This is a genomic window from Ensifer sp. 4252 (assembly GCF_050434565.1).
In the GTDB taxonomy this organism is placed as follows: domain Bacteria; phylum Pseudomonadota; class Alphaproteobacteria; order Rhizobiales; family Rhizobiaceae; genus Ensifer.
Map to the genome: position 1 here is coordinate 111556 of NZ_JBNDIU010000004.1, position 56450 is coordinate 168005.

Consider the following 56450-nt stretch of genomic DNA (forward strand, 5'->3'; position numbering starts at 1 on the left):
TCGCTCGACAGCCTCCTGTCGCGCTCCGACCTCGTGACGCTGCACCCGCGCGTGACCGAAGAAACGCGGAACATGATGAATGCCGAGACCTTCGCGAAAATGAAACCCGGTGCGATTTTCGTCAACACGGCGCGCGGACCGCTCTGCGATTATGACGCACTCTACGAAAACCTGGTGAGCGGACATCTGTCGGCAGCCATGCTTGAGACCTTTTCGGTGGAGCCGGTGCCGGAGGACTGGCCGTTGCTCGCGCTTCCGAACGTGACGCTGACGCCGCATATCGCCGGCGCGTCGGTGCGCACCGTTACCTTTGCGGCCGAGATGGCTGCCGAAGAGGTGCGCCGCTATATTGCCGGCCTGCCGCCGGTCAATCCGTGCTGATGACAGGGGGCAAGAACGTGGGTTCCGAGACCGGAATATATGATCTTTTCGTCGTCGGCGGCGGCGTCAACGGTGCGGGGATCGCGCGCGACGCCGCCGGGCGTGGGCTCTCGGTGCTGTTGTGCGAGAAGGACGATCTGGCGCAGGGCACGAGTTCGCGCTCGGGCAAGCTGGTGCATGGCGGTTTGCGCTATCTCGAATATTACGAGTTCCGGCTGGTGCGCGAGGCGCTGATCGAGCGCGAGGTGCTGCTGGAGTCGGCCCCGCACATCATCTGGCCGATGCGTTTCGTGTTGCCGCACAATCCGGCGGACAGGCCCGCCTGGCTCGTTCGGCTCGGGCTCTTCCTCTACGATCACCTTGGCGGCCGCAAGCGCCTGCCGGGCACGCGCAGCCTGGATTTGAGGACTGCGCCCGAGGGTGCGCCGATCAAGCGGGATTACCGCAAGGCTTTCGAATATTCCGACTGTTGGGTGGATGATGCCCGGCTCGTCGTGCTCAACGCGCTCGATGCGCAGAAGAAGGGCGCGCGGGTGCTAACCCGCACCGCCTGCAGCGCCATCCGTCGCGTCGACGGCCTCTGGCAGGTGGAGATGACGGATTTGCGTACCGGCGTGAAATCCGAGGTCAAGGCGCGCTGCGTCGTCAACACGGCCGGCCCATGGGTCAACGAGGTCATCGGTCGGATCGCCGGGCTCAATTCCAGCCGCAGCGTGCGGCTGGTCAAGGGCAGCCATATCGTCGTGCCGAAATTCTGGGAGGGGCGGCAAGCCTATCTCGTGCAGAACCCGGACAAGCGGGTGATCTTCATCAACCCTTACCAAAACGACCTGGCGCTGATCGGCACAACCGACATTCCCTATGAGGGACGTCCCGAGGACGTTTCGGCCGACGGCAACGAGATCGCCTATCTCTTGAAATCGGTGAACCGCTACTTCAAGCATCAACTGACCGAAGACGATATTGTCCATTCCTTCTCCGGCGTGCGTCCGCTCTATGACGACAATGCCGAAAACCCTTCGGCAGTCACCCGCGACTATATCTTCGAAGTCGATGCGGTGAATGGTCAGGCGCCGCTGCTCTCGGTTTTCGGCGGCAAGATCACGACGTTTCGCAAGCTTTCGGAGCATGCGCTGGAGCGGCTGAAGCCGTTTTTCCCGCAGATGGGTGCAGCCTGGACCGCCAAGGCGCATCTGCCCGGGGGCGACATGACCAATGCCGATTTCGAGCAATTTCTCGGCGATCTCAGGGCACGCTATCGCTGGCTGCCGGCCGATCTCGCCAAGCACTACGCACGGCTCTACGGTACACGCACGCATGACCTGATCGGCAATGCCAGGTCGCTCGACGACCTCGGCACGGTGTTCAGTCCGCTGTTTCGCGAGCGCGAGGCGCGCTTCCTGATCGACACCGAATGGGCTGTGACGGCGGAAGACCTCCTGGAGCGGCGGACGAAACACGGCCTGCATATGACGCCGGCCGAACGGCAGGCCTTCACCGGCTGGCTGGAACGCCAGCAAGTGGCGGCCTGAAGGAGAGTGGCAATGCGCAGTCTGGAATTCGAGGCCTTACTTGACGTATCGGCGCGTGTCGGCGCCGACCCACTCTTGGTGCAGGGGGCAGGCGGCAACACGTCGATCAAGGAGGGCGGCACGCTCTGGATCAAGGCCTCCGGCCTCTGGCTTGCCCATGCTCGCCAGCGTGACGTCATGGTGCCGGTGGCGCTCGACCCGTTGCTCGAAGCGCTGGAACGCAATGATCCCGCGGCGGAGAAGGCGCAGGACTTCGTCATTTCCGAGATGAACCCTTCCGGCCTGCGACCCTCGATCGAGACGACGGTGCACGCGCTGATGCCGCAGAAGGTGGTGATCCATGTCCATTGCGTCGAAACCATAGCGACCGCGGTGCAGACGAACGGCGCTGCCATCGCCGCCGAACGCCTCGCCGGCATCCCGCATGTGTTCGTGCCCTATGCGCGGCCGGGGCTGCCGCTTGCCAAGGCGATAGCTGAGCGACTACAGGACAACACCTCGGTGCTGATCCTCGGCAATCACGGTCTTGCGGTTGCCGCCGAGACCGTCGCCGATGCCGCGATCCTCTTGATCGACGTGTCCCGCCGGTTGACGGGGCAGCAACGGCCGACACCGGCGGCCGATCTGGCGGCACTGTCGCGGCTTGCGGTCGACAGCGGCTACTGCCTGCCTGACGATGCGCGGCTGCATGCAGTCGCAACCGATCTTGAAAGCTGCCGGATTGCCGCCGGCGGCAGCCTCTATCCCGACCATGTCATCTTCCTCGGCAAGGGGTGCGTCATCGCCGCACCGGGTGAGACGGCCGCTTCCATCGAGATCACCAGGAGAGAGCGGGGCGAAAGCCTGCCGCCGCTCCTGCTCCTTCCCGGCAAGGGCTTGCTGGTCGAGAAGACCATTTCCGCAGGCGCGCTCGCCATGGCGCGCTGCCTTGCCGACGTCACGGCCCGCATCCCGGCGACGGCTTGGCTCCGTTATCTGAGCGATGCCGAGAATGCGGAACTGCTTGGCTGGGACGCGGAGAAATATCGCCAGAAGCTCAATCGGGCAGGGCAGGCACTGCAATGAGCGGAAACCAGGACGCCCTCGTTGTCGGCATCGACATCGGCACGTCAGGCGCGCGCGCCGTGGCGATGGTACCCGACGGCACGATCGTCGCATCTGGTGCGGCCAAGCTCGCGGCTTTTTCTGATGACCGCCGCGATCCGGTCGGCTGGTGGAAGGCGGTACGGGCGGCGCTCGGCAGCGTGCTTGAGGCGGTCGATCGTCGGCGGGTGCGGGCGATCAGCATCGACGGCACGTCGGGCACGATGCTGCCGGTGGCGGCCGATGGTGCGCCGCTTGCCACGCCGATGATGTACAACGATCCGGTTGCCGATGGTGCAATCCTGGACGCGATTGCGGCCCATGCGCCGAAGGAGAGCGCCGCCCATGGCGCGACCTCCGGCCTTGCCAAGGTGCTGACGTTTCAATCCGTTTCGGGTGTCTTCCGTGTCATCCACCAGGCCGATTGGCTGGCCGGACATTTTACCGGGCTCTACGACGTGTCCGATGAGAACAATGCCTTGAAGACCGGCTACGATCCGGTTGCACGCTGCTGGCCGGCGTGGATCGAAAAGACCGGAGCGCGCATTGATCTCCTGCCGGAGGTGCTGCCGGCCGGTGCGCCGGTTGCGACGATATCAGCGGCCGCAGCCGAAGCCTTCGGCCTTTCGCATGACGTGGTTGTCGTTGCCGGCACCACTGATGGCTGCGCCTCGTTTCTGGCGACCGGCGCCGATCGTCCGGGTGATGGCGTCAGCGCGCTCGGCACGACGCTGACGGTCAAGGTGCTTTCCGACCGACCGCTGTTTGCCCCGGAATACGGCCTTTACAGCCACCGCATCGGCGACATGTGGTTGGCCGGCGGTGCGTCGAACACCGGCGGAGTGGTTCTGGCCGAACATTTCTCCGCCGAGCGCATTGATGAGCTTTCTGCCCGCATCGACCCGGCCGTTGATACCGGGCTCGACTATTATCCGCTGACGAAACCGGGCGAGCGCTTTCCCATCGCCGATCCGAATTTTGAGCCGCGCCTGACGCCGCGACCGGAGGATGACGCGGTGTTTCTCAAGGCGATCTTTGAAGGCATCGCCGGCATCGAAAGCCTCGCCTATCAAAGGCTGACGGCGCTGGGCGGACCCAGGCTCGGTTCCATCCGCACCGTCGGGGGTGGCGCCAAAAATGCGGCGTGGTCGGCAATCCGTGCGCGCAAGTTCGGCGTGCCGTTCCTGACCGTGCATTCGGAAGAGGCTGCAGCCGGTACGGCGCGACTGGCGCTTGCAGGTGCGAAACAGGCAGGTGTGTTATGAGTACCGTCATCTCCGGCCTTGCCGATATCGCCGACCACTACGATGCCTTCCTGATCGACCAATTCGGCGTGCTGCGCGACGGGCGTGGGGCCTATCCCGGCGCCGCCGAGACGCTGGTGCGGCTGAAGGATCAGGGCAAGCACATCATCATTCTGTCGAATTCCGGCAAGCGCTCGGCGGAAAACGATCGCCGTTTCGTCGATCTCGGCTTTCTAGCCGGCAGCTGGGACTGGTTTTTGACCTCAGGCGAGGTGGCCTGGCAGATCCTGAAGAAAGAGGGCGCGCAGGCAAGCGGGCTCCCAAGCAAGTGCCTGCTGATCAGCCGCGACGAGGACCTTTCGCCGATGACGGGGCTCGATCTCGAGCGCACGGCGAGCGGCGCGGATGCAGACTTCGTGTTGCTCGCAGGTAGCGAAGGCGATGTCCTGCCACTGTCGCACTACGAGGCATTGCTGGCGCCTGCGGCGCGGCGCGGCGTGCCGTGCCTCTGCACAAACCCCGACAAGGTGATGCTGACGAAGAGCGGAACGGCGTTTGCTGCAGGTCGGATCGCGGAGCTTTACGAGGAACTCGGCGGCACAGTGCGCTGGATCGGCAAACCCTTCGCCGACATTTACGATTTCGCCCTCGACTTCCTCGGTCGTCCCGATCCGTCGCGCGTCTGCGCGATCGGCGACAGCATCGAGCATGATATTGCCGGCGCGACAAGTGCCGGCCTTGGGTCGGCGCTGGTGACCACCGGGATACTGGAGCATGCCTCCGCCGAGGAGCGGCAAAAACTCTTTGCCGAGCATGGCGCCACGCCCGATTTCATCCTCCCGAAATTTCTCTGGTAGTCAGGAGTACGGCCTTGGCTTTCACGCTGTCGCTCAACACCAATCCGCTGGTCAATCGTTTTGCCGAGCCTGACGACCTGATCGAGACGATCGGCGAAGAGATCCGCATCGGCTACGTGCAACTGACGCACGAGTTCGTCAATCCGGGTTGGCCGGCGGCGACGATCTCCAAGACCATCCGTCAGTTCAGGGCAGCGCTTGGCCGAACGGGCGTCAAGATCACCTCGGGCATGACTGGGCCCTATGGCAGGCTCAATCACTTCGGCCACCCGGACCCGGATGTGCGGCGCTACTATGTCGACTGGTTCAAGACGTTTGCCGATATCTCCGCCGAGCTTGGCGCATCCGGCATGGGCACGCAGTTCGCGATCTTCACGCTCAGGGATTATGACGATCCCGCACGCCGCGAGGAACTGATGAAGATCGCCATCGACTGCTGGCGCGAAGTGGCGGAACACGGCAAGGCCGCCGGTCTATCCTATGTGTTCTGGGAGCCGATGTCGGTCGGGCGCGAATTCGGCCACACGATCGCCGAGTGCCGCGCGCTCGACCGGCGACTCGCGGAGGCGGAACTGCCGATCCCGATGAAGATGATGGTCGATATCGACCATGGCGACGTTACTTCCGACAACCCTGCCGATATCGACCCCTATGCCTGGGCAGGGGCGTTTCCCGAGCGCTCGCCGATCATCCACATCAAGCAGTCGTCGATGAACAAGGGCGGGCACTGGCCGTTTACCGCCGCCTACAACCGGGACGGCCGCATCACGCCGGAAAAGCTGATCGATGCGGTCAAGGCCGGCGGCGGAACGGACAACGAGATCTGCCTGGAGCTTTCCTTCCGCGAGCGCGAGCCGACCGACCATAACGTCGTCGAGATGATCCGGGAGTCCGTGGAGTTCTGGGAGCCGTACATCGACACGGGGTTCAACAGACCATAAAAATCACATTAAAAAATCACAAAATCTCACACCAAATATTGAAATATCACATTCAGATGTTATCTTCTCAGAAGTGACGGCGTGCTCCTGCGCCATCGGATCGAGGCGGATGGCGATGAAGCCGGAAGACAGGCGACAGGCGATCATGGATGTTTTGATGGAGGCCGGCACGGCTTCCGTCGAGGATCTGTCGCTTCGTTTCGGCGTCAGCAAGATGACGGTGCATCGCGACCTCGACGATCTCGAGCAGGCCGGCCTGCTGCGCAAGGTGCATGGCGGCGCATCGATCCAGTCGAGCCCGCAGTTCGAAAGCGATTTCCGCTACCGCGAGAAGATTGCCGCCGCCGAAAAGAACCGCATTGCCGAATACGCGGCTGGTCTGATCGAGCCGGGGCAGAGCATCCTCATCGACGACAGTTCGACAGCCGGTGCGATCGCCGCCTGCATCAGGGACATCCGGCCGCTCACCGTCATCACCAACAATCTCGGGGTGATCACCAGCCTGTCCGGCGCGCCGGGCATCAACGTGATCGCGCTCGGCGGCCAGTACAGCAAGAAGTTCAACGGCTTCTTCGGCATCGTCACCGAAGAGGCGCTACGCTCGCTGCGCGTCGACATCGCCTTCCTCTCCAGTTCCGCGGTCGAGGGGACGGCAGCCTTCCATCAGGACCAGGAGGTGGTGCAGGCCAAGCGGCTGATGGTGAAGTCGGCGGCGCGCAAATATCTGCTTGTTGATCACGACAAGTTCGGGCGTTCCGCCCTGCATTTCCTGACCGGGCTTGATGCCTTCGACGCGGTGCTGACCGGCGCCGAGGTGGCGGACGAGCATGCCGGCGCGCTCGACGATGCCGGCATCCGCCTGGTCAAGGTCGACAATAGAAAAGTATCGGAGAAAGCATGAACAAGCCTCAACTCTGGGTGGGCACAAGTTGGAAGATGAACAAGACGCTGGCGGAAGCCATGGTCTTTGCCGATGGGCTGGCAGCAGCCGACGACGCACGCGACGAGCGCATCCAGCGTTTCGTCATTCCACCCTTCACAGCCGTTCGCCAGGTCAAGGACCGGCTGGCTGAGACGAGCGTCAAGGTCGGCGCGCAGAACATGCACTGGGACGATACCGGCGCCTGGACCGGCGAGGTGTCGCCGGTGATGCTCAGGGATTGCAACCTCGACGTGGTCGAGCTTGGCCACAGCGAACGGCGCGAGCACTTCGGCGAGACCGACCGGACCGTCGGCCTGAAGACGACAGCGGCCGTTCGCCATGGACTGGTGCCGCTGATCTGCATCGGCGAGACGCTCGCCGAGCGCGAGGCGGGCGAGGCGGATGCCGTTTTGAAGCGGCAGGTGGAAGGTGCGCTGGAACTGCTGGAAGGCGACGCCCGCAAGGCGACGGTCCTGCTCGCCTACGAGCCGGTCTGGGCCATCGGCGTCAACGGCATTCCGGCAACATCAGACTATGCCGATGCCCGCCACAAGCGGATCGCCGATGTCGCGCAAGCCGCCCTCGGCGTGCGAGTTCCCGTGCTCTACGGTGGCAGCGTCAATCCCGGCAATTGCGAAGAACTGATCACCCAGGAGCATATCGACGGCCTCTTCATCGGCCGCTCCGCCTGGGACGTCAACGGCTATCTCGACATTCTGCAGCGTGTCTCGAAGGCGATCTGAGCCTTCGCACGCCGCAGATCAAAAAGGACGGAAAGGAACCATCATGAAGATCGCAATCGGAGCAGACAGCGCCGGCAAGCCCTTGCTCGACATCATCGCCACCCACCTCAAGGGGAAGGCCGACCTCGAAGTCAGCGACCTCAGCCAGTCCGGCTTCTACGCTGATCTGTCGCAGAAGCTGGCGCAGACCATCGTCGATGGCGAGAACGAGCGCGGTATCCTGTTCTGCGGCACCGGCATCGGCGTCTGCATCTCGGCCAACAAGGTGCCGGGCATCCGCGCGGCGCTGACCCACGACACCTATTCCGCCGAGCGGGCGGCCAAGTCGAACAACGCGCAGATCATCACCATGGGCGCGCGCGTCATCGGGCCGGAGTTGGCAAAGTCGATCGTCGATGCCTGGCTCGCCTCCGAGTTCGACCCGAACGGCGCGTCGGCCGGCAACGTCGACGCGATCGATCGTCTCGACGCGACGAAGTAAGCGCCGCGACCAATAGAGCGTTTCCGGCTTAACCCGGGCCACAGAGACGCTCTAATCTCTTTGCTTTACGCATTTCCTGGCGGAAAACCGCTTCGCACTTTTCCTAGGAATGCTCTGGTACCGCGATGCACGTTGATCCTCCCTCGCGCATTGCGGCGAGACGCCCGGCAGAGATGCCGGGCGTTTTCTTTTCCGGGCATTGCGTGGGCGCTTTGGCATTTCGCCGTGGCACTACCGGCTTGACGAAGCTTCTGCAAATATTTGAACATGCTTGCATATCGTCCCGTCAGCGAGGAATGCTGCCCCATGTCCGACGCCACAACGACAGCACCACGTGCCGGAAGCCGCCGGCTGGCGCGCATGAGCGGCCGCGACACGCACGAACACCACCGCACGGCAACGACGCTCGAGCTGCTGTTCGACCTGACCTTCGTCATCGCCTTCAGCCTCGCGGCGTCACAGCTCGCGCATCTGATGGCCGAAGGGCATTTCAAGGCGGGGCTCATCGGCTTCTTCTTCGCCATGTTCGCGATCTGTTGGGCATGGATCAACTTCACCTGGTTCGCCTCGGCCTACGACACCGACGACTGGGTGTTCCGGTGTGTGACCATGGTGCAGATGGTCGGCGTGCTGATCCTGGCGATCGGCCTTCCCGCCATGTTCCACTCGGTTGACCAGGGCGTGCATCTCGACAACGGCGTGATGGTGCTCGGCTATGTCATCATGCGCGTTGCGATGATCTTTCAGTGGCTGCGCGCCGCCGGCCAAGATCCCGTGCGGCGTCGGGCCTGCATGACCTATGTGGTGGCGATCGCGGTTGCGCAGCTCGGCTGGATCGTGCTGATCTTCGTCGACTTCTCGATCATTGTCACCTTCGCGATGGTCGTGTCGCTGACGGCTATCGAAATGCTCGGGCCCTATATCGCCGAGAGGCGGTATGGCGGCACGCCCTGGCATGCGCACCATATTGCCGAACGCTACGGCCTTCTGGCGATCATCGCGCTCGGCGAAGGTGTCGTCGGCACGGTCGCCTCGATCACCGCGGTGGTGGACGGGCAAGGCTGGAACCTCGACGTGGCGCTCGTCTGCCTGGCGGGCACCGGGCTCACCTTCGGCATGTGGTGGATCTACTTCCTGTTGCCGAGTGCCGAGGTGCTGCACGTGCACCGCAGGCGCTCCTTCGTCTGGGGCTATGGTCACATGTTCATTTTCGCTGCAATCGTCGCGACCGGTGCGGGTCTGCATGTCGCTGCCTATTACATCGAGCACAAGGCGCATATCGGGTCACTGGCAACCGTTTTGACGGTGGCGGTCCCGGTCGCCGCCTATATCGGGCTCGTCTACGGCATGTATGCCTATCTGCTGCGGCAGTCGGAGCCGCTGCATGCCTGGCTGCTTGCCGGCACCATCCTGTTGCTGGCAGCGTCAATCGCAGCCGCAATGGTGGGCATCGATATGGCAATCTGCCTGATCATCCTGATGTTCGCGCCGTTCGTGACCGTCGTCGGTTTCGAGGCGGTCGGTCATCGTCACCGGATGGCAGCGCTGGAACGTTGCCTTGATGAGGTCGAGCGGGTGCATTGAGCGCCAGGAATTGACGAGTCGAAACAGCGGTTTGCCGGCTGTTGCTGACGGCTTGATTCAGGTGGTTCAGAGGCTGAATCAAGAAAGGGCGACCGGGCAGCTTTCGCGCGGAGTTGCCCCTCATCCTAGCCCTCTCCCCGCAAGCGGGGAGAGGGGACGCGACCTATCGCTGGCCGCCGATTGCTGTGAGAAAGCGACGGTCCACAGCTGCAGGCGAGGGAGTTCGGATGCTACGTGTGCCGCGTGTGGCCTTCTCCCCGCAGGCGGGGAGAAGGCGGCCGGCAGGCCGGATGAGGGCAGCCGGATACGGCGCGGGCTTGCGGCCCGCCAGCAGATCAGGCGTTGATCAACGCCAGCTTGGCGCGGGCGTCGAGGATCTGGGCGCAGGCGTTGGCGGCCTCTTCGCCCTTGGCGACGAAGTGCTCGCGGAAGAAGGCGATCAGCGGCGCGCTTTCCTGGAAATTGTGCGGGGTCAGTACCGCGGAGAGCACCGGCACGTCGGTGTCGAGCTGGACGCGCATCATGCCGTCGAGCACCGTGCCGGCGACGAAGTCATGGCGGTAGATGCCGCCATCGACGACGAAGGCGGTGCCGAGGATCGCGGCGTAACGGCCGGTCCTGGCAAGCTTCTGCGCGTGCAGCGGGATTTCCAGTGCGCCCGGCACGTCGAAGATCTCGACGTCGGCGGCACTGCCGCCAAGCTTCGTCCATTGGGCGACGAAGGCATCGACGCAGCGGTCGACGATGTCGGCATGCCAGCGGGCACGGACGATCGCAATCTTGGCGGTGGGGTGGGAAAGAATAGTCATGGTCTCAAGCCTTCCAGGGTTTGGCGTTTCCAATTTTCCCGTCGGGCGAACATGCATGCGCGCGAAACCCCGGCGAGGGGTCCACGTTCCTGCTTGCTCTCTTCCATCCGGACTGTGACCGTCGGCTCCGGAATCTGACCGGATCTGCTGACCCCTGGAGCCACCGCATGTTCCTTAGATCGCAAGCGATTTAAGGACAAAAACATGCGGCGATTCATAGAGCTACAGCGACCTTTGCGCGTCCGGAAGGACGCGCGGCGCTGTAGGCTCCAAGGCGCTCGCGGGCTTCGATCTTTCGATCGCTACCGCCGGTGGGGAGTTTCACCCCGCCCTGAGAACATGGGCGACTATATAGATCGGTCACGCACGGTCAAACGCGTGCCGCGACGAAAAACCGGGAAATTACGACAGATTTTTCCAAGGTCTGGCGCCGCCGGGCGAAATGATTCCGGCAGCGCGATGCCTTTGCAGGCTCGAGGCTATTCGCGAATGACCAGCAGATCCTTGGCGGCAAAGCGCAGCGTGACGTTGTCGCCGAAGGTCGGCGGCGTCAGGCCGGGGTCGTTGAACATGTCGAAGGAGATGACGTCGCCGCCGATGCGCAGCTTGGTGCGGATGACCGAGCCGAGGAAGCTGGTCGAAACCACCTCTCCGGTCAGTGCGGTGTCGCCCTTGGCGCTGTCGGCGATCGAGCCTGCCTCCGGGCGCAGCGCCAACGAAATGTTGTCGCCACCCTTCATGCCGGCGATCGAACCCTTCAGCGAGACCTGCTGGTTGCCGATGGTGACGGCGCCTGCGGCCGGATCGGCAACCTTGGCCTCGATGATGTTGAGCGTGCCGACGAAGGAGGCGACGAAGCGGGTGGCTGGCGTGTTGTAGATCTCGAACGGCGTGCCGATCTGGTCGGCGCGGCCGGCATTCATGACGACGATGCGGTCGGAGATCGACAGCGCCTCTTCCTGGTCATGGGTGACGAAGACGGTGGTGATGCCGAGCTGCTGCTGGATCTGGCGGATTTCTTCGCGCAGTGACACACGGATCTTGGCATCGAGCGCCGACAGCGGTTCGTCGAGCAGCAGCACCTGCGGCTTGACCGCGAGCGCGCGCGCGAGTGCGACGCGCTGCTGCTGGCCGCCGGAGAGCTGATAGGGGAAACGATCTGCCAGATGCTCGAGCTTGATGAGGCTCAGCATTTGCTTGACGCGCGTGTCGATCTCCGACTTCTGCGCGCCGGCGACTTTCAGGCCGAAGGCGACGTTGTCATGAACGTTCATGTTGGGAAACAGTGCATAGGCCTGGAACACCATGCCGATGTTGCGCTGGTTCGGCTTCAGCGTGCCCTGGTCCTTGCCGTCGATGGTGATCGTGCCGCCGGACGGCATCTCGAAGCCGGCGATCATGCGCAGGACGGTTGTCTTGCCGCAGCCTGACGGGCCGAGGAACGAAACGAACTCGCCCTTCTCGATGCCCATGTTGAAGTTGTGCACGACCTGAACCGGGCCGAAGGACTTCTGGATGTTGTTCAGTGTCAGGAATGCCATGTGATCAAGCCTTGGCCGGAGCGGATTTCTGGATACGGGAAACGAGCTGGATCAGACCCATGCTGAGCCAGGTGATGGCGAATGCGATGACCGCGAGCGCCGAAGGCTCATAGGCCTTGTTGGCGCCGACGAGCTGCAGGTACGGACCGAAAGCCGGACGATTGAGCAGCGCGGCCATGGTGAATTCGCCCATGACGATCGCAAAGGTGATGAAGGCGCCTGAGAGCACGCCGCTCATGACGTTCGGGAAGATGCAGCGAAACAGGATCGTCGGCCATTTGGCGCCGAGGCTTTCGGCGGCCTCCGTCAGCGTGCGCACGTCGATCGCCCGCATCGCCGTGTCGACCGCCCGGTACATGTAGGGCAGGGACAGGGTCATGTAGGAGAACATTAATAGCGCATTGGTGCCCGAGATCGAGCCGGTCAGCGGGATCCAGGACGAGGAATTGTAGAGGCGCAGATAGCCGAAGACGATGACGATCGCGGGGATGACCAGCGGCAGAAGCGTGATGAATTCGATGACTGGGCGCACCTGCGGCAGGCGCAGGCGGACCCAATAGGCGGTCGGCACCACCAGCAGCATGCCGAAGATAATGGTCAGAGCCGCCATCATCATCGAATAGCCGAAGGTCTCGCGGAACTGCAGGTCGGAGAAGACCGAGCGGTAGGCGTCGAAGGAATATTCGCCGCGGCGCATGCGCAGCGAGAACTCCAGCGTGCCGAGCAGCGGGACGACGAAGTAGCTTGCACCGATGGCGATGGCGATCCAGGCGCCGAGACGTTGTGCTTTCATTTCTGCCACCGTTCGGCGCGCATGCGCAGCCAGATATAGAGGATGTTCGAGATGCCGGTGATGACGATCATGCCGAGCGCCAGCGCATAGCCGAGGTTCGGATTGTGCAGCACATCGCCGCGGATCTGCGCATAGAGCAGGATCGGCACGATGTTGAGCGAGGAGCCGGTCAAGGCATAGGCCGTGGCGATGGCGCCGAAGGCGTTGGCAAACAGCAGAAGCGTGGTGCCGAGCAGGCTCGGCCACAGGATCGGCAGCGCCACCATGCGCCAGTATTGCCAGGTCGAGGCTCCAAGGATTTCAGAGGCTTCGCGCCATTCCTTCTTCAGACCGTCCAGCGCCGGCGTCAGGATCAGCACCATAAGGGGGATCTGGAAATACATATAGGTGATGGTCAAGCCAAGGAACGACAGCAGGTTGAAGCCGGTCGAATAGAGATTGAAGCCAAACCAGTCGCGCAGGAACACGGTGACAAGGCCGGTGCGTCCGAGCGTCGCCAGGAAGGCGAAGGCGAGCGGCACGCCGGCGAAGTTCGAGGCGACGCCCGAAAAGGTCAGGAGGCCGGAGCGAATCCAGGTCGGCACGCCGCCGAGAACGATCGCCCAGGCGAGGAAGAAGCCGATCAGCGCGCCGCCGATCGACGAGGCGATCGAAACCCGGATCGAGATCCAGTAAGCGCTGAGAATCGAGGGCGTGAAGAGATCGCCGATGTTCTTGAAGGTGAAGCTGCCATCGGGCGTCAGGAAGGCGCCGGTGACGAGATAAAGCGTCGGGATGATCAGAAACAGCAGCGCGAAAAGCATGAAGGGGGCAATGCCGAGCCAGTCGATGACGGCTCGCTTGCTGATCAAGGTCGTTGAAGCGGTGCTCATATAGGCTTTCTGTCCCGAGGCTTACAGCGACCTTTGCGCGTCCGCACGAACGCGCAAAGGTCGCTGTAGCGCTTTGATTTGCTGCAAAATTCCTTAGATCGACGCCGAGCTAAGGAATTGTGCACGAGGATTAAAGCATGTCGCGCAAAAGTGTCTGCGGTTTTGCGACAACGACATGCGCAAAAACAAGAGCTTAAAGCGCAGCAAGGGAAACTGAAAGATCGCGACGCGCTTTAAGGAATGCCTCCCCGCGCAGAGGCGCGGGGAGGCGGAAGTCATGGATATTACTGCACGACGTTTGCGCCGACGACGCTATCCCACTTGGTGGTGATCGCTTCCTTGCCCTTGGCCTGCTCTTCGAGCGTCGGGAAGACAGCCTTTTCGTAGGCTGCTGCCGGCGGCAGCTTGTCGAGCAGTTCCTGCGGGATCTTGCCGTTCTTGGCGAGGTCGTTGAAGCGGATCGGGTGGCAATAGCCCTTCAGCCAGCCGAGCTGACCTTCGTCGGAATAAAGATACTCCATCCACAGCTTTGCCGCGTTCGGGTGCGGCGCGTAGGCCGAGATCGCCTGAACGTAGACGCCGGCGACGACGCCCGAAGCCGGAACGACGACTTCAACCGGCGGGTTGCCGTTGAGGCTGTCGCGCCAGGAAAGGCCGTTGTAGTCCCAGGCAATCACGATCGGGGTCGAGCCCTGAGCGAGCGAAGCGGACTTGCCGATCACCGGAACGAAGTTGCCGGCCTTGTTGACCTCGGCGAAGAAGCCGAGGCCCGCTTCGCCAGCCTTGGCGGCGTCTGTTTCACCGGCTGCGAGGCCGGCGGCATAGACGGCCTGAACGGCCTGGTTAGAAGCGCGCGGGTCACCGGCCATGGCGATCGAGTTGGCGTAATCCGACTTCTTCAGGTCGGCCCAGTCCTTCGGCACGTCCTTGACGATGTCGGTGTTCACCACGAAGGAGAGAACGCCATAGTAATCGCCGTACCAGTAGCCTTCGGCATCCTTGGCCGAATCCGGGATCGAATCCCAGGTGGAGACCTTGTAGGGCTGGATCAGGCCTTCGGCCTTGGCCGACGGACCGAAGGAGAGACCGACGTCGATGACGTCAGGCGCCTGCGGACCGGTGTTTCCCTTGTTGGCCTTGATGGCTTCGATTTCGTCGCCCGAACCGGCGTCCGGGTTCAGTTCGTTGACTTCCAGGCCGTACTTGGCCTTGAAGCCGGCAATGACGTCGCCATAGCCGCACCAGCTGTGCGGAAGTGCGATGGTGGTCAGCGAGCCTTCCTTCTTGGCGGCGGCGATGAGCTCCTCGCTCGGCTCGGCAGCGGCGATCGCCGTCGTTGCCAGAAGCATGGCGGTGGAAAGCGAGAGCAGGCGTTGAGTCTTTGAAATCACTGGCGTTCTCCTTTATGGGTTTTCAGTCAATTTCGGCGATGCTGTTAAAGAGATGCGATGAAACTTGTGTGACAGCGATCTGTCTGTTCGCGCCACGCATGTCGTTGGAAGAACAATTCTTTTTCCGACACGGCGCCTTCACTGAAACACACGTGCATAAAATTCCGTGAATGTGCCGGCTGCCCCTCCTAAACCGGTTTGCGAAAGATGCGGGTCGAATCGAACAGCCCCTCGAGCGTTTTCATCCGGTCGCGGGTGGCATCCCAGTTGGTGCTCTGGACGGCCTCGATCAGGGCCTCGACCAGAAACAGGATCACCACCGAACTGTCCCAGGCCGAGGGTACCTCGATCTGCGAGCGGAACACCTTGGAGGCGGATTTTGCCACCGGCGAACTCCAGCGATCGGTGAAAAGGACGATTTCCACGCCGCGTTCGCGTGCGGATTTCGCCAGCGTCTCCATTTCCTGCTCGTAGCGGCGGATGTCGAAGAGAATCAGCACGTCGCCGTGGCGCATGTCGAGCACGTAGTGCGGCCAGGCGCTGGCATTCGACGCGATCTCGGTGACACCAGGGCGGATGACCTGCAGATGGGTGAAGAGATAATCGGCAACGGCGCGGGTGATGCGGCCGCCGAGCAGATAAACGTTGCGCTTGCGGTCGGCAACGAGGGCGACGGCCTCGTCGAATTCGCGGGGCTCGATCTGTGCCAGCGTCTCGCGCATGTTGTTCATGGCCGCATCCGCAAAGCGATTGAGCGTATGGGTGCCCGGCGCACTGGCGGCCCAGCGGTCATGCTTGTTGATTGGGTTGGAAATGGTGGCTTCGAGTTCCTGGTGCAGTCGCGACTGGAAATCGGGAAAGCCTTTGTAACCAAGCTTTTGCACCATGCGTGCGACCGTCGGCGTCGATACGCCGGCGTTCTCGGCGACCGTCGTGATCGAGCCGAGCCCCGATACCGGATAATTGTCGAGAAGTGTCTCCGCCAACTGCCTTTCCGCGCGGGTCAGCGCGGTAAAGTGGGCATTGATCACATCCGACACCGTCGTGGATGTCGCCTTGCTGGTCAAATCATCTCCCCTGAACTGGTCTAGCGCCAGTTTGTGACAGATTAAACATCGCTGTCACAATTGGAGTCAATCGCAATTTGAAGAGATCGTTTCAGATTTTGATTGACACTCGCCAATCTCTGAACAAATCTTTTCATTAACGAACGTCTAACGGGGCAAGAGGGGATGCCGGTGTTGACGCGACTTTTGACCGATGCAGATGGCGATCCGGTTGCGATCGAGAACGCGGGCGGACGAGGCGACATCGTGTTCGTGTGCGAACATGCATCGCGCCGGGTGCCGGAGCGTCTCGGTTCGCTCGGCCTTTCCCAGCAGGCGCTTGAGAGCCACATTGCCTGGGATCCGGGCGCGCTCGCTGTTGCCGAGCTATTGTCGCGCAAGCTCGACGCGGCCCTGATCTACCAGCGCTTCTCACGGCTCGCCTACGATTGCAACCGTCCGCCGGAAGCCGATGGCGCGATGCCGGCCGTCAGCGAAGTGTATGAGGTTCCAGGCAATCGCGACATGCCACAGGAGGAGCGCCGGGCACGGGTCGGCGAGATTTACCTGCCGTTTCGCGATGCCATCAGCCGCTTCGTGACCGAGCGCAAGGCCAAGGGCCGGCCGCCTGTGGTCGTCACCATGCACTCGTTCACGCCGGTCTATTTCGGCAAGCCGCGCTCCGTCGAAGTCGGCATCCTGCACGATACCGACAGCCGGCTCGCCGACCAGATGCTGACCTTCGCAACCAAAGGCCAGGTTGCTTACGATATCCGCCGCAACGAGCCCTACGGGCCGGCCGACGGCGTTACGCACAGTCTGATCGAATACGGCGTCCACAACGGACTGCCGAATGTGATGATCGAGATCCGCAACGATCTCATTCGAAACGAGATCGGCCAGAGGGTCATGGCCGATTATCTGGAAGGGCTGCTCAGCAAGGGCGTGGCAGCGCTTTCAGCAAAATAAAAGACCCTGGGGAGCGGCTTTGCCGCGGTCCTGTTCCGGCTTGCCGGGGCAGGTGGTGATGGGACCTTGCCGCAATGGGGCGGTTGGGTCTGAAGAAATCAGGGGAAGCAAAATGTCAGACTACAGTGATCTCGACAAAAAGCAGGACATGCAGGTCCTGCATTCGATGGGCTATGCCCAGGAGCTCGAGCGGCGAATGAGCCGGTTCTCGAATTTCGCGGTCTCGTTTTCCATCATCTGCATTCTTTCAGGCGGCATCAACTCGCTGGCACAGGCAACGTCGGGTGCGGGTGGGGCCGCCATCGGCATCGGCTGGCCGGTCGGCTGCTTCATTTCGCTCGTCTTTGCCGTTGCCATGGCGCAGATCAGCTCGGCCTATCCGACAGCCGGCGGCCTCTATCACTGGGGCTCGATCCTCGGCAACCGTTTCACCGGCTGGGTGACCGCCTGGTTCAACCTGCTCGGTCTCGTCACCGTTCTCGGCGCCATCAACGTCGGCACCTACTACTTCTTCATGGGCTCGTTCGGCACACCGTATTTCGGCCTTGAGGACACGACGTTTACCCGCATCGTCTTCCTTGCCATCATCACGGGCGCCCAGGCGCTGGTGAACCACATGGGCATCGGGTTGACGGCGAAGCTCACCGATTTCTCGGGCTACCTGATCTTTGCGACGTCGATCCTGCTCGCGGGCGTGTGCCTTGCCGTTGCCGACAGCTACGACATCGGCCGGTTGTTCACCTTCTCAAACTATTCGGGCGAAGCCGGTGGCAACGTCTGGCCGGCAACCTCGGGCTCGTGGGTCTTCCTGCTCGGCCTGCTGCTGCCGATCTATACCATCACCGGCTACGACGCGTCGGCGCATACCTCGGAAGAAACCGTGAAAGCTGCCGAATCCGTGCCGCGCGGCATGGTTTCGTCGGTGCTGTGGTCGGCGCTGTTCGGCTACATCATGCTGTGCTCTTTCGTGCTGATGATCCCGAACATGGACGAAGCCGCCAAGCAGGGCTGGAACGTGTTCTTCTGGGCAATGGATGCGCAGGTCCACCCTGTGATCAAGGACGTGCTCTACCTCGCCATCCTCGTCAGCCAGTGGCTTTGCGGCCTTGCGACCGTGACCTCTGTTTCGCGCATGATCTTCGCCTTCTCGCGTGATGGCGGTCTGCCGGCATCCAAGGCTCTGGCCAAGGTCAGCCCGACCTACCGCACCCCGGTTGCCGCCATCTGGACCGGTTCGATCCTCGCCGTGCTCTTCGTCTGGGGATCGTCGCTGGTCTCGATCGGGGAGACGCCTGTTTATACGATCGTCGTGTCGTGCACCGTCATCTTCCTGTTCTTCTCCTTCGCGATCCCGATCACGCTCGGTCTCGTCGCCTGGGGCACATCGAAGTGGGACAAGATGGGTCCGTGGGACCTGGGCGAGGGCATGTTCAAGCTCTTCGCGGTGCTTTCGATCCTCGCCATGGTGCTGATCTTCGTTCTCGGCATCCAGCCGCCGAACGACTGGGCGCTCTACATCACCGTTGGCTTCCTGGTGCTGACGGCAATTATCTGGTTCGGCTTCGAAAAGCGCCGGTTCCGCGGCCCGCCGATCGGCGATGAGGTGGCGCGCCGACAGGCCGAAATCGCCGCTGCCGAAAAGGCGGTTGGCCAAGTCTAACCAAAAACAAAATGGGCGGGAGCGCATTCGCTGCTCCCGCTTTCTTTTTGCGGCCACGGGAACGGCCGCTTGCCGAAACATGGGAAGAATTTGGATGAGCTATTCGTTTGAGCAATTGAAAGAGGATGTCGCCGCCGGTCGCATCGATACGGTTCTCGCCTGCCAGGTCGACATGCAGGGCCGGCTGATGGGCAAGCGCTTCCACGCGCAATATTTCGTCGACAGCGCCTGGCAGGAAACGCATAGCTGCAACTACCTGCTGGCAACCGACATGGAGATGGAGACCGTCTCCGGATACAAGGCGACGAGCTGGGAAAAGGGCTACGGCGACTATACGATGAAGCCGGACCTTTCGACGCTCAGGCGCATCCCGTGGCTAGAAGGCACAGCGCTGGTGCTCTGCGACATGCTCGACCATCACACCCATGCCGAAGTGCCGCATTCGCCGCGCGCCATCCTGAAGAAGCAGATCGCCCGTCTGGAGGCGATGGGGCTCAAGGCCTTCATGGCGAGCGAGCTGGAATTCTTCCTGTTCGATCAGACCTATGACGACGCGCGCCAGTCCGGCTATCGCGACCTGCAGCTCGTCAGCGGCTACAACGAGGACTACCACATCTTCCAGACCACCAAGGAAGAGGATGTGATGCGGGCGATCCGCAACGGCCTGCAGGGCGCCGACATCCCGGTCGAGAATTCCAAGGGCGAAGCCTCCGCTGGCCAGGAAGAGATCAACGTGCGCTATGCCGACGCGCTGACGATGGCCGATCGGCACGCGATCATCAAGAACGGCTGCAAGGAGATCGCCTGGTCGCGCGGCAAGGCGATCACCTTCCTTGCCAAATGGAACTATTCTGCCGCCGGCTCCTCCTCGCATGTCCACCAGTCGCTGTGGAGCGCCGATGGCAAGACGCCGAAATTCTTCGACAAGGACGGCAAATACGGCATGTCGGAGCAGATGCGCCAGTATGTCGCCGGCCTGCTCAGCCACGCGAGCGAGATCACCTATTTCCTTGCGCCCTACATCAATTCCTACAAGCGCTTCATGGCCGGCACCTTCGCACCAACCAAGGCTGTGTGGAGCAAGGACAACCGCACGGCCGGCTATCGCCTGTGCGGCGAAGACACCAAGGCGATCCGCATCGAGTGCCGCGTCGGCGGCTCCGACCTCAACCCCTATCTCGCTTTCGCGGCTTTGCTCGCCGCCGGCATTTCCGGTATCGAAGGCAAGATGGAACTGGAGGCGCCGTTCGTCGGCGATGCCTATGGCGGCAAGAACGTGCGCGAGATACCGCGCACTTTGCGTGCGGCCACCGAGGCGCTGACGGGCTCGAAGATGTTGCGCGCCGCCTTCGGCGACGATGTCATCGACCACTATGTGCGCGCGGCCGAGTGGGAACAGGAAGAATACGACCGCCGCGTCACCGACTGGGAAGTGGCACGCGGCTTCGAACGGGCCTGACGAAGGCCGGCAAGTCACACTTCAGTGGCCGGTCCGTTGTAAGGGCTGGCCACGCCGTCATTCGAAATGGAAGCAGGAAGACGATCATGAGCATGATCAAGTGCATTTCTCCGGTGAACGGGGAAGTTTACGCCGAACGCCCGGCGATGCCGCTGGAGCTGGCCAAGCAGGCCGTCGCCCACGCCCGCCAGGCACAAAAGGCCTGGGCCCGCCGTCCGCTGGACGAGCGCGTCAACCTGGTACTGTCAGGTGTCGCCCGTCTCAACGAGATGGTCGACGAGGTCGTGCCAGAGCTTGCCTGGCAGATGGGCCGGCCGGTGCGCTACGGCGGCGAGTTCAAGGGCTTCAACGAACGTTCGAACTATGTCGCCTCGATCGCCGCCGACGCGCTGCAGCCGATCCTCGTCGAGGACAGCGACCGCTTCGGCCGGCGCATCGAGCGCGAGCCGCATGGTGTGGTCTTCGTTATCGCGCCGTGGAACTACCCCTACATGACCGCGATCAACACGGTCGCGCCGGCGCTGATGGCCGGCAACACCGTCATCATCAAGCATGCCAGCCAGACGATCCTCGTCGGCGAGCGCATGGTGCGCGCCTTCGTCGAGGCAGGCGTTCCGGCCGACGTGTTCCAGAACGTTTTCCTCGACCATGAGACGACGGCGGCGCTGATCGCGGCCAAGAGCTTCGACTTCGTCAACTTCACCGGATCGGTCGAAGGCGGCCGGTCGATCGAGCGTGCGGCCGCCGGAACCTTCACCGGCCTCGGCCTCGAACTCGGCGGCAAGGATCCGGGCTACGTCATGGAAGATGCTGACCTCGATGCGGCCGTCGATACGCTGATGGACGGCGCCACCTTCAATTCCGGCCAGTGCTGCTGCGGCATCGAACGCATCTATGTCCATGAATCGCTCTATGACGCCTTCGTCGAGAAGTCGGTCGCCTGGGTGTCGAACTACAAGCTCGGCAATCCGCTCGATCCGGAAACGACGCTTGGGCCGATGGCGCACAAGCGCTTTGCCGCGACGGTGCGCGAGCAGATCAGCGATGCGATCTCGAAGGGTGCCAAGGCGCTGGTCGACCCGAAACTCTTCCCGCAGGACGATGGCGGCGCCTATCTCGCGCCGCAGGTGCTGGTCGATGTCGATCACTCGATGGCCTTCATGCGCGAGGAAACCTTCGGCCCGGCCGTCGGCATCATGAAGGTGAAGAGCGACAGCCAGGCGATCGAGCTGATGAACGATTGCCAGTACGGGCTGACGGTGTCGCTCTGGACCAAGGATGCGGATCGCGCCTCGCGCATCGGCCGCGATCTTGAAACCGGCACCGTGTTCATGAACCGCGCCGACTATCTCGATCCGGCGCTTTGCTGGACCGGCGTCAAGGAAACCGGCCGCGGCGGCTCGCTTTCGGTCATCGGCTTCCAGAACCTTACCCGTCCGAAATCCTACCATCTGAAGAAAGTCACAGCATGACGATCACTGCGAACTGGAGCTATCCGACCGCCATCAAGTTTGGCGCCGGCCGGATCAAGGAGCTTGCCGACCATTGCAAGGCGGCCGGCATGAAGAAGCCGCTGTTGATCACCGACCGTGGCCTGGCGCCGATGGCGATTACGCAGAACGCGCTCGATATCCTCGAGGCCAACGGCCTTGGCCGGGCGATCTTCGCCGATGTCGATCCGAACCCGAACGACGTCAACCTCGCTGCCGGCGTCAAGGCGTTCAAAGACGGCGGCCATGACGGCGTCGTCGCCTTCGGCGGCGGCTCCGGCCTCGATCTCGGCAAGTGCGTGGCGTTCATGGCCGGCCAGAGCCGTCCGGTCTGGGACTTCGAGGATGTCGGCGACTGGTGGACGCGTGCGAGCGTCGACGGCATCGCGCCGATCGTCGCGGTGCCGACGACCGCCGGCACCGGCTCCGAGGTCGGGCGCGCCAGCGTCATCACCAATTCGGCCAGCCACGTGAAGAAGGTGATCTTCCATCCGAAGTTCCTGCCGGCCGTCACCATCTGCGACCCGGAACTGACGGTCGGCATGCCGAAGGTCATCACCGCCGGCACCGGCATGGATGCCTTTGCCCATTGCCTGGAAGCCTATTCCTCGCCGTTCTACCATCCGATGTCGGCCGGTATCGCGCTTGAAGGCATGCGCCTGGTCAAGGAATATCTGCCGCGCGCCTACAAGGACGGCGCGGATATCGAAGCGCGCGCCAACATGATGAGCGCTGCCGCCATGGGCGCCGTCGCGTTCCAGAAGGGGCTCGGCGCCATCCATTCGCTTTCGCACCCGGTCGGCGCGATCTACAACACCCATCATGGCATGACCAATGCCGTGGTGATGCCGCCGGTCTTGCGCTTCAACCGTTCCGTGATCGAGGACAAGATCGTCCGCGCCGCCGCCTATCTCGGCATTTCCGGCGGCTTCGGCGGCTTCTACGATTATGTGCTGAAGCTGCGCGAGGAACTGGGCGTTCCCGACAAGCTTTCGGCGCTTGGCGTCGGTACCGACCGCATCGATGAGATGTCGGAAATGGCGATCGTCGATCCGACCGCCGGCGGCAACCCGGTCGAACTGACGCTCGATGCGGCCAAAAAGCTGTTCAGGGAATGCATTTGAGTCAAGGTTTAGCGCCCAACAAGCTCTGAACGTTAATTTTCTTCAGGCCCGGAAAGCTTTGGTTTTCCGGGCTTTTTCGTGTGTCTGCCTGCGGATGGGGCAGACCGGTGTTAATCTTCGCCAGCGAAAATTTCCAATTCGTTAACCATGTTCTGAAAGGTTCTATTAAGCGGCACTGCTCGCTCGGCGCTTCGGTCGGGCAGGGCGCGGGAACAGAGCAGAAAATGAGGAATAAGATGGCGGTCATCACATTCGCCAATGCAAAGGGCGGCGCGGGCAAGACGACGGCGGCGCTGATCCTGTCGACGGAACTGGCGAGACAGGGGCACCGCGTTGTGGTCCTCGACGCCGATCCGCAGCGTTGGATCACCAGCTGGGCGGAAAACTCCGGCCAGATCGCCAATCTCTCCGTCATCTCGCATATCACGCCGGCATCGCTCGAATGTCATATTCGGGAAATGAAGGATGAGGCCGACTACATCATCATCGACCTCGCCGGCGCCAAGGATCAGATCGTCGCTCTGGCGCTCGCCCTTTCCGACCAGGTGCTGATCCCGGTGCAGGGCTGCGCCATGGATGCGCGCGGCGCCGTGCAGATCCTCGAGCTTATCCGTCAGATCGAGGACAAGGCGCGTGTGCGCATCAACCATTCGGTCGTGCTCACCCGCGTCAATTCGCTGGTGACGACGCGGGCGCTTCAGGCCATCAAGACCCTGCTTGCCTCGCGCGGCGTCTCCGTGCTCGACACGCCGATCGTCGAACGCGTCGCCTATCGCGAGATTTTCGACTGCGGCGGAACGCTGCAGTCGATGGATGAAACCCGCGTCAGCAATCTCGACAAGGCACGCGAAAATGCAGCAGCACTTGCCAAGGAAGTGCAAGCCCTGACGCCGGTGAGGGCGCGCCGCTCCTGGGCTTCGCGTGCGCCATCCTGGGCGACGCGGCGCGCGGCCTGATCAGGCGCCGGGTACCCGGATCACCTGTTTTCAAGACTGCCAAAACCGGAATTGATGTTCGTCAATTCCGGTTGAATCGCGTTGCGGCCACCCGAAAAGGCTGTTGTCCGTAAGGCTTCCTTTACCATGGGCTTATACCAGTGCTGGTGGAAAGTGATTGCACCTCACGGCGGTTTGCCGAGGTGCAGGTAGCCGCCATGATTGCGGCAAGGATTGCGGATTCGACCTTTTCACCTGGTCTCCCGTCCAGTTTCCATGATCCAGCAAGAGCATGCAGGGAAGTCGCGCATGAAAACGGTACACGTCGCTGCCGGCAAGGAAGATATCGCCGGTCGTCTCAATTTCATGGCGCTTGATGATGCGGCCAAGACGAGCCTGAAGGCCCTGAAGCCGCTCCTCGAACAGGAACTGGCGCCAGCGCTCGACAAATTTTACGCCCGGGTGAAGAAGACGCCGGAGACCAACCGCTTCTTCTCGTCGGATGCGCATATCAACCGTGCCAAGGGCGCGCAGGTCGGCCATTGGGCGAACATCGCCGACGCCAATTTCAACGACGAATACGGCGCGAAGGTCCGCACCATCGGCCACGTGCACGCCCGCATCGGCCTTGAGCCGCGCTGGTACATCGGCGGTTATGCGCTGATCGCCGAACATCTGATCACCGAAATCGTCAGGGCGCATTGGCCGAAGGGTGGCCTGTTCTCGCGCCAGACGACGTCGGCGGAAGAGATGAGTGCGATGCTTTCGAGCCTCGTCAAGGGCATGTTCCTGGACATGGACCTGTCGATCTCGGTCTATATGGACGCTTCCGACGTGGCAAAGCAGCGCGCGGTTCAGGAAGAGGTGCTGGCGACCGAACGCAAGCTCGTCAGCCAGACCTTTGGCGTTGCGCTGAAGAACATCTCCGACGGAGACCTGACGGCACGCATCGCCGCCGACCTGCCTGTCGCTTATGAGGAGCTCGGCGAGAACTTCAACCATGCAATCAGCGAGCTTGCCCGCGCGATCGGCGGTATCGAGGCCGGCGCCAGCCAGATCCATCTGAGCGCCAAGGAGATTGCGGCGGCGGCCGATGACCTTGCCAAGCGCACCGAGCGTCAGGCGGCCAATCTGGAAGAGACGGCGGCCGCCGTCGAACAGGTCACCCGCACGGTCAAGCAGACCGCCGAAGGCGCCGATCAGGCGAACTCGACGGTGATTGCCGCCCGCGCCAACGCCGAACAGAGCGGCGAGATCGTCACTCACGCGATCGAGGTGATGCAGGAGATCCAGACGTCGTCGGCCAGCATTGCCCGCATCGTCGACGTCATCGACGAAATCGCCTTCCAGACCAATCTTCTGGCGCTCAATGCCGGCATCGAGGCGGCGCGCGCCGGCGAGGCGGGCAGGGGCTTTGCCGTTGTCGCCTCGGAAGTGCGGGCACTTGCCCAGCGCTGCGCCGACGCGGCCAAGGACATCCAGGGTCTGATCGCCAAGTCGCGCGGCCAGGTGGATGACGGTGTTAATTCCGTCAACCAGGTTGCCCAGTCGCTGCAGCAGATCGTCTCGCAGGTGGTCGAGGTCAGCTCGGTCTTCGGCAACATCCGCGCCAGCACGGCAGAGCAGGCAACCGGCCTTCAGGCGGTCAACACGGCGATTGGCCAGATGGACCAGATCACCCAGCAGAACGCCGCCATGGTCGAAGAGGCCAATGCCGCAAGCCAGGCGCTGACGGTGGAATCCGAACAGATCGCGCTGAAGCTGAAGGCGTTCCAGACCTCCACCCAGGTTCACGTCGGCACGGCACACGGCTATCGCCGCGCGGCCTGAGCCCGACATCAAAGTATGAAGCAATAGCGCCTCGGATCATCCCGGTCCGGGGCGCTGTTCATTTTAAGCAAAGTAAACCTCCGCCTCTGGTGGCGTTCATGACTTTGTCGGACTGACAGGCTGGTGAAAGGGGGCAGCTCGGGTACGACGAGGGATTCTCTGCGTGAGCAGCGGACATGCCTAGCGTGCCGCAAACGGCGCTGCATCGACATAGCGGGGATAACGTGGAAAGGCGGTCGATATTGTATGTGCTGGTGTGATGTTCGCGACGCAACTTCGATACTCTGCTTCCATGGATATGGAGGTAAACATGCCAAAGCTGACCAAAGAGGAAGTCTCCGAGCGCCTTGAAGCTGCGCTTGCAATGCTCGGTGAGGAGGAATGCGAGGACGGGCAATCTAATCTAAAGATCAACTGGGTGAGGAGCCTACTGAACCGGGCGATCCAAGATCCGGTGGTGATGGTCGACAAGGTCGCCAACGATATCGTGGCTAGATGACGTCTGAGCTAGATCACAACGGTCATCTAGCGTTCTTACGGATCATTTCGTCCATTCCGAAACCGCTCCCGAATGGTCGCCTAGTTCTCTGCTCGAGTTACAGGGAAAGCATGTCGCCGTCGAAGATCGGCATGAACGCTTCAGCGTATCGGCCAAATAGCGCTCAAAAGCGCCGATCGACTAGGTGCTTCGCCTGTGCGCCGGCATGGTAGAAGGCGGATTTGACGGTGCGCCAGGTGTCGGGGGTAACAGGCGTTTCGGCAAGCGGGATCGCCGAGGTCTGGCCGGTGACGTGGTTGGCGAGCGCCTTGCCGAAGACCGTGCCGGGCGCAATGCCGCGGCCGTTATAGCCGCTGACGGAAAACACGTTTGGCGCCAGCGTATGCATGGCCGGCAGGTTGTTGGTGGTCATGCCGATGCGGCCGTCCCACCAGTATTCGAAGCGGAAGTCGCCGATATAGGGGAAGAGTTTGCGCACGGAGCGGGCGGCAAAGGCGCGATGCGTGCCCTCGGCCATGGCGTCCAGCCGCCCGATCGAGCCGAAGATCAGGCGGTTCTGCTGGTCCATGCGGAAGGAGGTCATGACAAGGCCGGTATCCCATGTACCCTGGCGTTCCGGCAGGATGCGGCTTGCGGCCTTTTCCGACAGCGGATTGGTGGCGAACTGGAAGTAGGGCAGGATCGTCAGTTCCTGCGTATGCTGCTGCCACGGGGCCTGCGCGAACATGCCGCCATAGGCATTGGTGGCGAGGATTACCTGTTTGGCCCTGACGGTGTTCTGGCCAGCCCTGAGCACCCAGGTCTCGCCCTTGCGCTCGGCGCCAATGAGCGGCGTGTCGGTATAGATCTCGGCACCGGCGGCAAGGGCTGCACGGGCAAGGCCGCGGGCATAGGCAAGCGGTTGGATCGTGCCGGCGCGGCGATCGAGCAGCGCACCGGAGAAGCCTTGCGCACCCGAGAGGGCGCCCGCCCGCTCGGCCGAGAGAACCTCGACCGGCGCGCCGCGCTTCTTCCACTGGGCTTCGCGGTCGCTGATGTCCTTCAATCCCTCGGCGCCGACGGCCATGTGCAGGGTGCCGTTGCGAACGGCTTCGCAGGAAATGCCGTGCTTCTCCACGAGCGAATAGACCATTGCCGGGCCGTCGCCGAGTTCGCCGAGCAGGCGGTTGCCGGCGTCGGCGCCTAGTGTCGCGATCAGGTCGTCGGGCTTCACCCACATGCCGGCGTTGACGAGGCCGACATTGCGGCCGGAGCCGCCGAAGCCGATCATCTTCGCCTCGATCACCGTCGCCTTGATGCCTTTTTCGGCGAGATGAAGTGCGGCCGAAAGACCGGTGAAGCCGCCGCCGATGATGGCAACGTCCGTGGTCAGGTCGCGGCCAAGCGGACGCGTATCCGGCGCTGCCGGTGCCGTCGCATGCCAGAGGTTGGGCAGGGTGCGCTCGGTCGCCATCGCGGACATTCCTTCGGTAAGGGCCTGAAATTTAGAGGTGGCTAAGTGATAGGACCAACGCCTTCAAATTTCTCATGACAATGTTTCATGAGGTCATGAAGGGTTTCATGAGGTCATCAAGGCCGCGCGCTCTAAGGTGTGTGCTTGGCGCTCCGCAAAAAAAAGTGACCGCAGCCGGTTCGTGGGCGGCCGCGGTCTGGGTCGTGTCGATGGAGTAGTCGGGTGTAAATGTCTTTGCCGGGACGGTGGTCCGCCGTACCGGCCCTATGGGTTCCGATGAAAATAACCTGGCCGATGACGTCATCGGTCAGGCAAGCTCATTTTCAACGGAGGCGTGCCGCTGTCACTCCCCCAATTGGGGGACGGGATGCGAAAAAAGCTGCGATTTCAGTCAATTCCACCAGGATTCCTACGCGGCAACGCTTGCCACGGTCGGCAAAGAAGAAAGCCCGGGTGGTGCCCGGGCTTGGATCGTATTCGACACGGTGTCTCAAGCGGTCTGATGCGTCAGTCGGCGAACTCGACCGTGACGCCGACGCTCACCATCTTGGCAAGTTCAGTGGCGTCCCAGTTGGTCAGGCGAACGCAGCCGTGGCTCTGGGTCTTGCCGATCTTGGAGGGCTCCGGCGTGCCGTGAATGCCGTAGGTCGGCTTCGAGAGCGCGATCCAGACCGTGCCGACCGGGCCATTCGGTCCCGGCTGCAGCGTCAGGATCTTGTCGTTGTTGCCCTGCTTGAAGTTGATCTTCGGGTTGTAGGTGTAGCCGGGATTGAGCGCGATGCGTTCGACATTGACGATGCCTGACGGCGAGGGCGTGTCGGACGAGCCAATCGTTGCCGGGTAGGCGGCGACCAGCTTGCCGGCCGCATCATAGGCCAGGACCTGCTTGCGGGCCTTGTCGGCGACGATGCGCGCCACCTTTTCCTTCCGGTTTTCGCCGGGATTGATGACCTTGATGATCGTGCCCGGAATGGTGAAGTCCACGCCCGGGTTGAGCTCGCGCAGATAGGCTTCGTCCATGTGGAACTTCTCGCCGAGCATTTCGCTCGTCGCAGTGAAGGACATGTGCGGCAGCATTGCCTTGTGGGCGTAGTCGTCGGGGATCGAGGCGACATAGGGACCAGCCGCGTCTGCGGCCGTGATCGTATAGCTGGTGATCGGCAGGCCGCCGTTCATCCGCAGCCGCTCGAGGATGTCTTCGGTGTTGTTCGGATCGAGCGTTTCGCCGGTTGACTGCTGCCAAGCCTCGATCGCCTTGGTGACGTTCGAGCCCATCTTGCCGTCGATGACGCCAGGCGAGAAGCCTTCGCGGTCGAGGAAGACCTGCAGCGCAGTGATTTCGGCGCGCGACTTGGACTTGACCGATATGGCCGGCGGCATGGACTGCCGGAGCGGCTCTTCGTATTGCGGGTCGATCGCCGCCTGTTCGCCGCCATCGATCAGGCCGGGCAGGCTGTTGGGCAGGTCGTTACGCTCGACCGAGGGCGGCACCACGTCGCGATAGGCCGGATCGCGATAGTCTTGAATGGATCCGGTGACATCGCCCGGCTCGGAATAGCCATAGCCGCGATCGCGGCTGCGGCGGTTGGAATAGACGTCGACGTCGCTCTGGCGACGATAGGCGCGGTAGTCGTCGGACGGCACCACGGTTGCGACCAGATTGCCCCAGTTGTCGACCAGTACAGTGCGGCCGCTACGGTCGCGCATGGTGCGCACTTCGTCGGCGCCCGGCATGTAGTCGAGAATTTCGCCTTCCGGCGTCACAAGCATCACGTCGCCATTGCCGCGGCGATTGCGGTAGCCTTCCTGGGCAAAGGCGGATGCAAGATCCACGGCAAGGAAGCCGGCTGCGGCGAGGAGCGAGAGGCCGGTGCGGGTCGCTGACGTCACGATATAACCTGTTCTCATGGTGGTTGATGTGGCGCGGTACATTTGGATTTCGACGTTAATGTGAAAAAAATGAATTCATCATGAATAAGCGGTTAAATTCTATCTAGGCGCCCCTTTAGCAGCTTTCAACCGATGAAAAACAGCCCCTGTCGGCTATCATGTCTTTGTGATCGCTGTGATTCCCGCGGGCTGGAGGCCGTGCATGCGAACGAGATTTGATGCACCCGATGACGAACACGAGGATCACATCCTGTTCGACCGTTTGTCGGCACTCGACATCGCGGCCTTCGTCGTCGATGGCGTCGATCTTTCGCCGGGCGCCGCGATTCCCTCAGACGGCGACCCGCGCATCGACCGGGCGCTCGCGGGCTTTCTCTTTACCTGCGGACCCGAGCACATCCGCCATCCCGAGCCGATTGCCGGCGGCGGCGAGGGCGCACGCTATCCCTTGCACGGTTCGCTTGCCGGCACGCCGGTCAAGCATACCCACATGTCCGCCGACACCACGCTTTGCATCGCCACCGTCGAGGTCAATCTTGCCGATGGCGGCCATGCGCTCTTGGAGCGCCGCTGGCATGTCGATGCGGACCTGCACGAGGTGATGCTGGAAGACCGGCTGACGAACACCGGCGCCGGCCCCTTTCCGCCGATGATGATGTACCACCTGAATATTGCCGGACGGCTCGTCGGCGACGATACCCGCATCATCAGCGCCTCCTTTGCCGAGGGAGAGCGGGCCTGGCGCTTCGGCGAGGGCGAGAGCGCGCATTTCTGCATCCCGGCCGAGGTGGGGGAGGACGGCTGGTCTGAGGTGGCGCTTTCGCCGCTGGTCGTTGCGGGCGGCAAGCGGCTGACGGTGCGCTTTCGCGCAGATACGCTGCCTTACTTGCAGATGTGGCGCTGTCAGCGCGGTGCTGCCGATGTCGTCAGCATCGAGCCGGCATCGCATCGTCTCGCCAAGCGGCCGGAGCTTGCGGCGGCCGGTGAGCTGCAACTGCTTGAGCCCGGGCAGAGACAGACCTATGCGCTTGCCTTCGGCGTCTCCTGACTGAGCGATTGGAATTGACGTCGGCGGGCACCGCGCCTACATCAATGGCCAAGGTTTTTTGCAGGGATTAAGCGACCATGGATATCCGCCCGATCAACGATGAATACTCGGTTTCCGGCCAGATCACGGCCGAAGACCTCGACCAGATCAAGGCGCTTGGCTTCAAATCCATCGTCTGCCACCGCCCCGATTTCGAGGCGCCGGACCAGCCGACCTTCGATTCCATCGCGGCGCGCGCGCAGGAACTGGGAATAGAGACCATGCACATCCCCGTCGGCCCGATGGGCGTGACGGCGGACGCGGTTCAAAAGATGGTTGACGCGCTCGACGAATTCCAGCGCCCGATGCTCGGCTATTGCCGCTCCGGTGCCCGTTCGACGGCGGTCTTCCAGCAGACACAGCATATTCGCGGCTGAGCCGGCTTACCGCAGCATAGGGGCGCATTGCGCCCCGCGATGCCTTGCGCCCAGAGGGCGCTTCGTACCTTGGGATGCTTGGCGCCCAGGATATGCGTGCACCCAAGGGCCAGGCAGACTGATTGCCGGCTCGACCGCGGTTCGAACAATCGACCGGCGGAGGATACTGCATGACGGGAATACATCTGATCGAGCGCGAGCAATGGGCTGAAAAGCCCGATGTTTGGCAAGGCGAATTCCAGGGTGGCGCCTATGGCGCAGACGTTTCGGTGATGTTTTACACCACCGACAAGGTTGGTGGCGGGCCGAAGCTACACCGCCATCCGTATCCCGAGACCTTCATCATCCGCACGGCGCGCGCTCTGTTTACCGTTGGCGATCGCAAGATCGAGGCCGAGGCCGGGCAGATCGTCGTGGCGCCGGCCAACGTGCCGCACAAATTCGAAAACCTCGGGCCGGGGCGGCTGGAAACCACCGACCTGCATGTGACCGGGGCGTTTGCGACGGAGTGGCTCGAGTAGCCGAATGCAGACAGCTTGCGGTTGCTGGGTGGGATAGGTTGCAGGGGTAGCCGTTTCCCGCGCCGCCGCCGTGGCGCTGCTGGATTCCTGTGACAAGCACAGGAATGAGGTAAGCCTCTGAGGAGGGCGCGGACTGCAAAGGTTTCATTGACCGCGGCTGCTTCCAGATCAGACCCGGTGTTCAGTCGTGATACCCCAACGCCCTCATTCCTGTGCTTGTCACAGGAATCCAGCCACGGCGCGTCTGCGCCGTGATTGAATTTTGTTCGGGGAGAACCCGATCAGCCCTTTCGGATTTCGCTCAGCGTGCGCGTCGGGGTGATGGCTTCCGGATCGAGCTTGATCTCGATGATCGCCGGCTTGCCGCTGGCGCGGGCGCGCAGGAACGCATCGGCAAACTCTTCGGTCTTTTCCACCGTCTCGCCGTGGCCGCCATAGGCGCGGGCAAGGGCTGCGAAATCCGGATTGGTCAGGTCCGTGGCGCTGACACGGCCGGGATAATCCCGCTCCTGGTGCATGCGGATCGTGCCGTAGATGCCGTTGTTGACGACGACCGTGATGATCGGCAGGCGGTAGCGCACGGCAGTTGCGAATTCCTGGCCGTGCATCAGGAAGCAACCGTCGCCGGCAAAGCAGATGACTTCACGGTCCGGGTGCAGATGCTTGGCGGCAACGGCCGCCGGCAGGCCGTAACCCATCGAGCCCGACGCCGGGGCGGCTTGCGTTGCGTATCTGCGGAAGCGGTGGAAGCGATGCACCCAGGTGGCGTAGTTGCCGGCGCCGTTGGTGAAGATGGTGTCTTCGGGCGTGTTCTCCTCGATCCAGTTCATGATCGGGCCCATGCGCACGTCGCCGGGGCCGGTTTCCGGCGGTGTCGACCACTTGAGGTAGCCTTCATGCATCGCCCTTGTGCGCGCCGACCAGACCGGTTCGGCCGTTGGCGCAAGGCCTTCAAGCGCGGCGACGAAATCGCGCGGGCTGGCGGCGATCGGCAGTTCCGGCCGGTAGACGCGGCCGAGTTCGGAGGCATCCGGGTGGACATGGACAAGCGTCTGGCGCGGGTAGGGCGCGTCCATCAGCGTGTAGCCGGACGACGGCATTTCGGAGAAGCGTCCGCCGATCAGAAGCACGAGATCGGCCTCCTTGATCTCTTTTGCCAGCGCCGGGTTGATGCCGATGCCGACGTCGCCGGCGTAGTTGGGGTGCAGGTGGTCGAACAGCATCTGGCGGCGGAAGGAGCAGCCGACCGGCAGGCTCCAGCGCTCGGCAAACCGCTGGAATTCGGCGACGCTTGCCGCCGTCCAGCGCGTGCCGCCAAGGATTGCGATTGGGCGCTTGGCGCCTTCGAGCAGCGCTCCGAGCTTCTTGATCTGGGAGGGGCCGGGATGGCCCTCGACCGGCTGGTAGGGCTTTGCCGCCGGCGCATCGGCGCTGCGCGTCAGCATGTCTTCCGGAAGCGTCAGCACGACCGGGCCTGGCCGGCCTGAAGTGGCGACCGCAAAGGCGCGGGTGACGAATTCGGGAATGCGGGCGGGATCGTCGATCTCGCCAACCCATTTTGCGACCTCGGTGAAGGCGCGGCGATACTCGATTTCCTGGAAGGCTTCGCGCTCGCGCGCCTCGCTCTGCACCTGGCCGATGAACAGGATCATCGGGATCGAATCCTGCCGGGCGACATGCAGGCCGGCCGACGCATTGGTGGCGCCGGGGCCGCGTGTCACCATGCAGATGCCGGGCTCGCCGCTGAGGCGGCCCCAGGCATCGGCCATCATTGCAGCGCCACCCTCCTGGCGGCAGACGACGACCTCGATGTCGGTGTCGTAAAGCGCATCCAGCACGGCCAGATAGCTTTCCCCCGGTACGCAGGCGATGCGTTTGACGCCGTTGGCGACGAGCGCGTCGACGACGAGCTGACCTCCAGTTTTCATGTTTTCCTCCCGATAGTCATTCTTTTGTTTTCAGATCGCTTATTTCAGATTGCGGGCGAAACCGGAGCGACGCTCGCGGTCTTGTCGACCCGGCGTTCCCGCCAGATGATGTAGAGGCCGGAGCTGATGATGATGGAAATGCCCAGCCATTTCAGCGCGTCGGGCAGGTCGCCGAAGACGAGCCAGCCGAAGATCGTCGCCGAGACGATTTCAAGATATTGCAGCGGCGCCAGCACGGAAGCCGGAGCGGAGCGGTAGGCATAGACGCCGAGCACGCCCGCTATGGTGGCGGTGACGCCGACGCCGAGCAAGTAGAACCAGGTGTTGCCCTCGGGCCAGACCGGATCGGAGATATTCGACCCGCTGCCTTCGCCGAGCCACAGCAGCACGAGACAGAAGAGGCCGCCCCAGATGCCGGCATGGAACTGCATCGACCAGGGGTCTTCATTCTGCGCCACCATGCGCGTCACCAGCAGGAACACCGCCAGGCCAAAGGCGGCGACAATCGGCAGCAGCGCGATCAGGCCCACCTCCTGCATGCTCGGCTGGATGACGAGAAGCGCGCCGAGGAAGCCGACGGCGCAGGCGGTGTAGCGCCGCCAGCCGATCGTTTCCTTCAAGAAGATGCTGCCGAGGATGGTGAGGATGATCCGCTCGACGAAGAAGATGGCGATGGCGTCGGCCACCTCCATCACCTTCAGCGTGGTGATGAAGGACAGCATGGTGACGACAAGCAGGCCGCCGCGCAGCGCGTGCAGCCCGGTCTTGCGCCAGGTGAGGTCGAACAGGCTGCCGCGCAAGAGCACGATCGGCAGGATGAAGACGACCTGCAAGAGGAAGCGCACCGCGGTGATCTGCGCCGAGGGCACGGTTGCGATCGCCAGCTTGGCGAAGATGTCGATGAGCGGCGACAAGAGCACCGAAAGGACCATCAGCGTCAGGCCGAAGGAGATGCGATCGTTTGTCGTGATGGTCTTGGGAAGGGACATGTCTGCCATGGTGATTTCGGGTCAGGGCCTCTTGCCTGCGGCCGCCTTGGCAGCGGCAGATCGGCACCAGGCGGCAAAGTCCGCGGTCGCCTTCTCCCGGCCGATTTCGTTGAGCGTTTCGTGGCGCATGCCCTCATGGATCGTCACGGTCACATCACTCATGCCGCGCGCCTTCATACGGTTGCCGAGCCAGCGGATTGCGCCGCCGTTTTCAGTCGACGGGTCGGCGCTGCCGCCGACGAGATGAACGGACAGGCCAACGGGCAGACGCGCCAGCCGGTCGGCCCGCGCGCCGGCAAAGGCGAGCCGCATCAGGTCCAACCAGAGCGACACCGTTGCATCAAAACCGCAAAGCGGGTCGGCGATATATTTCGCCACCTCCGCCTCGTCGCGCGACAGCCAGTCGGAATCGGTCTTGCGATCCTTGATCGCCTGGCCCCAGGCGCCGAAAGTGAGCTTCGACAGCAGCGGGCTCGGCACATCCGAGCCCTTGAGCGCCTTTTCGATCTTCAGGATCAACTGGCCGCCACGCCCGGCGATACCAGGACGGAAGTTTGAGTTCCAGACGGCGAGCGCATCATAGAGGCCCGGATCGGTTTCGGCGGCGTTGAGCGCGATCAGCCCGCCCATCGAGTGACCGAAGAGGATGACCGGCAGGCCCGGATGGGCCGTGGTAGCAAGCGTTCGCATGGCCTTGATGTCGGCGAACACCTTGTCGAGACCTGAGCTGTTCGAGAACATGGCAAGCGGCGCATCCGGCGCGCGGGTCCCGCCATGTCCGCGATGGTCGTGGGCATAGACGTGGAAGCCGTGGCCGGCCATCACTTCTGCAAAACGGGCATAGCGGCCGGAATGTTCGGCCAGGCCATGGCTGATGAGAAGAATGCCGCGCGCGTCGGCGGCTGCCGGAAAGTGGCGCCAGTTCAAGACGGCGCCTGTCGGGCTCTGATGCGTCCTCACCTGCCCGAACATGCCTTCTCCCGGACCTATCGTCAGACTCTGCCGATATCAAATCGATTTGCAGGCGAAAGGCAATCGCTGCTTGTTGATCGTTACGCATGAGGTCACAAGCGATTTCCCGGACCTGTAATTAACAGTTGCAATTTTCCCGTTTTGAGCGATATTTGTTCCCGTTTTGTTTTTCTGGAGAGTGTCATGGCATGTTGGGGTAAAGCGATTTCAAGTCCAATGACAATTGTTGCGATGGCGCTGGCGATGCTGCTTGCTCCGTCCTCCTTTGCCTTGGCGCAAGAGAAAGTCGAGGCTGGGGCGGAAGGCGCCTCGGGCCGCACGGAGTATGTGCTTGCCGTCAGTTGGCAGCCGGGCTTCTGCGAGACGCGGCCGCAGCGCAAGGAATGCGCGAGCCAGACGGCCGAACGTTTCGATGCCACGAACCTGTCGCTGCATGGGCTCTGGCCCTTGCGCAAGAGCTATTGCGGCGTGGCGGCCGAGATGCGCAGCCAGGACCGCAAGGGCGACTGGCTCGATCTGCCGAAGCTCGCCATGGCCGATGATACGGCGGCGCGGCTGCTGATCGCCATGCCGGGTGTCCAGTCCGGGCTCGACCGTCATCAATGGCTGCGCAGCGGCACCTGCCAGACGGCACCGGTCGATGACTATTTCGCCGTGCAGCTGCGCATGCTGGATGAGCTCAACCGATCCGCCGTCGGTGCGCTCTTTCGCGCACGCATCGGCTCGGAACTCGATGAGCAGGCGATCAAGCAGGCTTTCGACCAGAGCTTCGGCGCCGGTGCCGGCGAGCGGGTGCGCATGCGCTGCCAGACGGTCGCGGGACGCAGCGTCATCACGGGCCTGACGATCGGCTTGACCGGTGACATCTCGGGCAAGTCGAGCCTGGCGCCGCTGATCCAGGCGGCGGGGACGACGGAGTTCAAATGCGCCAAGGGCATAGCCGACGCGGCAGGCCGCGGATAGCGGCGGGCAAGGCGCACAGGCATGGGATAGGCGGGGGCAAACGCCTTTGGCGATTGCCCCTTTGCACTAATTCGCCTACATAGCGGGCAAATTTCCTTCCCATGCGGAGCATTCCTTTATGGCACGTCAATTCATCTATCATATGGCCGGACTCAATAAGTCCTATGGCGCGAAGAAGGTCCTGGAGAACGTTCATCTGTCGTTCTACCCGGACGCGAAGATCGGTATCCTCGGCCCGAACGGCGCCGGTAAGTCGACGGTGCTGCGCATCATGGCCGGCCTCGACAAGGAATATACCGGCGAAGCCTGGATCGCCGAAGGTGCGACGATCGGTTACCTGCCGCAGGAGCCGCAGCTCGACCCGACCAAGACCGTGCTCGAAAACGCCATGGAAGGCGTTGCCGCCAAGACGGCGATCGTCGAGCGCTACAACGAGCTGATGATGAACTATTCCGACGAGACGGCGGAAGAGGGCGCAAAGCTTCAGGACATCATCGACAGCCAGAACCTGTGGGATCTCGAGAGCCAGGTCGAAATGGCGATGGAAGCGCTACGCTGCCCGCCTGGTGATGCCGACGTCACCAGCCTTTCGGGCGGTGAGAAGCGCCGTATCGCGCTCTGCAAGCTGCTTCTGTCGCAGCCGGACCTGCTGCTGCTCGACGAACCGACCAACCACCTTGACGCCGAGACGATCGCCTGGCTCGAAAAGCACCTGCGCGAATATCCCGGCGCCGTGCTGATGATCACCCACGACCGCTACTTCCTCGACAACGTCACCGGCTGGATCCTCGAGCTCGACCGCGGTCGCAGCATTCCCTACGAAGGCAACTACTCGGCCTACCTCGTTGCCAAGGCCAAGCGCATGCAGCAGGAAGGCCGCGAAGAGGCTTCCCGCCAGAAGGCGATCGCCCGCGAACAGGAATGGATCGCATCCAGCCCGAAGGCCCGCCAGGCCAAGTCCAAGGCGCGTATCCGCTCCTATGACGACCTGGTCAATGCCGCGGAAAACCAGCGTCCGGGCGATGCGCAGATCATCATTCCGGTCGGCGAACGTCTCGGCCAGGTGGTCATCGAAATGGATGGCGTCACCAAGGGTTATGGCGACCGCCTGTTGATCGACGGCCTGTCGTTGAAGCTGCCGCCGGGCGGCATCGTCGGCATCATCGGCCCGAACGGCGCCGGTAAGACGACGCTCTTCCGCATGATCACCGGCCAGGAACAGCCCGACGGTGGTTCGATCCGCATCGGCGACACCGTGCATCTCGGCTATGTCGACCAGAGCCGTGACGCGCTGGACGGCAACAAGACCGTCTGGGAAGAAATTTCCGGCGGCGCCGAAGTCATCAAGCTCGGCAAGTACGAGATGAACTCGCGCGCCTATTGCTCGACCTTCAACTTCAAGGGCGGCGATCAGCAGCAGAAGGTCGGCAATCTCTCGGGTGGTCAGCGCAACCGCGTTCACCTGGCCAAGATGCTGAAGAACGGCGGCAACGTGCTGCTGCTCGACGAACCGACCAACGACCTCGACACCGAGACGCTGGCGGCGCTCGAAATCGCGCTGGAAAACTTCGCCGGTTGCGCCGTCATCATCAGCCACGATCGCATGTTCCTCGACCGCCTGGCGACCCACATCCTCGCCTTCGAGGGCGACAGCCAGGTCGAATGGTTCGAAGGCAACTTCGAAGACTACGAGAAGGACAAGATCCGTCGCCTCGGCCCGGATTCGGTCAACCCGAAGCGCGTCACCTACAAGCGCCTGACGCGCTAACCTTCCGGCACGTCGCGTGAGCCTGGGCTTACGCGACGTGCCCACAGCCTACCTTGGATCGGAAACGATTTGAGGGGCGCGCCATGCCGCAAGTTTGAGGGGTTACATTGCCCCTGGCGCCCGGTACCCGACGCGCGGTTCGGCAAGTCTCTTCGCTTGCGCGGCCTCTGCCTGTAACCTGATCCCCCGCGGGGTCGGGGCACGCACTCCTGTGCCACCTATCCGACAGGCTGACCGCCGGCGGATGCAGCGCATGATACCTTCATCACTGTCTTCTCGTCGAACGGTCGCTATTTTCGCGTCGTCCGCTCGCGGAGAATTTCCGGTTTAAACAACGTCGCGGAGCGCTCTACCTCTCCGTTTCTTGCGCACTTCCGCACGGAAAACCGCTTTGCGCGTCTCCTGCAAATGCTCGCAGCAGCCATGATGTCGCCGATGTTTGTCGTCCTGACGTGGAGCCGAAAGATGAGGGTATCGGCTACATGAGGTGAGGGATGCTGCAAGTTGAAGTTCACGGCAACCCAACAAGAAGCCATCGTCAACGGGCGGAGCGCAAGCTTCGTCCGTTCGCATGTCGAACCGGTGGAAAGTCCTGTTCCTGGAACGGCATAGTTTGGTCTCTTCGCGCAAATTCGCTTGCGCTATACTCGCAAATCACATAAACATATCTTTATGTGTTGATGGGGATTGGTATGGCGGATCAGAGAGAGCTTGGTCTCGACGCGCTGGTGGATGTGTTGAAGGCTGCGGGTGAGCCGACCCGCATGCGCCTTCTCGCGCTGCTTGCCGCAGGGGATCTCACCGTCACCGATCTTACCGAAATTCTCGGACAATCGCAGCCCCGCATTTCGAGGCACCTGAAGCTCTTGGCCGAGGTCGAGCTCGTCGACCGCTACCAGGAGGGCGCCTGGGCCTATTTCCGCCTTCGCCAGGAGGGCGCCCGCGTGTCGCTGGTGCGGGCGATGCTTGCATCCGCCACCGCCGATGACGCAGTTCTGTCGCGCGACGCATCCCGCCTCGTCACCTTGAAGAAGGCGCGGGCCGAAAAGGCGCAGGCCTATTTCAGCCGCAATGCGGCCGGCTGGGACGAGCTTCGGCGCCTGCACGTCAGCGAGCGGGACGTGGAGACGGCACTGCGCGACATGGTCGGCGACGAGCCGGTCGAAAGCCTCCTGGACCTGGGGACGGGCACGGGACGCATCCTGCAACTGTTCGAAGGGCTCTATCGACGCGGCATCGGCATCGATGCCAGCCGCGACATGCTGGCCGTTGCCCGCTCCAATCTCGACCGCGCCGGCATCACCAAGGCATCGATTCGCCATGGCGATATCTTCAACCTGCCGCTCGATGGCCAGGCCTTCGACCTCGTCACCATTCACCAGGTGCTGCATTTCCTCGAGCAACCGGAAGCGGCGATCGCCGAGGCGGCACGCATGCTGACGCCGGGCGGGCGGCTGGTGATCATCGATTTTGCGCCGCACGGGCTGGAGCACTTGCGCGACGAGCATGCCCATGCGCGGCTTGGCTTCTCTCATCAGGCGATGACCGACTGGCTGGCAAAGGCCGGGCTCGCCCTGGAAAAGACGACCGATCTGTCGCCGGAAGGCACGGACGGAGGAAAACTGACGGTGACGATCTGGCTGGCGCGCGATCAGCGGGCCGTCGAGGAGAGCGAAGCGCCACATCAGCGCATGCAAGCAGGGGGAATTTGAGAATGACGGCACAGACGCTTTATCCCGCCGAGCGCGGTAATCTGCGGCTTTCCCTCGAATATTTCCCACCCAAGACCGACGAGATGGAAGCGCAGCTCTTTCAGACTGCGGAAGATCTCTCCGTCTTTTGTCCCGCCTTTGTGACCGTCACCTATGGGGCCGGCGGTTCGACCAAGGCGCGGTCGCTGACAACCGTTAAGCGGATGGTCGAGGAGAAGGGCTTTGCCAATACGGCAGCGCACCTGACCTGCGTCGGCGCGCCGAAGGCCGAGGTGGACACGGTCATCGACGAGTTTCTCACCTTCGGCGTTCGGCATTTCGTCGCGTTGCGCGGCGATCCGCAGGGCGGGATCGGCAGCACCTATCAGCCCTTTCCCGGAGGCTATGAGAGCAGTTCCGACCTCGTGCGGGCGCTTCGCGATCGCGCTGACGTCGAGATCTCGGTGTCGTCCTATCCGGAAAAGCACCCGGAAAGCCCCGATGTGGCTGCTGACATCGACATGCTGAAGCGCAAGGTGGATGCGGGCGCGACGCGGGCGCTCACCCAATTCTTCTTCGACAACGACGATTTCGAGCGTTACCTCGAGCGCGTCCGCCGGGCCGGCATCGAAATCCCGATCGTGCCCGGCATCCTGCCGATCAACAATCTGGGGCAAGTGCAGAAATTCGCCGGCCTTTGCGGCGCCAGCGTGCCGGAGGTGATCGTCACCCGCCTTTCGCATCTGGAAGACCAACCGGCTGAGCGCTTCAAGGAGGCGACGCATATCGCCGCCGAGCAGATCGTCGATCTTGCCCGCCGCGGCATCAGGGACTTCCACCTCTACACGATGAACCGTTCGCCGCTGATCACGGCCGTCTGCGATCTCGTCGGGTTCGAGCGCGCCGCCGAGGTGTCGCGGGCAGAGGAAGTTACTCTGAAGGCGGTTGCCGGCGCGGCAGCCTGAACGCAAAACAATCCAAAAAAGCGAAAGCGCATGAAGTGGTCCTTCATGCGCTTTCTTTTTTCCTGCAGCGTCGAGGCAGATGCTTTGTTGGCCTACCCCAAAAATCTCTGCTGCAAATTGGATTTCCGGAAAATTAAAGTCCCTATTTCGGTTTGGACTCTCAGCGGCCTGACTTCAGATGAAGAGCATTGTGGCCACGAATACGAACGCTGCACTAATCATGAGGACATTCAACGAATGTGTAAGTCCCATCGAAGACCCTCCTTGCGCTGACGGTTAAAACATAGGGCGAATTAACGGCGCTTGAAAGGGAAACTTGTGCTGCAGTGCGAAAACGCGTGATCACAATTGCCTTATCAACAGGGCTAATATTTTGAAATTAAACCGCATTTTATGGGGCCACATTTTTTTCACAATCACTGCCGGAAGGTTAATGTAAACGTCTGTAACCGTGCGTGAGTGCTTCGGAAGCGCACGTATTCCACCGTATGCGGCCTGTTCGATTCCCCTCATGCGGTGCGTCTCAGCCGCAAGATCCGGCCGTCCAGCACGGCGAGGCCGGCGGCAATCAGTGCCATGCCGCCCACATCCGCCGGCTGCAGCGTTTCGCCTAGAAAGAGATAACCGAGCAGGATTGCGCTTGGCGGGACGAGAAGCGTGACCAGCGACGCGTTGGTGGCGCCGGCTTCTCCCATGATGCGGAAGAACAGGATGTAGCCATAGGCGGTAGAAACGAGCGCGAGCGCCAGGATGGCAAGCGTCGCGTCGAGCGGCGGCATCGGCAGGGCCCAGGGGCTATCGACGAGGGCTGCGACCGGCAGCATCATCAGCGTCGAGGCGGTCAACTGGCCGGCCGCGGTGACCGGCGGAGCAAGGCCGCGAAAGCGCTTGCCGTAAGTCGCCGCCAGACCATAGCTGACGGCGGCAAGCACCGGCAGCATCAGCGCCCAGAGCGGCACGCTGCTGGATGTGCCGAAAAGCCCGGCAATCGCGCTCGGCCCGATGAGCACGACCGTGCCGGCGAGGCCGAGCAGGCAGCCGCCGATCTTGGCCGAGCTGAGTTTCTCGTCGTCGGTTGCCATGTTGGCGATGATCACGGTCCAGACCGGCGTGGTTGCGTTGAGGATCGCTGCCAGCCCGGCGCCGATATGGGTTTGCCCGAGGAAGATGAAGGCATGCGGGATGGCGTTGTTGATCAGGCCCATCAGCAGGAACTCGCGCCAGCGGCTGGCAAGCGCCTGATAGATGCCGAAACGCCCGCGGATATAGAGATGCAGCGCCAGGGCGGCGAGGCCGAGCCGCAGGAACACCAGGGTGAAGGGCGGCACGTGCGCGACGGCGACACGGGCAAAGAAGAAGGATCCGCCCCAGATGAGCCCGAGCAGGGCCAGAAGCGCCCAGGTCCGCATGGTCATCTGCTGGCTGCCGGCTTGTGCTGGTGCGTTCATGGTGCTGCTCGCGCTTTCTGCGCGGCCGCTGCCGATCAAATCGACCAGTCGGGATGCGCAATCGAAATGGGCGCTTTCTTCACAGCTGCCCTCCGCGACTCGAAAGGCTGCGTGATGAGGCGTCACACAGATCTAGCGCGACGCACCGAAGCGCACCACCCACTTCTTGCGCGCTCCCCGGGCGTCGCAACGCGCCCGATCGATATCGATCTGCATGATGGGTCGATGAGGGGGATCTGCCTGGCTGCTTTGATCGGTTCCGATCGGTGCAGCCAGGGGAAAAGTCACCCGGCCAAATGTTGGCCGGGCAAGTTTTTAGAGCGAGTTCAGCAATTCTAGGGTTGCCCAGCCGTCGGCGGGACGGCCGAGACGCAGCTGTTCCTTCTGGAGGGCTGCGCGGGTGCCCGAGCCGAGGATGCCGTCAACCTTGCCGACGTCGTGGCCGAGGGTCTGCAGCTTCGTCTGCAGCGCCTTCATGCCGGTGTCGTCGAGGCCCGGTTCCGGATTGCCACCCTCATAGGTCGGCGCGCCGCCGAGGCGGGTTGCGAAATAGGCAGCCGAAGTCGTGTAGATGAACGACTGGTTCCACTCGAGATAGACGTTGAAGTTGGGGTAGGTGAGGAAGGCTGCCCCCTTGCGGCCCTGCGGCAGCACGAGCGAGGCTTCCAGGTTGCCGAAGGCGGTGTCGCCGTTGCGCGGCTTGACGCCGAGCGCGAACCAGTCGCTGGCCTTCATGCCGGGCTGCAGGCCGGTCTTTTCCCAAGGCAGTTGCTCGGGCACGCTGACTTCCTGGATCGCTGGCTGGCCGGCCTTGAAGCCGAGGCTCTGGATGAACTTGGCGGCAGTCAGGATCGCGTCGGGCGAGCTCTTCTTCAGATTGACGTGGCCGTCGCCGTCACCATCGACGCCATGGGCGATGATGTCTTCAGGCAGCATCTGCACCTGGCCGATTTCGCCGGCCCAGGCGCCTGTGGTCGTTGCCGGGTCGAGGTCGCCGTGCTGTACCATTTCGATCGCGGCGATGAGCTGCGGGCGGAACATTTCCGGCCGGCGGCAGTCGTGGGCAAGGGTCACCAGCGCATTGCGGGTGTTGAAGTCGCCCTGCACGGCGCCGAAGTCGGTTTCCATGGCCCAGAAGGCGGTGATGACCGGGGCCGGTACTCCGTACTCCTTTTCGGCACGGGCGAAGACGTCGGCATATTCCTTCATCTTCTGCTCGCCGATATCGAGCCTCGACTTGCTGACGGTGCGCTTGGAAAATTCGGTGAAGGTCTGCTTGAACACGCCCTGGGCGCGGTCGCGGCTCAGCACTTTCTGGTCGATCGCGGCCCCGGCGAGCGCGCGGTCGACGACATCGGCGGGAACGCCCTTGGCGACCGCTTCAGCCTTGACGCCTTGCAGGAAGGCACCGAGATCACCGCCGCATGCCGGCGTTTGCGCGAGAACGGGGGAGGCGGTCAGCGCGAGGAGCGCGACGGATGCAAGAGCATGCCGGGCTTTGAGGATCATCATAATTCCTTTCTGTCGCCGCAGGGCGCGAAGCGCCGCCGCTGGCGGTCAATGTACCAAAGATGCAATCTGCTGCTGCTCTCTCAGAGCATTATGACGGAAAGAAGAAAATGGGTCGGTTTGCCGCGCTTCTGCACAAACCGTTGCGGCCGTCATTTCGGCTTGGAAACAGCCGCAACCCAATTCTTCCAGTTCTTCGCCGAGCCGGCAAAGACGTTGATATCGGTGGCGCCGTCGATGCCCGGTATCACGCCGGTGCTGGTATATTGCCAGAAGGCCCAGCGGCGCTCGACATAGACTTCGCCCGGATGCTTGGCGACGGAGCGGACCCAGAAGTGGTGCTCCTTGAACTGGTCGACGAGATTGTCGCGGTGGAAGTCGACCGAGGTGTAGATGATCGGCCGCTTGCCGTAATGGGCTTCCAGCCGGTCCATGAAGCGCTTCATCTCGACGCGGACTTCGTCCGGCGAGGGGCGGTGACGGCAGGTCTTGGATTCGCCGTTCCACTCGACGTCGAGGACGGGCGGCAGGTAGACGGCGCTCTTCGGCACATTGGCGATGAACCAGTCGGCCTGGGCATCCGCCGACGAGCAGAAATAGTAGAAGTGATAGGGCGCATAGGGAATGCCGGCCGCGCGCGCGCGCTGCCAGTACTCGTTGAAGCGGGTGTCGACCCTGTCCTTGCCTTCCGTCGCCTTGATGAAGGCAAACGAGACGCCGGAATTCTTCGCCTTCATCCAGTCGATATCGCCGTTCCATTTGGAGACGTCGATGCCGTGGATGTTGTGGTTATGCGGCGTGCGGCCGCCGAAATCCTGCGGGTCGGTATCGCTGAAGCGCGGCGGGATCGACGCGGTCTGCATCAGATCGTAGTCGGTCGACGAACAGGCGGAAAGGAGGGTGGCAATAGGCAGCAGTGCCAGAAGAAGCCGGCGCATGGAGGTCCTGTTTCGAAACGAACGACGATTCTGCCTCACACGATGGCTTTCATGACGGTGATTTGTCCCCCAGCGAGGCGTGAACCTCCTTTTCACCATATCATCGTAAAAATTGAGTTAGCTCAAGCGGGAATTGCGGCAGCACTCTGGTCGTCAAGCCGTGCAGCGGCTGGATTTGTCACTGACGCCGCTGTCGCGGCCGGTCGATGGTAGACCGCAAGCCAGGCGTAACCCCGTCCGATGGCCCGGCGCTCGAGCTGTGCGCCGTCGCGTCTTGCCCGCTCTCCCAGCACGTGGAACAGTGCTTCGCGCGGCGTGACATGGAAGCGCGTCAGCCAGCCGCGCAGCAGGCGGCGGAAGCTTGCCGGCAGTCGTTCCTGCTGGCCGAAATCGGCAATATGGAGCGAGCCGCCCGGGTTCAGCGCGTTGATCGCCGCGTCGATCGCGCCCTGCCAGTCCGGTATCATCGACAGGGAATAGGAGATGACGATCCGGTCGAAACCGGTTTCGCCGAAAAGCTGGGGCTGGAAGCTGGTGGCGTCGGCGATACGCAGCGTGGCCGCCGATCTGCCGCGGCGGCTGAGCTTGGCTTGCGCCGAGTCCAGCATCTCCGCGGAGATGTCGAGACCGAAGAGCCGGGCCTTTGGGAAGCACGCGCCGATGAGCGCGAGGTTGCGCCCCGTGCCGCATCCGACTTCGAGCACGGTTGTGCCCGCGCCCGCGTTCAGCTCGCGGATCAGCGTGTCGCGGCCGAAGAGATAATACTTCCGCGTCAGATCGTAGACGTGCCTTTGATAGCGATACATGTGGTCCATGCGCCGCTGGTGGCTGATCTCGGTCTGCTCCACCCTGCTCATGCTTTCTTCCGGTAGATATGGAAGCCGCCGTAGATGGCCGAGCGATCGGCGTTGCCGAGCTTCAGTGATGTCTCGGCATCATAGTGCCACTGCTCCATCACCGCCGGGGAGAGGCGGCCGGGAAGGATGCTGTCTTCGGCAGCCGTGCGGAAGATTACTGTGGCGCCTTCGTCGGCGGTACGGGTGATCTCGGTCCAGAGGTCGTTCAACTGCTGGTCGTTCATCCAGTCCTGCGCGTCGAGCAACACGTAACGGTCGACCGATGCCGCCGGCTTCTTCGCCAGAAGCTCGGTGAAATTGGCGTGGTGGACCTCGACGCATTCGGCACGATTGCGGATCGTCTCGTAGTTGTCGGCATGCAGGTAGGCAGGAAGCTCGCCCTCATGCGGCTGGGGATAGCGGCGCGCGAAGGCCTGCCAGGCGAAGTAATTTTCCTTGAGCGGGAAATGACAGGTCAGCTTTTCCAAGCGGTGGCGAAGCACCGAGGCAAGCGACTTGTCGTCGCTCAGGCCTGCCAGCTCGTCGAACTGCTGCGGCGGGATGCCCAGGCCGAACAGCGAGCTCTTCTGGCTGGTGATCCAGCGAATGAACGGGCGCTCGAACAAAGGCGCCAGCCGCGTGTCGAAGAACTGGCGCTGCTCGCGCATGGATCGCGCCTGGACGAACTCTTCCGGGTTGACGCCATGCAGACGCGCCAGGATGTGGCTGGCAGTGATGAAGCGGCCGAGCAGGCCGGTGCGATAGATGTTGCGGCCGAAGACGCCAATGCGTCGGCGCCCGGTGACGCTGCGGCCGTTCCAGTAGCTGCGGGTGGCCTGGTCGATCTTCGGGGCAATGAACAGATCGAAGGCCTGGACGTTCGACGGCGTGCCCTGCGTTGCCAGGAACCGGATGACGTCCTTGTGACCAGGCAGATGGCGGAAGGCGGCAAGCTTCAGCCGGTTGAGCGCGATGTGGTGCGGATTGAGATCGACCACGTCGATGCGATCGGGGCCGGCGGACAGGTAGGTCAGCATGTTGCAGCCGCCGGAACCGATGGTGACGATGCGATGTCCCGGGCGAAGCTGCATCGCTTCCATGTCGACAACAGGGTCTTCCCAGATCTGCGGATAGACGAGGCCGGAGAAGAGCAGACCGAACAGGCGCTCGGACAGGCCGGCAAGCGAGAAGGTCTTGTGTTGCAGGAGCGCGTTTTTCAGCTTCGGATTTTTTCTGCCAAAGCCGACATCAGGGGCAAGTTCGGTCATCTCTGCCGCTCATCCAGTTGAAACTTAGCCGCTTCTAAAGTGACTCGGCTACACTTTGATGACGGGTTTTTTCACAGCTGCTGCCCCGCACAAAAATGATCGACTACAATTTTTCACCCATAAGAATTCATTAAACCCTGGCGTGCTAGCTCCTCCTTATATTCGGGGGCGTCGACATGATGTTAAGAACGTTTCTGCCGAAGCCCGAGCAGCGATTCGCGGCCGCCGGCACGGCACTGGGGGCATTGTTTTCGGCGATCTGGCTGACCACGGAAACGCTGCTCACGGATGTATCATTTGCACATTTGAACTTTTCCGGAGCGCTTGCGGCGGGCGTCATGCCCTTTTTCCTCGGAGCCTCCTTCTATCGTTGGTCCTATTCACGACGACTGGAGCGTGAACTCCGGGCAGCCCGCCGCGCCGAGCGGCGGCTGCGCAACGAGGTCCACCGCGACCGGCTGACCGGGCTTGAAAACCGCTCGGCGCTGGAGGCGGATGTCCTTCGCGCGCTTCGCTCTGATGGCACGGCGTTCGAGCGCAGGCCGCTGCTGCTCATCGACCTCGACCGGTTCAAGGCAGTCAACGACACGATGGGCCATGACGCCGGCGATCGGCTTCTGAGCGGCATCGGCACGCGTTTGAGGCGTGCATTTTCCGGCGAGGCGACGGTCTATCGGCTCGGGGGCGACGAATTCGTGTTGCTTGGCCCTGGTTCTCCATCGGAAGCCGAGGTCGCGGCCCTTGCCGGCCGGGTGAAGGCACTGTTCGACGCGCCGTTCGATCTCACTGACGGTCAGGCGGCATCCGGTTGCAGCATCGGCGTTACGTTCCTGCAACCGGGCGATCTGTCGACCGGCGCCGTTTTGAAACGGGCGGACCTGGCGCTCTACGAAGCCAAGGAAATGCGCGGCAACAGCCATGTCGTCTACGCGCCGCATCTTGCGCAGGCAGCGGAAATGCGCGCCGAGGCCGAGCGCGATCTTGCCCGCGCGGTCGCCCAGCGGGAGTTCTTTCTGGAATACATGCCGATCGCCGGTGCAGCGAGCGGCGCCATCCGCGGGTTCGAAGCGTTGCTGCGCTGGCTGCACCCGGTCCGTGGCGTGATCGACACAGAGGCGTTTGCAGAGCCACTCGAGCAGGGAGCGCTTGCGCTCTCGGTCGGCAACTGGGTGCTTCGGCAGGCCTGCAGGCAGGCGGCGAGCTGGCCGTCGCCGGTGGGCCTGACGGTGGCACCCTTCGCGCTGCAACTGCGGGATCGCGATTTCATCAGCCACATCAAGGCGTGCCTGGACGAGGCGGGGCTGGCGCCCGGCCGACTGACGATCGAGGTGCCGGAAGCGTTCTCGATCGGCGATATGGGGCTGATCAGTGAAAACCTGCACGGCCTGCGTGCACTCGGCGTGCGCATTGCGCTGAGCGGCGGAGCTGCTGCCTCGCTGCCGCTCAACCTTGTCGGCGAGTTTCAGCCGGACCAGCTGACGGTGGATCTGCCGGCGATCCGCAGGTGCCATGGCAGCGAGCGCTGCGTCGCTCTGCTCGCCTGCCTCGTCAAGACGGGCCAAGTGCTGCGGCTGCCGATGGCGGTGCGCGGCATCGCCAGGGAAAGCGAAATGGACTGCGCCCGAACCGCCGGGGCGGTGGAAGCCTGGGGGCCATGGATATCTCCGGCCTTGCCGGCGCGCGATCTGCCAGCCCTGTTGCACGATGCCGACGCCAAAGACGTCCGTCGGCTGGCGTAGCCAGACGGCAGCACGCAACCTTAAGCAACGACGCAAGGGCTTTTCCTTTCGGTCAAATGCTGCTTCTCTCTCTCGCGTCAGACGGGAGGATGCGATGGGACGCATATTGAAAACGGTCGGGGCCGCGGCTGTCGTCGCCATTGCCGGTATTGGCGGGTGGCTGGCCGTAGCGCCGCCGGAGCTGCTGAAGGTTGGCGATGGCTATGCCGCCAAGATCGTCTGCTCGAATGTCTTCATCGCCGGGCGCGACGGGCAGGCGGTGCTTGCCGACGACGTCCAGGCGCCGGGCCATCCGCTGTTGAAATTCATCAGCGTTTCGGTCGACCGCGACAGGCGGCTGGTTTCCGCCCGCATCTTCGGCTTTGCCGCCCCGGCCCATGCCGTCTACCGCCCCGGGCTCGGCTGCGCCAACGTTTCCGACGAAGATCTCGCCGCACAGGTTCCAACTGCGGAGCCGGCGGGGCCCGACATCACGCGATCGGCCGACGTCTCCTGGCCGGAAGGCGACAAGGCGGATATCGACCCGGCGATGCAGGCATTGATCGAGGACGGCACCCTTGCCGGCCCCGGCGTACGGGCGATCGCGGTGGTGCGCGACGGGCATCTGATTGCCGAGACCTATGCCGCGGGCTTCGATCGCTCGACGCCGCTCCTCGGCTGGTCGATGACCAAATCGGTGACATCAGCCCTGATCGGCATGCGTGTCGCCGAGGGGCGCATGGACGTGACGCGCGCCGGCCTGCTGCCGGAATGGAGCGGCGACGCGCGCGCCAAGATCAGGCTTGCCGATCTCATGGGCATGGAGAGCGGCCTCGAGTTCAACGAAGGTTACGGCAACGTCAGCGATGTGACGCGCATGCTCTATCTCGAAAGGGACATGGCGGGCTTTGCCGCAGCCAGGCCGGCGACATCGCAGCCGGGCTCCACCTTCAGCTATTCCAGCGGCACGAGTACGCTGTTGTCGCGGCTCTGGATGCGGAGTTTCGACGACCCCGCCGCAGCGCTTGCCTATCCGCGCGACTCCCTGTTCCTGCCGCTCGGGATGACGAGTGCCGTGCTCGAGACCGATGCCAGCGGAACTTTCGTCGGATCGTCCTATATGTATGCGACGGCGCGCGACTGGGCGCGTTTCGCGCAGTTCCTGCTTCAGGACGGCAACTGGAAAGGCAGGGCGCTATTGCCGAAGGACTATGTCGCCTTCATGCGGACGCCGACGAAAGCGTCCGGCGGCGAATATGGCGCAGGCCAGGTGTGGCTTCAGGAAAACGGGGTTCGCGCCGGCACCGGCGTCTTTCCGGCCGACACCTTCTGGATGCTCGGGCATGACGGGCAGGCGATCATGCTGGTGCCTTCGCTTCGTCTGGCGGTCGTGCGCCTCGGGCTGACACCGTCACGCGGCGGCTATGATGTGCAACAGCTCAACGCCAAAATAATAGAGGCGCTCGATTGAGCGCCTCCTGAACTCTAGAGCGTTTCCGACTTAGCTGGAAACGTAGAACGCTCTATCTCTTTGTTTTTACGCATTTCCTGACGGAAAACCGCTTCGCACTTTTCCTGGAAAAGCTCTGGCCGAAACGGTCGGGTCTGCTTATTTCATGCCGAGTTCTTCGAGCAGGCCCTTGCGCTTGGCGTGGTAGTAGTAACCGCTGGCATAGAGCTTGACCGCGCCGTCGTGCTTGTTGTCGGCAACCATCCAGGCGCCGTGCAGGTACTTCGTCGCATACATCAGGTTGGTTTCCGCATCGAACAGGCCCTCGGCCGGGCCTTCGTAGCCGAGCCCCTTGGCGGTGTTGTAGCGGATCTGCATCAGGCCGTAATTGCCCTTGCTGTAGGCGCGCGGGTTGTAGTTGCTCTCGCGCTTGACGACGCGGTGCACGAGCTCGACGGGGATGCCGTTGAGGTCGGCATAGTGCTTGATCAGCTTGTCCAGGTCCGGACGCGAGCTCGACGGCGCCTTGGTGAGCTTCATCGAATCGGGAATGACGCTCGCAACGGCTGCGACACTCGAACCGATCACGCCCATCCTCGGCTTTTCGGTGGGCACGATCATGCGGTTGGCGACGAGCGTTTCGAGGCCGACGGGCTCGCCGGTGTCGAAGTCCGATTCCATCGCTGCAGCGACGGCAAGCGTCGAAACGGGAAGATCCTGAACGCGGCTCGTCTTCGGCGAGACGAGGGCGGATGCGGTTTGCGGCAGGGCAGCGGTATCGGCTGTTGCAGCAGCGGCGGTCGCCATGGCGACGCCCGGCTTGGCGCCAGGAACGGCGACTGCTGTGGGTGCCGGACCTGCGGCCTGAGCGAGGTCAGTGCCGACGGGATAGGTAGTTGCCATGCCGGCCGTTTGTGCCGACAGGGCAGCGGACGCCGCGGTTGCCGCGCCATCCGGTGTCGGAAGGGCATAGGCTGTCATTTCCGTGCCGGGTTTTGCAAGCGGTGTGACCGTCTGCACGGCCGTAAGCTCTTCCACCGAGGTATGCTCGACAGTCGAGCACCCCGAGACGAGTGTCGCCGACAGAATAGCTGCCACGCCAAACGTCTGTTTTGAAAGGGAAATACGGAATTTCGCCATGCTGTCACTTTCGTGCTTCTGGGCCCCGCAGCCCCTGCAAATCAACGGCTGCCAGCCGCCATGCGTGAATCTCCATTAACCCATGGGGCGTCGCGCAGCAAGCGCGCGGGCGAATTTCAAACCGATGCCCGCTTCATGGTTGCCGTCAGAAGCCCGGCGCCGACAAGCAGCGAGCCACCCGTGCGGTTGACGATCCGCCTGATATTCGGCTTGGAAATAGTGCTTTTCGCGGCTGTTGCCAGTGCTGCATAAAGGCTTGCATTGAGAACGGCGAGCGTTAGGAACGTCACCTCGAAAATCGCCATCTGGGCAAAGAGCGGTCGGGACAGGTCGAGGAACTGCGGCAGGAAGGCAACGAAGAAAACGATGCTTTTGGGATTGAGTGCCGTGACGGCGTAGGCATGGAAGAAGATACGCAGTGGCCGCTCCTTGGCGGGCGCCACATCATGCGGACCATCGCTGCCGGCAACCGGTGCCCGCCAAAGCTGGATGCCGAGCCAGATGAGATAGGCAGCCCCCACCCATTTCAACACGGTGAAGATTGTCGCCGACGTGGCGAGCAGCGCGCCGAGCCCGAGCATCGATGCGGTCATGGCGGTGAAATCGCCGAGCGCCACGCCGGCAACGGTCGCGCCGGCGGTCTTGCGGCCATGGCCGAGCGCATAGGAGATGACGAGTAATATGGTCGGGCCGGGAATGGCGAGCAGCACTGCCGAGGCAGCGGCAAAGGCAAACCAGTGTTCGAACGACATGAAAAAGGCTCCGCGCTTGAGGGCTTTCCGAGGCTGATCTCGGGAGGGAGCCATCAAGTCGCGGAGCCGTCAACTGCTAATTGAAAGGCTCAATTCTGAATACGCTGCCGCCCGAAACCAATGTTCAGCTTCGAGCGCTACGCTTTAGTCTTCCGCCTGCCACTTCTGGCCGATCACATCCATGACGTCGCCGAACCACTTCGTCGAGGTGTCGAAGTGCTTGCCGCCCTTGATGCGCGGGAACTCGATGGTGCGCAGCTTGCCGCCCTGGTCCTCGTCGTGGCCGGTGACGCCGGAGACCTTGTTGAGCGCGCTTTCGACCGCCAGGTCGACCATGCTCTGGATCAGGCGGAGATCATCACCGTTTGCCGGTGCGGAGCGGGCGTAGTAGCCCGACTTCTGCACCATCGACCGCTCGGCGCCGAGAAGAGCCGCAAACTGCTTGGAGAACCAGTTGCCGACATTGATGGTGTCGATCTTCACGTGGCCGAAGGCGTCGCGCTTGACGGTTTCGCCGGCGGCTTCCCGCTCAGCGACGATCGCGTCGAGGCAGGCGCCTTCGCTGACGAACAGCGTGACGAAGCCCGAGCGATTCATGACGGCGCGCAGGCGCTCGGCCTCGGTCTCGAGGTCGAACTTGATCTCGGGCAGGTAGAGGCCGTCGATGTTCTTCAGCTGCCTGTTCATCATGAAGCCGTCGACGAACTGTTTGTCCTCGGTCATCTGGACATAGGAGCGCGCGGTTGCCGCCGTCAGCCAGCCGCAGTGACGGCCCATGACTTCATGGACGACGAGCGTGCGCGGAGCAGCGCTCTGTTCGTTGCTGACATGATCGAAGAAGCGGGCGCCATGTTCGGCGGCCGTCCAGGCGCCGAGCGACTGGCGGATCGGCACCACGTCGTTGTCGACCGTCTTCGGCAGGCCGACGACCGTCAGGTCGTAGCCATTGGCGCCGAGATAGGCGGCGAGGTCGGCAGCGGTGGTGTTGGTGTCGTCGCCGCCGATCGTGTGCAGGATGCTGATGCCGTCAGCAGCCAGCCTATCGGCGGCAACGCGCAGCGGGTTTTCACCTTCCTTGACCAGGCCGCGCTTGACGCAGTCGGCAGCATTGGTGAGCTTGACGCGGCTGTTGCCGATCGGCGAGCCGCCGTGGCGATGCAGGATGTGCGCATTCTCGCGCATATCCGTGGTGATTTCGATGCGGTCGCCAAGCAGCACGCCCTGGTAGCCCGAGCGATAGGCCACCAGCTCATAGTCGGGCGCGATGTCGGTGTAGCGCTCGATCAGGCCGCCAACGGCGGATGACAGACAAGGCGCCAGCCCGCCGGCCGTGAGCATTGCGACTTTCTTCCTGGCCATGTTTCCTCCTCGGGATTTGGCATGCAATTGGTGGGTCTCTCTAGCGCAAATCCGATGGAAGTTAAATGACAGGCCTGTGGATGTCGTGTCGGCAAACGCGCAGTTTTGTCATCTTCGTCTGAAACGCGGACGTGGACATGATGTCGCGCAAATAGCCATGGAGAGAGGCGAGCCTGGCGTTATCCCGCTGCAGGGCAGGGGCTTGGGCCTCTTGAAGTGTTCCCCAGGGAACAGGTGGGAACCCTTGCGCCGGCGCAACGTTACCGTAACGGATTGACAATAGTGAGGGGCCATCACAAATTCGTCATTCCCGTGGTTCGCCGCAGGCCACCGCTTGCAATTTGCCACCACAATAGTCCATGCTATAGGCTGGAGAGACAGGAAAATCGTGCATGTCATTCTGGGATAGCCTCCTCAAGATCGTCACCGCCACCGGCAACGCGCTTGCCGGTGTGGTCGAGGCCGTGCGCACCCTGTTCGAAGGCGACCCGGAAACCCGGCGCAAAGTGGCTTTCTCCGTGGCGATGATCGCGCTTTCGGCCAAGATGGCCAAGGCCGACGGCGTCGTGACCGAGGCGGAGGTCTCGGCCTTTCGCGATATCTTCGAGTTTCCGGCCGATCAGGCGCAGAATGTCGCCCGTCTCTATAACCTTGCACGTCAGGACGTTGCCGGTTTCGAAGCTTATGCCGAGAAGATGGCGACGCTCTGCTCGTCCTGCGAGAGCAATTGCCCGATCCTGGAAGACATCATCGACGGACTGTTCCACATCGCCAAGTCGGACGGCGCGGTGCATGAGAAGGAACTGGCCTTCCTGATGCGCGTCGCCGAGATCTTCAAGATGGACGAGCAGCACTTCGAGCAGATCATGGCCCGTCATGTCCATGGCGAAGGCCGGGATCCCTACCAGGTGCTCGGTGTTTCGCCCAAGGATGACTTTGCCAAGATCCGCAAGCACTACCGCGTGCTGGTGTCCGAGAACCATCCGGACATGCTGGTTGCGCGTGGCGTGCCGCAGGAGTTTCATGCGATCGCCAATGACCGCATGGCCGCACTGAATGCCGCCTATGAGGCGATCGAGAGAGAACGCCGCGCCGCATGACGTCGAAATACTGCGACTACTCGGGTGCACGCTTCATGCCGTCGCCCAACTTCGGCGACCGTGCGGATGCGCGGGTGCCCGATATGATCGTGCTTCACTACACAGGGATGCCGACGGCGAAATCTGCGCTCGAATGGCTGTGCCGCCAGGAGAGCCAGGTTTCGAGCCACTATTTCGTCCATGAGGACGGTCGCGTCGACCAGCTCGTGCCGGAGACGCTGCGGGCCTGGCATGCGGGCAGAAGTTTCTGGAAGGGTGAGACGGACATCAATTCCTGCTCGATCGGCATCGAGATTGCCAATGCCGGTCACCCCGGCGGGCTTCCGGACTTTCCCGAAAAACAGATCGCTGCGGTCGCCGAATTGTGTCGAGACTGTGGCGAACGGTGGTCGATCGCGCCTGAACGGGTCCTCGCACACAGCGATATTGCGCCAATTCGCAAGGTCGATCCGGGTGAAAAATTTCCGTGGCATCGCCTGCATCGCGAGGGCGTCGGGCACTGGGTGGAGCCGGCGCCGATCGGCGGCGGTCGCTTTTTCCAGCGTGGCGATTACGGTCAGCCGGTCGAGGCGATCCAGTCGATGCTGTCGCTCTACGGTTACGGCATTGAAGTCACTGGCGAATTCTGCGAAAAGACCGAGGGCACTGTTGCCGCCTTCCAGCGGCATTTTCGCCAGGAAAGGGTTGACGGTATCGCCGATATCTCGACCCTCGATACGTTGCACCGTCTGCTTGCGGGACTACCGCAATTTGGTGCCTGACGCGCAAGATTTTTGCGTGCTAAATTAGCTTTCCCGGTGTTTTGTCGCACAAATTTGCTCCGTTGCCACATGTTTACCATGATGCGGCATTCATTTGCCGCCCATTGGAACTGCAGGGAACGCCTGGGCGCAACGCTCATTTCCTGTCAATGAAACGATCGGGAAGTGAGGCTTGAACGGCGGGGTGCGCCGTGCTGTCCATTCCCCAGACCGGAGACTTCAAACTACATGAGAATATCGTCTGTTGCTGCGGCGGCGGCATGCTTTGGCATGTTCTTCGCCGGGATTGGTACGTCGTATGCGGGGAATATCGACAAGACCATCAAGACATCATCCCTCAATGCCGTTACGCGGACGACAGGCTACCCGAAACCGGACCTCGCAGGGGGCACGCAGTACACCAGCCTCATCAAGTCCTACGCCAGCCAGTACGGTGTACCGGTCGATCTTGCCCATGCGATCGTCAAGGTCGAAAGCAACTTCAACCCGAAGGCTCGCGGCCGCGCCGGCGAAATTGGTCTGATGCAGATTAAGCCGGCAACGGCGCGCATGATGGGCTATTCCGGCTCCTCCAAGGGGCTCTACGATCCCGAAACGAACATCAAGTTCGGCATGAAATATCTGGCCAAGGCGCATGATCTGTCCGGCGGCACCACCTGCGGCACCGTGCTGAGATACAATGCCGGCCATGGCGCCACGCGCATGAACCCGGTCTCCAAGCGTTACTGCGGCAAGGTTCAGAGCATCATCAACTGAGTGATGCCGAGCACACGGCGCGCCAGATACTGCGCGCAAGGCACGCTTTTTTGGATTTAAGCGTGCGGCATGACTTCCTCGCTCGATCGATGTCGATCTGAGGAAGAGCCCCGGTAGCGGGGCATTGTTTCTATCGAGTACCGAGCATCATCCGCCGACCGTTCCCAAGCGGTGGCGGATGCTCCAGCCGGACAGGTCTCGCGTTCCGGCGATCTTCGAAATGTGATGCAACCGCAGTGTCATATCTGCGCCGGCATGTTATCCCCGCCTGATCGAGATGATGGGGACGGACATGTCGGAAAGCTTTGATTTCATCGTTGTCGGCAAGGGCATGATGGGCGCGGCGGCAGCCCGGCACCTGGGGCTCTCCGGCGCGCGGGTGGCCTTGGTCGGGCCGGACGAGCCCGGCGACTGGGCCAATCACGGCGGCGTCTTTTCCAGCCATTACGACAATGCCCGCATCACCCGCACGATCGACGACGATCCGGTCTGGGCGCGTCTCGCCAAGCGCTCGATCGACCGTTACGGTGAAATCGCCCGGCAAAGCGGCGTCGACTTCTATGCGGAAGTCGGCTGCCTGATCGCCGGCCCGGCACCGGGTGGAAGCTACGACTATATCGAGAAG

General features: G+C 62.6%; 51 protein-coding genes and 1 riboswitch (2 of these 52 only partly in view). Of the genes, 31 read left to right on the forward strand and 20 right to left on the reverse strand.

Annotated elements, in window-relative coordinates; all coding sequences use genetic code 11:
* The 10 genes from ABIE33_RS11605 to ABIE33_RS11650 form a co-directional block, all read left to right on the forward strand.
* Positions 1–381, forward strand: partial view of a 2-hydroxyacid dehydrogenase gene (locus ABIE33_RS11605; RefSeq protein ID WP_429124930.1) — the final stretch only. Its footprint begins 657 nt before the window's first position; the window shows 381 of its 1038 coding nt (coding positions 658–1038); its start codon lies off the left edge, out of view; it ends in the stop codon at positions 379–381.
* Positions 381–1913 (forward strand): glycerol-3-phosphate dehydrogenase, encoded by a 1533-nt coding sequence (locus ABIE33_RS11610; protein WP_429125542.1) that lies wholly within the window; start codon positions 381–383, stop codon positions 1911–1913. The genes ABIE33_RS11605 and ABIE33_RS11610 overlap by 1 nt, the downstream gene beginning before the upstream one ends.
* A 12-nt stretch (positions 1914–1925) precedes the next feature.
* Positions 1926–2978: a class II aldolase/adducin family protein gene (locus tag ABIE33_RS11615; protein WP_429124932.1), complete on the forward strand. Its 1053-nt coding sequence runs from the start codon at positions 1926–1928 to the stop codon at positions 2976–2978.
* Complete coding sequence (locus tag ABIE33_RS11620) at positions 2975–4261, forward strand: FGGY-family carbohydrate kinase (RefSeq protein ID WP_429124933.1); 1287 nt, start codon at positions 2975–2977, stop codon at positions 4259–4261. Before ABIE33_RS11615 ends, ABIE33_RS11620 begins: the two co-directional genes overlap by 4 nt.
* Positions 4258–5097 (forward strand): TIGR01459 family HAD-type hydrolase, encoded by an 840-nt coding sequence (locus ABIE33_RS11625; RefSeq protein WP_429124935.1) that lies wholly within the window; start codon positions 4258–4260, stop codon positions 5095–5097. Before ABIE33_RS11620 ends, ABIE33_RS11625 begins: the two co-directional genes overlap by 4 nt.
* A 14-nt stretch (positions 5098–5111) precedes the next feature.
* Positions 5112–6038, forward strand: a complete 927-nt coding sequence (locus tag ABIE33_RS11630; protein WP_429124937.1) for a sugar phosphate isomerase/epimerase family protein — start codon at positions 5112–5114, stop codon at positions 6036–6038.
* Positions 6039–6153: 115 nt separating this feature from the next.
* Positions 6154–6939, forward strand: coding sequence for a DeoR/GlpR family DNA-binding transcription regulator (locus ABIE33_RS11635; protein ID WP_429125544.1), 786 nt, complete (start codon positions 6154–6156; stop codon positions 6937–6939).
* A complete protein-coding gene (locus ABIE33_RS11640) occupies positions 6936–7703 on the forward strand; it encodes a triose-phosphate isomerase (protein ID WP_429124939.1) in 768 nt (255 codons plus the stop codon). The genes ABIE33_RS11635 and ABIE33_RS11640 overlap by 4 nt, the downstream gene beginning before the upstream one ends.
* A 43-nt stretch (positions 7704–7746) precedes the next feature.
* On the forward strand, positions 7747–8184 hold the full coding sequence (locus ABIE33_RS11645; protein ID WP_429124940.1) for an RpiB/LacA/LacB family sugar-phosphate isomerase: 438 nt from the start codon (positions 7747–7749) through the stop codon (positions 8182–8184).
* Between the two features lie 306 nt (positions 8185–8490).
* Positions 8491–9768, forward strand: coding sequence for a low temperature requirement protein A (locus ABIE33_RS11650; RefSeq protein ID WP_429124942.1), 1278 nt, complete (start codon positions 8491–8493; stop codon positions 9766–9768).
* Positions 9769–10103: 335 nt separating this feature from the next.
* On the opposite strand, the gene ABIE33_RS11655 is transcribed toward ABIE33_RS11650, so the two are convergent.
* The 6 genes from ABIE33_RS11655 to ABIE33_RS11680 form a co-directional block, all read right to left on the reverse strand.
* Positions 10104–10577 carry a 6,7-dimethyl-8-ribityllumazine synthase gene (locus ABIE33_RS11655; protein ID WP_429124944.1) on the reverse strand — a complete coding sequence of 158 codons (474 nt, stop codon included), beginning with the start codon at positions 10575–10577 and terminating at the stop codon, positions 10104–10106.
* A 91-nt stretch (positions 10578–10668) separates the two neighbouring features.
* Positions 10669–10920, reverse strand: a riboswitch (FMN riboswitch).
* Positions 10921–11056: 136 nt separating this feature from the next.
* Complete coding sequence (locus ABIE33_RS11660) at positions 11057–12118, reverse strand: ABC transporter ATP-binding protein (protein ID WP_429124946.1); 1062 nt, start codon at positions 12116–12118, stop codon at positions 11057–11059.
* A 4-nt stretch (positions 12119–12122) separates the two neighbouring features.
* Positions 12123–12911, reverse strand: coding sequence for an ABC transporter permease (locus ABIE33_RS11665; protein ID WP_429124948.1), 789 nt, complete (start codon positions 12909–12911; stop codon positions 12123–12125).
* Complete coding sequence (locus ABIE33_RS11670) at positions 12908–13783, reverse strand: ABC transporter permease (protein ID WP_429124949.1); 876 nt, start codon at positions 13781–13783, stop codon at positions 12908–12910. The genes ABIE33_RS11665 and ABIE33_RS11670 overlap by 4 nt, the downstream gene beginning before the upstream one ends.
* 284 nt (positions 13784–14067) lie before the next feature.
* Entirely contained in the window at positions 14068–15174 is a 1107-nt protein-coding gene (locus ABIE33_RS11675; protein ID WP_429124950.1) for an ABC transporter substrate-binding protein, read from the reverse strand.
* A gap of 188 nt (positions 15175–15362) precedes the next feature.
* Entirely contained in the window at positions 15363–16241 is an 879-nt protein-coding gene (locus ABIE33_RS11680; protein WP_429124952.1) for a MurR/RpiR family transcriptional regulator, read from the reverse strand.
* A gap of 174 nt (positions 16242–16415) precedes the next feature.
* Here ABIE33_RS11680 and ABIE33_RS11685 point away from each other — a divergent pair, with 174 nt between their 5' ends.
* The 5 genes from ABIE33_RS11685 to ABIE33_RS11705 all read left to right on the forward strand — a co-directional run bounded on the left by ABIE33_RS11685 (position 16416) and on the right by ABIE33_RS11705 (position 22922).
* The gene (locus ABIE33_RS11685; protein ID WP_429125545.1) at positions 16416–17189 is read left to right on the forward strand and encodes an N-formylglutamate amidohydrolase; all 774 of its coding nucleotides are present in this window, start codon (positions 16416–16418) and stop codon (positions 17187–17189) included.
* 112 nt (positions 17190–17301) lie between these two features.
* The gene (locus tag ABIE33_RS11690; protein WP_429124954.1) at positions 17302–18849 is read left to right on the forward strand and encodes an amino acid permease; all 1548 of its coding nucleotides are present in this window, start codon (positions 17302–17304) and stop codon (positions 18847–18849) included.
* Between the two features lie 94 nt (positions 18850–18943).
* Positions 18944–20308: a glutamine synthetase family protein gene (locus ABIE33_RS11695; RefSeq protein ID WP_429124956.1), complete on the forward strand. Its 1365-nt coding sequence runs from the start codon at positions 18944–18946 to the stop codon at positions 20306–20308.
* Positions 20309–20394: 86 nt separating this feature from the next.
* On the forward strand, positions 20395–21780 hold the full coding sequence (locus tag ABIE33_RS11700; protein WP_429124958.1) for an aldehyde dehydrogenase family protein: 1386 nt from the start codon (positions 20395–20397) through the stop codon (positions 21778–21780).
* Positions 21777–22922, forward strand: a complete 1146-nt coding sequence (locus tag ABIE33_RS11705) for an iron-containing alcohol dehydrogenase (protein ID WP_429124960.1) — start codon at positions 21777–21779, stop codon at positions 22920–22922. Before ABIE33_RS11700 ends, ABIE33_RS11705 begins: the two co-directional genes overlap by 4 nt.
* A gap of 1 nt (position 22923) precedes the next feature.
* Here ABIE33_RS11705 and ABIE33_RS11710 read toward each other — a convergent pair whose 3' ends face one another.
* On the reverse strand, positions 22924–23169 hold the full coding sequence (locus ABIE33_RS11710; RefSeq protein ID WP_429124962.1) for a hypothetical protein: 246 nt from the start codon (positions 23167–23169) through the stop codon (positions 22924–22926).
* Here ABIE33_RS11710 and ABIE33_RS11715 point away from each other — a divergent pair.
* From ABIE33_RS11715 to ABIE33_RS11725, 3 genes are all read left to right on the forward strand, one after another.
* Positions 23159–23878 carry an AAA family ATPase gene (locus tag ABIE33_RS11715; protein ID WP_429124964.1) on the forward strand — a complete coding sequence of 240 codons (720 nt, stop codon included), beginning with the start codon at positions 23159–23161 and terminating at the stop codon, positions 23876–23878. The genes ABIE33_RS11710 and ABIE33_RS11715 overlap by 11 nt on opposite strands.
* Before the next feature lie 288 nt (positions 23879–24166).
* Entirely contained in the window at positions 24167–25687 is a 1521-nt protein-coding gene (locus tag ABIE33_RS11720; RefSeq protein ID WP_429124966.1) for a methyl-accepting chemotaxis protein, read from the forward strand.
* 310 nt (positions 25688–25997) lie between these two features.
* Positions 25998–26186: a hypothetical protein gene (locus tag ABIE33_RS11725; protein ID WP_429124967.1), complete on the forward strand. Its 189-nt coding sequence runs from the start codon at positions 25998–26000 to the stop codon at positions 26184–26186.
* Positions 26187–26349: 163 nt separating this feature from the next.
* Here ABIE33_RS11725 and ABIE33_RS11730 read toward each other — a convergent pair whose 3' ends face one another.
* Positions 26350–27639, reverse strand: a complete 1290-nt coding sequence (locus ABIE33_RS11730; protein WP_429124969.1) for an NAD(P)/FAD-dependent oxidoreductase — start codon at positions 27637–27639, stop codon at positions 26350–26352.
* Between the two features lie 507 nt (positions 27640–28146).
* The gene (locus ABIE33_RS11735; RefSeq protein ID WP_429124971.1) at positions 28147–29571 is read right to left on the reverse strand and encodes a L,D-transpeptidase family protein; all 1425 of its coding nucleotides are present in this window, start codon (positions 29569–29571) and stop codon (positions 28147–28149) included.
* 160 nt (positions 29572–29731) lie between these two features.
* Here ABIE33_RS11735 and ABIE33_RS11740 point away from each other — a divergent pair, with 160 nt between their 5' ends.
* The 3 genes from ABIE33_RS11740 (at position 29732) to ABIE33_RS11750 (ending at position 31514) form a co-directional block, all read left to right on the forward strand.
* Entirely contained in the window at positions 29732–30577 is an 846-nt protein-coding gene (locus ABIE33_RS11740) for a DUF4432 family protein (protein WP_429124973.1), read from the forward strand.
* A gap of 77 nt (positions 30578–30654) precedes the next feature.
* The gene (locus ABIE33_RS11745) at positions 30655–30993 is read left to right on the forward strand and encodes a TIGR01244 family sulfur transferase (protein ID WP_429124975.1); all 339 of its coding nucleotides are present in this window, start codon (positions 30655–30657) and stop codon (positions 30991–30993) included.
* Between the two features lie 170 nt (positions 30994–31163).
* Positions 31164–31514, forward strand: coding sequence for a cupin domain-containing protein (locus tag ABIE33_RS11750; RefSeq protein WP_429124977.1), 351 nt, complete (start codon positions 31164–31166; stop codon positions 31512–31514).
* Between the two features lie 281 nt (positions 31515–31795).
* Here ABIE33_RS11750 and ABIE33_RS11755 read toward each other — a convergent pair whose 3' ends face one another.
* From ABIE33_RS11755 to ABIE33_RS11765, 3 genes are read right to left on the reverse strand one after another with little or no spacing between them, the layout of a single operon-like run.
* On the reverse strand, positions 31796–33442 hold the full coding sequence (locus tag ABIE33_RS11755) for a thiamine pyrophosphate-binding protein (protein WP_429124979.1): 1647 nt from the start codon (positions 33440–33442) through the stop codon (positions 31796–31798).
* Between the two features lie 44 nt (positions 33443–33486).
* Positions 33487–34440 carry a DMT family transporter gene (locus ABIE33_RS11760; RefSeq protein ID WP_429124981.1) on the reverse strand — a complete coding sequence of 318 codons (954 nt, stop codon included), beginning with the start codon at positions 34438–34440 and terminating at the stop codon, positions 33487–33489.
* A gap of 12 nt (positions 34441–34452) precedes the next feature.
* Positions 34453–35403 carry an alpha/beta fold hydrolase gene (locus ABIE33_RS11765; RefSeq protein ID WP_429124983.1) on the reverse strand — a complete coding sequence of 317 codons (951 nt, stop codon included), beginning with the start codon at positions 35401–35403 and terminating at the stop codon, positions 34453–34455.
* 216 nt (positions 35404–35619) lie between these two features.
* Between ABIE33_RS11765 and ABIE33_RS11770 the strand changes: the two genes are divergently transcribed.
* The 4 genes from ABIE33_RS11770 to metF all read left to right on the forward strand — a co-directional run bounded on the left by ABIE33_RS11770 (position 35620) and on the right by metF (position 40790).
* Positions 35620–36366, forward strand: a complete 747-nt coding sequence (locus ABIE33_RS11770; protein ID WP_429124985.1) for a ribonuclease T2 — start codon at positions 35620–35622, stop codon at positions 36364–36366.
* 118 nt (positions 36367–36484) lie between these two features.
* Positions 36485–38134 carry an energy-dependent translational throttle protein EttA gene (gene ettA / locus ABIE33_RS11775; RefSeq protein WP_429124987.1) on the forward strand — a complete coding sequence of 550 codons (1650 nt, stop codon included), beginning with the start codon at positions 36485–36487 and terminating at the stop codon, positions 38132–38134.
* A gap of 692 nt (positions 38135–38826) precedes the next feature.
* Positions 38827–39846, forward strand: coding sequence for an ArsR/SmtB family transcription factor (locus tag ABIE33_RS11780; protein ID WP_429124989.1), 1020 nt, complete (start codon positions 38827–38829; stop codon positions 39844–39846).
* Between the two features lie 2 nt (positions 39847–39848).
* The gene (gene metF, locus ABIE33_RS11785; RefSeq protein ID WP_429124991.1) at positions 39849–40790 is read left to right on the forward strand and encodes a methylenetetrahydrofolate reductase [NAD(P)H]; all 942 of its coding nucleotides are present in this window, start codon (positions 39849–39851) and stop codon (positions 40788–40790) included.
* A 509-nt stretch (positions 40791–41299) separates the two neighbouring features.
* Here metF and ABIE33_RS11790 read toward each other — a convergent pair.
* The 5 genes from ABIE33_RS11790 to ABIE33_RS11810 form a co-directional block, all read right to left on the reverse strand.
* Positions 41300–42238, reverse strand: coding sequence for a DMT family transporter (locus ABIE33_RS11790; protein WP_429124993.1), 939 nt, complete (start codon positions 42236–42238; stop codon positions 41300–41302).
* A gap of 315 nt (positions 42239–42553) precedes the next feature.
* Positions 42554–43747, reverse strand: coding sequence for a lytic murein transglycosylase (locus tag ABIE33_RS11795; protein WP_429124995.1), 1194 nt, complete (start codon positions 43745–43747; stop codon positions 42554–42556).
* 152 nt (positions 43748–43899) lie between these two features.
* Complete coding sequence (locus ABIE33_RS11800) at positions 43900–44685, reverse strand: glycoside hydrolase family 25 protein (RefSeq protein WP_429124997.1); 786 nt, start codon at positions 44683–44685, stop codon at positions 43900–43902.
* A 122-nt stretch (positions 44686–44807) separates the two neighbouring features.
* Positions 44808–45542 carry a class I SAM-dependent methyltransferase gene (locus tag ABIE33_RS11805; RefSeq protein WP_429124999.1) on the reverse strand — a complete coding sequence of 245 codons (735 nt, stop codon included), beginning with the start codon at positions 45540–45542 and terminating at the stop codon, positions 44808–44810.
* Positions 45539–46789 carry a DUF3419 family protein gene (locus ABIE33_RS11810; RefSeq protein WP_429125001.1) on the reverse strand — a complete coding sequence of 417 codons (1251 nt, stop codon included), beginning with the start codon at positions 46787–46789 and terminating at the stop codon, positions 45539–45541. Before ABIE33_RS11810 ends, ABIE33_RS11805 begins: the two co-directional genes overlap by 4 nt.
* Before the next feature lie 176 nt (positions 46790–46965).
* On the opposite strand from ABIE33_RS11810, the gene ABIE33_RS11815 reads away from it, so the two are divergent.
* Both ABIE33_RS11815 and ABIE33_RS11820 read left to right on the forward strand, forming a co-directional pair.
* Positions 46966–48528: a putative bifunctional diguanylate cyclase/phosphodiesterase gene (locus ABIE33_RS11815; protein WP_429125003.1), complete on the forward strand. Its 1563-nt coding sequence runs from the start codon at positions 46966–46968 to the stop codon at positions 48526–48528.
* Between the two features lie 94 nt (positions 48529–48622).
* Positions 48623–49978 carry a serine hydrolase domain-containing protein gene (locus ABIE33_RS11820; protein WP_429125005.1) on the forward strand — a complete coding sequence of 452 codons (1356 nt, stop codon included), beginning with the start codon at positions 48623–48625 and terminating at the stop codon, positions 49976–49978.
* A gap of 138 nt (positions 49979–50116) precedes the next feature.
* Here ABIE33_RS11820 and ABIE33_RS11825 read toward each other — a convergent pair whose 3' ends face one another.
* The 3 genes from ABIE33_RS11825 to ABIE33_RS11835 all read right to left on the reverse strand — a co-directional run bounded on the left by ABIE33_RS11825 (position 50117) and on the right by ABIE33_RS11835 (position 53208).
* Positions 50117–51097, reverse strand: coding sequence for a transglycosylase SLT domain-containing protein (locus ABIE33_RS11825; RefSeq protein WP_429125007.1), 981 nt, complete (start codon positions 51095–51097; stop codon positions 50117–50119).
* Positions 51098–51213: 116 nt separating this feature from the next.
* The gene (locus tag ABIE33_RS11830; RefSeq protein ID WP_429125009.1) at positions 51214–51849 is read right to left on the reverse strand and encodes a LysE family translocator; all 636 of its coding nucleotides are present in this window, start codon (positions 51847–51849) and stop codon (positions 51214–51216) included.
* Between the two features lie 144 nt (positions 51850–51993).
* Entirely contained in the window at positions 51994–53208 is a 1215-nt protein-coding gene (locus tag ABIE33_RS11835) for a pyrophosphate--fructose-6-phosphate 1-phosphotransferase (protein ID WP_429125010.1), read from the reverse strand.
* A 392-nt stretch (positions 53209–53600) separates the two neighbouring features.
* On the opposite strand from ABIE33_RS11835, the gene ABIE33_RS11840 reads away from it, so the two are divergent.
* The 4 genes from ABIE33_RS11840 to ABIE33_RS11855 form a co-directional block, all read left to right on the forward strand.
* Complete coding sequence (locus ABIE33_RS11840) at positions 53601–54308, forward strand: TerB family tellurite resistance protein (RefSeq protein ID WP_429125012.1); 708 nt, start codon at positions 53601–53603, stop codon at positions 54306–54308.
* Positions 54305–55069, forward strand: coding sequence for an N-acetylmuramoyl-L-alanine amidase (locus ABIE33_RS11845; RefSeq protein WP_429125014.1), 765 nt, complete (start codon positions 54305–54307; stop codon positions 55067–55069). The genes ABIE33_RS11840 and ABIE33_RS11845 overlap by 4 nt, the downstream gene beginning before the upstream one ends.
* Before the next feature lie 228 nt (positions 55070–55297).
* A complete protein-coding gene (locus tag ABIE33_RS11850; RefSeq protein ID WP_429125016.1) occupies positions 55298–55825 on the forward strand; it encodes a lytic transglycosylase domain-containing protein in 528 nt (175 codons plus the stop codon).
* Between the two features lie 292 nt (positions 55826–56117).
* Positions 56118–56450: the beginning of an NAD(P)/FAD-dependent oxidoreductase gene (locus ABIE33_RS11855; protein WP_429125018.1), read on the forward strand. It continues 858 nt past the right edge of the window; the window shows 333 of its 1191 coding nt (coding positions 1–333); its start codon is at positions 56118–56120; the stop codon falls past the right edge of the window.

What these genes read in the sequence shown, in the direction of transcription:
- ABIE33_RS11745 (WP_429124975.1), top strand. Translation starts at nt 30,655, where the DNA reads ATGGATATCCGCCCGATCAACGATGAATACTCGGTTTCCGGCCAGATC.
- ABIE33_RS11725 (WP_429124967.1), top strand. Translation starts at nt 25,998, where the DNA reads ATGCCAAAGCTGACCAAAGAGGAAGTCTCCGAGCGCCTTGAAGCTGCG.
- ABIE33_RS11615 (WP_429124932.1), top strand. Translation starts at nt 1,926, where the DNA reads ATGCGCAGTCTGGAATTCGAGGCCTTACTTGACGTATCGGCGCGTGTC.
- ABIE33_RS11790 (WP_429124993.1), bottom strand. Translation starts at nt 42,238, where the DNA reads ATGAACGCACCAGCACAAGCCGGCAGCCAGCAGATGACCATGCGGACC.
- ABIE33_RS11815 (WP_429125003.1), top strand. Translation starts at nt 46,966, where the DNA reads ATGATGTTAAGAACGTTTCTGCCGAAGCCCGAGCAGCGATTCGCGGCC.
- ABIE33_RS11845 (WP_429125014.1), top strand. Translation starts at nt 54,305, where the DNA reads ATGACGTCGAAATACTGCGACTACTCGGGTGCACGCTTCATGCCGTCG.
- ABIE33_RS11710 (WP_429124962.1), bottom strand. Translation starts at nt 23,169, where the DNA reads ATGACCGCCATCTTATTCCTCATTTTCTGCTCTGTTCCCGCGCCCTGC.
- ABIE33_RS11765 (WP_429124983.1), bottom strand. Translation starts at nt 35,403, where the DNA reads ATGTTCGGGCAGGTGAGGACGCATCAGAGCCCGACAGGCGCCGTCTTG.
- ABIE33_RS11795 (WP_429124995.1), bottom strand. Translation starts at nt 43,747, where the DNA reads ATGATCCTCAAAGCCCGGCATGCTCTTGCATCCGTCGCGCTCCTCGCG.
- ABIE33_RS11750 (WP_429124977.1), top strand. Translation starts at nt 31,164, where the DNA reads ATGACGGGAATACATCTGATCGAGCGCGAGCAATGGGCTGAAAAGCCC.
- ABIE33_RS11655 (WP_429124944.1), bottom strand. Translation starts at nt 10,577, where the DNA reads ATGACTATTCTTTCCCACCCCACCGCCAAGATTGCGATCGTCCGTGCC.
- ABIE33_RS11825 (WP_429125007.1), bottom strand. Translation starts at nt 51,097, where the DNA reads ATGGCGAAATTCCGTATTTCCCTTTCAAAACAGACGTTTGGCGTGGCA.
- ABIE33_RS11850 (WP_429125016.1), top strand. Translation starts at nt 55,298, where the DNA reads ATGAGAATATCGTCTGTTGCTGCGGCGGCGGCATGCTTTGGCATGTTC.
- ABIE33_RS11715 (WP_429124964.1), top strand. Translation starts at nt 23,159, where the DNA reads ATGGCGGTCATCACATTCGCCAATGCAAAGGGCGGCGCGGGCAAGACG.
- ABIE33_RS11645 (WP_429124940.1), top strand. Translation starts at nt 7,747, where the DNA reads ATGAAGATCGCAATCGGAGCAGACAGCGCCGGCAAGCCCTTGCTCGAC.
- ABIE33_RS11650 (WP_429124942.1), top strand. Translation starts at nt 8,491, where the DNA reads ATGTCCGACGCCACAACGACAGCACCACGTGCCGGAAGCCGCCGGCTG.
- ABIE33_RS11635 (WP_429125544.1), top strand. Translation starts at nt 6,154, where the DNA reads ATGAAGCCGGAAGACAGGCGACAGGCGATCATGGATGTTTTGATGGAG.
- ABIE33_RS11820 (WP_429125005.1), top strand. Translation starts at nt 48,623, where the DNA reads ATGGGACGCATATTGAAAACGGTCGGGGCCGCGGCTGTCGTCGCCATT.
- ABIE33_RS11800 (WP_429124997.1), bottom strand. Translation starts at nt 44,685, where the DNA reads ATGCGCCGGCTTCTTCTGGCACTGCTGCCTATTGCCACCCTCCTTTCC.
- ABIE33_RS11700 (WP_429124958.1), top strand. Translation starts at nt 20,395, where the DNA reads ATGAGCATGATCAAGTGCATTTCTCCGGTGAACGGGGAAGTTTACGCC.
- ABIE33_RS11670 (WP_429124949.1), bottom strand. Translation starts at nt 13,783, where the DNA reads ATGAGCACCGCTTCAACGACCTTGATCAGCAAGCGAGCCGTCATCGAC.
- ABIE33_RS11610 (WP_429125542.1), top strand. Translation starts at nt 381, where the DNA reads ATGACAGGGGGCAAGAACGTGGGTTCCGAGACCGGAATATATGATCTT.
- ABIE33_RS11760 (WP_429124981.1), bottom strand. Translation starts at nt 34,440, where the DNA reads ATGGCAGACATGTCCCTTCCCAAGACCATCACGACAAACGATCGCATC.
- ABIE33_RS11735 (WP_429124971.1), bottom strand. Translation starts at nt 29,571, where the DNA reads ATGTACCGCGCCACATCAACCACCATGAGAACAGGTTATATCGTGACG.
- ABIE33_RS11740 (WP_429124973.1), top strand. Translation starts at nt 29,732, where the DNA reads ATGCGAACGAGATTTGATGCACCCGATGACGAACACGAGGATCACATC.
- ABIE33_RS11730 (WP_429124969.1), bottom strand. Translation starts at nt 27,639, where the DNA reads ATGGCGACCGAGCGCACCCTGCCCAACCTCTGGCATGCGACGGCACCG.
- ettA (WP_429124987.1), top strand. Translation starts at nt 36,485, where the DNA reads ATGGCACGTCAATTCATCTATCATATGGCCGGACTCAATAAGTCCTAT.
- ABIE33_RS11620 (WP_429124933.1), top strand. Translation starts at nt 2,975, where the DNA reads ATGAGCGGAAACCAGGACGCCCTCGTTGTCGGCATCGACATCGGCACG.
- ABIE33_RS11640 (WP_429124939.1), top strand. Translation starts at nt 6,936, where the DNA reads ATGAACAAGCCTCAACTCTGGGTGGGCACAAGTTGGAAGATGAACAAG.
- ABIE33_RS11830 (WP_429125009.1), bottom strand. Translation starts at nt 51,849, where the DNA reads ATGTCGTTCGAACACTGGTTTGCCTTTGCCGCTGCCTCGGCAGTGCTG.
- ABIE33_RS11805 (WP_429124999.1), bottom strand. Translation starts at nt 45,542, where the DNA reads ATGAGCAGGGTGGAGCAGACCGAGATCAGCCACCAGCGGCGCATGGAC.
- ABIE33_RS11665 (WP_429124948.1), bottom strand. Translation starts at nt 12,911, where the DNA reads ATGAAAGCACAACGTCTCGGCGCCTGGATCGCCATCGCCATCGGTGCA.
- ABIE33_RS11755 (WP_429124979.1), bottom strand. Translation starts at nt 33,442, where the DNA reads ATGAAAACTGGAGGTCAGCTCGTCGTCGACGCGCTCGTCGCCAACGGC.
- ABIE33_RS11625 (WP_429124935.1), top strand. Translation starts at nt 4,258, where the DNA reads ATGAGTACCGTCATCTCCGGCCTTGCCGATATCGCCGACCACTACGAT.
- ABIE33_RS11840 (WP_429125012.1), top strand. Translation starts at nt 53,601, where the DNA reads ATGTCATTCTGGGATAGCCTCCTCAAGATCGTCACCGCCACCGGCAAC.
- ABIE33_RS11770 (WP_429124985.1), top strand. Translation starts at nt 35,620, where the DNA reads ATGACAATTGTTGCGATGGCGCTGGCGATGCTGCTTGCTCCGTCCTCC.
- ABIE33_RS11660 (WP_429124946.1), bottom strand. Translation starts at nt 12,118, where the DNA reads ATGGCATTCCTGACACTGAACAACATCCAGAAGTCCTTCGGCCCGGTT.
- ABIE33_RS11705 (WP_429124960.1), top strand. Translation starts at nt 21,777, where the DNA reads ATGACGATCACTGCGAACTGGAGCTATCCGACCGCCATCAAGTTTGGC.
- ABIE33_RS11695 (WP_429124956.1), top strand. Translation starts at nt 18,944, where the DNA reads ATGAGCTATTCGTTTGAGCAATTGAAAGAGGATGTCGCCGCCGGTCGC.
- ABIE33_RS11780 (WP_429124989.1), top strand. Translation starts at nt 38,827, where the DNA reads ATGGCGGATCAGAGAGAGCTTGGTCTCGACGCGCTGGTGGATGTGTTG.
- ABIE33_RS11690 (WP_429124954.1), top strand. Translation starts at nt 17,302, where the DNA reads ATGTCAGACTACAGTGATCTCGACAAAAAGCAGGACATGCAGGTCCTG.
- metF (WP_429124991.1), top strand. Translation starts at nt 39,849, where the DNA reads ATGACGGCACAGACGCTTTATCCCGCCGAGCGCGGTAATCTGCGGCTT.
- ABIE33_RS11835 (WP_429125010.1), bottom strand. Translation starts at nt 53,208, where the DNA reads ATGGCCAGGAAGAAAGTCGCAATGCTCACGGCCGGCGGGCTGGCGCCT.
- ABIE33_RS11810 (WP_429125001.1), bottom strand. Translation starts at nt 46,789, where the DNA reads ATGACCGAACTTGCCCCTGATGTCGGCTTTGGCAGAAAAAATCCGAAG.
- ABIE33_RS11720 (WP_429124966.1), top strand. Translation starts at nt 24,167, where the DNA reads ATGAAAACGGTACACGTCGCTGCCGGCAAGGAAGATATCGCCGGTCGT.